At 52.2% G+C, this 47,701-nt stretch carries 43 protein-coding genes, 1 rRNA gene and 1 riboswitch; of the genes, 37 read left to right on the forward strand and 7 right to left on the reverse strand.

The features are described 5' to 3' along the window. Positions 1-270: 270 nt before the first annotated feature. Positions 271-387: ribosomal RNA gene (rrf, locus tag ACO5Z0_RS08735) — 5S ribosomal RNA — on the forward strand. Between the two features lie 17 nt (positions 388-404). Here the strand turns inward: rrf and ACO5Z0_RS08740 are convergent. Further along, positions 405-1,664 carry a tRNA(Met) cytidine acetate ligase gene (locus tag ACO5Z0_RS08740; protein WP_485649980.1) on the reverse strand — a complete coding sequence of 420 codons (1,260 nt, stop codon included), beginning with the start codon at positions 1,662-1,664 and terminating at the stop codon, positions 405-407. A 78-nt stretch (positions 1,665-1,742) separates the two neighbouring features. Between ACO5Z0_RS08740 and mnmA the strand changes: the two genes are divergently transcribed. The 10 genes from mnmA (at position 1,743) to ACO5Z0_RS08790 (ending at position 9,596) form a co-directional block, all read left to right on the forward strand. Next, positions 1,743-2,813 (forward strand): tRNA 2-thiouridine(34) synthase MnmA, encoded by a 1,071-nt coding sequence (gene mnmA, locus ACO5Z0_RS08745; protein ID WP_485649981.1) that lies wholly within the window; start codon positions 1,743-1,745, stop codon positions 2,811-2,813. Positions 2,814-2,915: 102 nt separating this feature from the next. Beyond that, positions 2,916-4,031 carry a hypothetical protein gene (locus tag ACO5Z0_RS08750; protein WP_485649982.1) on the forward strand — a complete coding sequence of 372 codons (1,116 nt, stop codon included), beginning with the start codon at positions 2,916-2,918 and terminating at the stop codon, positions 4,029-4,031. A 56-nt stretch (positions 4,032-4,087) separates the two neighbouring features. Further along, complete coding sequence (locus ACO5Z0_RS08755; RefSeq protein ID WP_485649983.1) at positions 4,088-4,630, forward strand: biotin transporter BioY; 543 nt, start codon at positions 4,088-4,090, stop codon at positions 4,628-4,630. Between the two features lie 169 nt (positions 4,631-4,799). Next, positions 4,800-5,519 carry an NYN domain-containing protein gene (locus ACO5Z0_RS08760; RefSeq protein WP_485650068.1) on the forward strand — a complete coding sequence of 240 codons (720 nt, stop codon included), beginning with the start codon at positions 4,800-4,802 and terminating at the stop codon, positions 5,517-5,519. A gap of 13 nt (positions 5,520-5,532) precedes the next feature. After that, a complete protein-coding gene (locus ACO5Z0_RS08765; RefSeq protein WP_485649984.1) occupies positions 5,533-5,931 on the forward strand; it encodes a DUF3783 domain-containing protein in 399 nt (132 codons plus the stop codon). Further along, positions 5,928-6,752 carry a hypothetical protein gene (locus ACO5Z0_RS08770; RefSeq protein ID WP_485649985.1) on the forward strand — a complete coding sequence of 275 codons (825 nt, stop codon included), beginning with the start codon at positions 5,928-5,930 and terminating at the stop codon, positions 6,750-6,752. Before ACO5Z0_RS08765 ends, ACO5Z0_RS08770 begins: the two co-directional genes overlap by 4 nt. Before the next feature lie 34 nt (positions 6,753-6,786). Then, entirely contained in the window at positions 6,787-7,713 is a 927-nt protein-coding gene (locus ACO5Z0_RS08775; RefSeq protein WP_485649986.1) for an ABC transporter substrate-binding protein, read from the forward strand. Continuing rightward, a complete protein-coding gene (locus ACO5Z0_RS08780; protein ID WP_485649987.1) occupies positions 7,710-8,459 on the forward strand; it encodes an ABC transporter ATP-binding protein in 750 nt (249 codons plus the stop codon). The genes ACO5Z0_RS08775 and ACO5Z0_RS08780 overlap by 4 nt, the downstream gene beginning before the upstream one ends. Continuing rightward, positions 8,456-9,196: an ABC transporter permease gene (locus ACO5Z0_RS08785; protein WP_485649988.1), complete on the forward strand. Its 741-nt coding sequence runs from the start codon at positions 8,456-8,458 to the stop codon at positions 9,194-9,196. The genes ACO5Z0_RS08780 and ACO5Z0_RS08785 overlap by 4 nt, the downstream gene beginning before the upstream one ends. 136 nt (positions 9,197-9,332) lie before the next feature. After that, the gene (locus ACO5Z0_RS08790) at positions 9,333-9,596 is read left to right on the forward strand and encodes a late competence development ComFB family protein (protein WP_442672636.1); all 264 of its coding nucleotides are present in this window, start codon (positions 9,333-9,335) and stop codon (positions 9,594-9,596) included. Positions 9,597-9,673: 77 nt separating this feature from the next. Here ACO5Z0_RS08790 and ACO5Z0_RS08795 read toward each other — a convergent pair whose 3' ends face one another. Then, positions 9,674-11,020: a hemolysin family protein gene (locus ACO5Z0_RS08795; RefSeq protein ID WP_485649989.1), complete on the reverse strand. Its 1,347-nt coding sequence runs from the start codon at positions 11,018-11,020 to the stop codon at positions 9,674-9,676. A 264-nt stretch (positions 11,021-11,284) separates the two neighbouring features. Between ACO5Z0_RS08795 and ACO5Z0_RS08800 the strand changes: the two genes are divergently transcribed. From ACO5Z0_RS08800 to ACO5Z0_RS08865, 14 genes are all read left to right on the forward strand, one after another. Next, positions 11,285-12,508, forward strand: coding sequence for a VanW family protein (locus tag ACO5Z0_RS08800; RefSeq protein ID WP_485649990.1), 1,224 nt, complete (start codon positions 11,285-11,287; stop codon positions 12,506-12,508). A gap of 37 nt (positions 12,509-12,545) precedes the next feature. Continuing rightward, entirely contained in the window at positions 12,546-13,118 is a 573-nt protein-coding gene (locus ACO5Z0_RS08805; RefSeq protein ID WP_442672639.1) for a UbiX family flavin prenyltransferase, read from the forward strand. A gap of 27 nt (positions 13,119-13,145) precedes the next feature. Next, the gene (locus ACO5Z0_RS08810) at positions 13,146-14,759 is read left to right on the forward strand and encodes an MBL fold metallo-hydrolase (RefSeq protein WP_442672640.1); all 1,614 of its coding nucleotides are present in this window, start codon (positions 13,146-13,148) and stop codon (positions 14,757-14,759) included. A 217-nt stretch (positions 14,760-14,976) separates the two neighbouring features. Further along, a complete protein-coding gene (locus ACO5Z0_RS08815) occupies positions 14,977-15,936 on the forward strand; it encodes an aspartate carbamoyltransferase catalytic subunit (RefSeq protein WP_485649991.1) in 960 nt (319 codons plus the stop codon). After that, positions 15,920-17,230: a dihydroorotase gene (locus ACO5Z0_RS08820; RefSeq protein ID WP_485649992.1), complete on the forward strand. Its 1,311-nt coding sequence runs from the start codon at positions 15,920-15,922 to the stop codon at positions 17,228-17,230. The genes ACO5Z0_RS08815 and ACO5Z0_RS08820 overlap by 17 nt, the downstream gene beginning before the upstream one ends. Beyond that, positions 17,227-18,300, forward strand: coding sequence for a glutamine-hydrolyzing carbamoyl-phosphate synthase small subunit (gene carA, locus ACO5Z0_RS08825; RefSeq protein ID WP_485649993.1), 1,074 nt, complete (start codon positions 17,227-17,229; stop codon positions 18,298-18,300). Before ACO5Z0_RS08820 ends, carA begins: the two co-directional genes overlap by 4 nt. A 2-nt stretch (positions 18,301-18,302) precedes the next feature. Next, complete coding sequence (gene carB, locus ACO5Z0_RS08830; protein ID WP_485649994.1) at positions 18,303-21,533, forward strand: carbamoyl-phosphate synthase large subunit; 3,231 nt, start codon at positions 18,303-18,305, stop codon at positions 21,531-21,533. Between the two features lie 217 nt (positions 21,534-21,750). Beyond that, complete coding sequence (locus tag ACO5Z0_RS08835) at positions 21,751-22,635, forward strand: YicC/YloC family endoribonuclease (protein ID WP_485650069.1); 885 nt, start codon at positions 21,751-21,753, stop codon at positions 22,633-22,635. A gap of 15 nt (positions 22,636-22,650) precedes the next feature. Continuing rightward, on the forward strand, positions 22,651-22,929 hold the full coding sequence (remA, locus tag ACO5Z0_RS08840) for an extracellular matrix/biofilm regulator RemA (protein ID WP_442672646.1): 279 nt from the start codon (positions 22,651-22,653) through the stop codon (positions 22,927-22,929). Beyond that, positions 22,926-23,540: a guanylate kinase gene (gene gmk / locus ACO5Z0_RS08845; RefSeq protein WP_442672647.1), complete on the forward strand. Its 615-nt coding sequence runs from the start codon at positions 22,926-22,928 to the stop codon at positions 23,538-23,540. Before remA ends, gmk begins: the two co-directional genes overlap by 4 nt. 2 nt (positions 23,541-23,542) lie before the next feature. Then, on the forward strand, positions 23,543-23,755 hold the full coding sequence (gene rpoZ, locus ACO5Z0_RS08850) for a DNA-directed RNA polymerase subunit omega (protein WP_442672648.1): 213 nt from the start codon (positions 23,543-23,545) through the stop codon (positions 23,753-23,755). Then, a complete protein-coding gene (coaBC, locus tag ACO5Z0_RS08855; protein ID WP_485649995.1) occupies positions 23,755-24,957 on the forward strand; it encodes a bifunctional phosphopantothenoylcysteine decarboxylase/phosphopantothenate--cysteine ligase CoaBC in 1,203 nt (400 codons plus the stop codon). The genes rpoZ and coaBC overlap by 1 nt, the downstream gene beginning before the upstream one ends. Before the next feature lie 46 nt (positions 24,958-25,003). Then, a riboswitch (SAM riboswitch) is annotated at positions 25,004-25,108 on the forward strand. Positions 25,109-25,266: 158 nt separating this feature from the next. Then, on the forward strand, positions 25,267-26,454 hold the full coding sequence (metK, locus tag ACO5Z0_RS08860) for a methionine adenosyltransferase (protein ID WP_442675952.1): 1,188 nt from the start codon (positions 25,267-25,269) through the stop codon (positions 26,452-26,454). A 115-nt stretch (positions 26,455-26,569) separates the two neighbouring features. Beyond that, a complete protein-coding gene (locus tag ACO5Z0_RS08865; protein WP_485649996.1) occupies positions 26,570-26,770 on the forward strand; it encodes a conotoxin LiCr95 in 201 nt (66 codons plus the stop codon). 88 nt (positions 26,771-26,858) lie between these two features. On the opposite strand, the gene ACO5Z0_RS08870 is transcribed toward ACO5Z0_RS08865, so the two are convergent. The 3 genes from ACO5Z0_RS08870 to ACO5Z0_RS08880 all read right to left on the reverse strand — a co-directional run bounded on the left by ACO5Z0_RS08870 (position 26,859) and on the right by ACO5Z0_RS08880 (position 30,370). Beyond that, positions 26,859-28,100, reverse strand: a complete 1,242-nt coding sequence (locus tag ACO5Z0_RS08870; RefSeq protein ID WP_485649997.1) for an ATP-binding protein — start codon at positions 28,098-28,100, stop codon at positions 26,859-26,861. 16 nt (positions 28,101-28,116) lie between these two features. Further along, positions 28,117-29,346 (reverse strand): LL-diaminopimelate aminotransferase, encoded by a 1,230-nt coding sequence (locus ACO5Z0_RS08875; RefSeq protein ID WP_485649998.1) that lies wholly within the window; start codon positions 29,344-29,346, stop codon positions 28,117-28,119. A gap of 145 nt (positions 29,347-29,491) precedes the next feature. Continuing rightward, on the reverse strand, positions 29,492-30,370 hold the full coding sequence (locus tag ACO5Z0_RS08880; protein WP_485649999.1) for a LysR family transcriptional regulator: 879 nt from the start codon (positions 30,368-30,370) through the stop codon (positions 29,492-29,494). 631 nt (positions 30,371-31,001) lie between these two features. Between ACO5Z0_RS08880 and motA the strand changes: the two genes are divergently transcribed. From motA to ACO5Z0_RS08935, 11 genes are all read left to right on the forward strand, one after another. Continuing rightward, on the forward strand, positions 31,002-31,778 hold the full coding sequence (gene motA / locus ACO5Z0_RS08885) for a flagellar motor stator protein MotA (protein ID WP_485650000.1): 777 nt from the start codon (positions 31,002-31,004) through the stop codon (positions 31,776-31,778). Between the two features lie 3 nt (positions 31,779-31,781). Continuing rightward, positions 31,782-32,687: a flagellar motor protein MotB gene (locus ACO5Z0_RS08890; RefSeq protein ID WP_442675957.1), complete on the forward strand. Its 906-nt coding sequence runs from the start codon at positions 31,782-31,784 to the stop codon at positions 32,685-32,687. A gap of 132 nt (positions 32,688-32,819) precedes the next feature. Next, positions 32,820-33,218 carry a holo-ACP synthase gene (acpS, locus tag ACO5Z0_RS08895; RefSeq protein WP_485650001.1) on the forward strand — a complete coding sequence of 133 codons (399 nt, stop codon included), beginning with the start codon at positions 32,820-32,822 and terminating at the stop codon, positions 33,216-33,218. Next, a complete protein-coding gene (locus ACO5Z0_RS08900) occupies positions 33,196-34,737 on the forward strand; it encodes an NAD(P)H-hydrate dehydratase (protein WP_485650002.1) in 1,542 nt (513 codons plus the stop codon). The genes acpS and ACO5Z0_RS08900 overlap by 23 nt, the downstream gene beginning before the upstream one ends. 136 nt (positions 34,738-34,873) lie before the next feature. Further along, complete coding sequence (cdaA, locus tag ACO5Z0_RS08905) at positions 34,874-35,707, forward strand: diadenylate cyclase CdaA (RefSeq protein ID WP_442672613.1); 834 nt, start codon at positions 34,874-34,876, stop codon at positions 35,705-35,707. Then, positions 35,704-36,660, forward strand: a complete 957-nt coding sequence (locus ACO5Z0_RS08910) for a CdaR family protein (protein WP_485650003.1) — start codon at positions 35,704-35,706, stop codon at positions 36,658-36,660. Before cdaA ends, ACO5Z0_RS08910 begins: the two co-directional genes overlap by 4 nt. Beyond that, entirely contained in the window at positions 36,657-38,273 is a 1,617-nt protein-coding gene (locus ACO5Z0_RS08915) for an NAD(P)/FAD-dependent oxidoreductase (RefSeq protein WP_485650004.1), read from the forward strand. Before ACO5Z0_RS08910 ends, ACO5Z0_RS08915 begins: the two co-directional genes overlap by 4 nt. A gap of 36 nt (positions 38,274-38,309) precedes the next feature. Then, the gene (gene glmM, locus ACO5Z0_RS08920; RefSeq protein WP_485650005.1) at positions 38,310-39,659 is read left to right on the forward strand and encodes a phosphoglucosamine mutase; all 1,350 of its coding nucleotides are present in this window, start codon (positions 38,310-38,312) and stop codon (positions 39,657-39,659) included. Then, positions 39,656-40,456: a sirohydrochlorin cobaltochelatase gene (locus tag ACO5Z0_RS08925; RefSeq protein WP_485650006.1), complete on the forward strand. Its 801-nt coding sequence runs from the start codon at positions 39,656-39,658 to the stop codon at positions 40,454-40,456. The genes glmM and ACO5Z0_RS08925 overlap by 4 nt, the downstream gene beginning before the upstream one ends. Before the next feature lie 127 nt (positions 40,457-40,583). Beyond that, positions 40,584-40,916, forward strand: coding sequence for an OadG family protein (locus tag ACO5Z0_RS08930; protein ID WP_442675963.1), 333 nt, complete (start codon positions 40,584-40,586; stop codon positions 40,914-40,916). Between the two features lie 27 nt (positions 40,917-40,943). Beyond that, positions 40,944-42,080, forward strand: a complete 1,137-nt coding sequence (locus tag ACO5Z0_RS08935) for a sodium ion-translocating decarboxylase subunit beta (RefSeq protein WP_442672619.1) — start codon at positions 40,944-40,946, stop codon at positions 42,078-42,080. Between the two features lie 124 nt (positions 42,081-42,204). On the opposite strand, the gene ACO5Z0_RS08940 is transcribed toward ACO5Z0_RS08935, so the two are convergent. After that, positions 42,205-43,374, reverse strand: coding sequence for an FprA family A-type flavoprotein (locus ACO5Z0_RS08940; protein ID WP_485650007.1), 1,170 nt, complete (start codon positions 43,372-43,374; stop codon positions 42,205-42,207). 130 nt (positions 43,375-43,504) lie between these two features. Continuing rightward, a complete protein-coding gene (locus ACO5Z0_RS08945) occupies positions 43,505-44,845 on the reverse strand; it encodes an SGNH/GDSL hydrolase family protein (protein ID WP_485650008.1) in 1,341 nt (446 codons plus the stop codon). A 222-nt stretch (positions 44,846-45,067) separates the two neighbouring features. Here ACO5Z0_RS08945 and nifJ point away from each other — a divergent pair. Further along, positions 45,068-47,701: pyruvate:ferredoxin (flavodoxin) oxidoreductase (gene nifJ / locus ACO5Z0_RS08950; RefSeq protein WP_485650009.1), on the forward strand; the 2,634-nt coding region annotated here is incomplete at its 3' end.

The following is a 47,701-nucleotide window of genomic DNA, read 5'->3' on the forward strand; positions in this document are numbered from 1 at the left end:
GGAAGCGCCGCAAGGCGTGCAGCCGACCCGTACTAATATGCCGAGGGCTTGACTTGCAGGGGCGTCGGATTCGCAAAGCGAATCCGCGAACGCCCCGCGTGCGAAAACGTCCCAAGAACCAAGCGCAAAGCGCGCAGGTGATTGGCAGACGTTGACCGCTACTGACTGCCTCAAGGCAGGAAGAAGTGTGAGACGCGCGTATGTTTCGTCACCCTAAAATGTTCCGTTAAGTCTTCTGTATAGTTTTGAGGGCACACCTCAACAAAGAAATCCAGTGGCGATAGCTGAGTGGTTCCACCTGTTCCCATCCCGAACACAGTCGTTAAGCACTCATACGTCGAAAGTACTTGGTTGGAGACGACCTGGGAGGATAGAAAGCTGCTGGTTCAATTCAAAACGCCTGCTTATGCAGGCGTTTTTCTCTTATCTGAAATGAAGAGCGGAGAGCGTTGGAAGTCCTCGCCGCGTTTTGTGATTTGCGGAAGGCAAAGCCGTCGCATTTCTGTGGCATGAATGTCAAGTGCGAGCATGTTTTCCAAAGCCGTTCGCTTTTCTGGCGGATATTTTAACGCGGCGTCTTTCAAAAAATGACTGGTCTTGCTTATGAGAGGAAGCGAACTTTTCTGTTTGATTTCATGCAGCAAGCTTTTTCCTGCACGATTGCATGCGAGTATACGAGCATAGAGAGGTCCATTCTCATCAAATGCATGAATATCCTGTCGACGAAGGTGCAGCATGATGTGGAATATGAGCCGTTGGATTCGACTTTGCGGATGACGACGACTACGGCATTCATCGAGAAGTTCTTTCATGGTGCGGCAATGAGAAGCGGCGTGCAGCAGTCTGTTTTCAAAACCTTCATTTATACCATAGATTTTTTGTAAATTTTCCAGAGTATAATGTTCAAGCTGAGCAAGAAGCGGACGAAAAAGCAGATTGATTTCTGGTATAGCTTCTTCCGTATGCGCTTCGCATAAGGCTTCCATGCTGTTTGCTGGAAGAACTTTTGCAAGGAGGTTTCTTCGCGGTGCGGCGGTTTGGATTTCTCGGCGAATGGAACTTGCACTGGCATACGTGTCATGGAGTTCTTCGTCATGATAAGCGGCGCCGATTCTTGCCACTGCAAAAGGTTCGATCGGAGCGACGCAGCAGTTCAAGGCGCGCAGGTATTCTAAGGCAAGGATGTTGTTCGGTTGCTTGAGGAAAGCTTCGTTTATACCACTGCTTCGAGCAATGGCATGACTTAATGCAGCGGCATAGGAATGACCTTTTTGTACGTATGCATGGAGCAGTTTCTGCACATCGCTTCTCTTCGCTGAATCCGCTGCACATTGAAGCAAGGCGAGAGGGCTTTCTGCGCCGAAGGCAAGACCGTCAACGATACCCAAGCGCGAGAGCAGCGATACGCCTCCCTGTGCGAAATCCTGTGCGCTGCGCACGGCAAAGGCTGCCGGCAGTTCGAGCACGAGGTCGATGCCGCTCAAAACGGCGTGGCTTGCACGCTGCCATTTGTCGAGAATCGACGGGCAGCCGCGCTGTGTGAAACTGCCGCTCATCAATGCGACGATGCGGGCTTTGGGATATTTCGCGCGTATGGTTTCAATCTGGTAAATGTGCCCGTTATGAAAGGGATTATATTCGGCGATGATGCCGATGACATTCATGAAATCAACTCCTTGTATGGATGGTTCTCTTAGTGTACCATAGAATTGCATGTTGCAGATATTTTCAGGAGGCAATGGATGAAAAAAAAAGTAGCGGTAGCGATGAGCGGCGGGGTTGACAGCTCACTTTGTGCAGCTCTTTTGAAGCAGCAGGGCTATGATGTACTGGGGATAACCATGCGGCTTTCTGATGATAGCCGCGAAGTGTATGGCGTTTCTCGTGCGGCGGAAGATGCAAGACGAGTGGCAGATTTCCTTGGTATAGAGCATGTGATCGTAGATTTTCGTACACTTTTTTCTAATCGAGTTGTTGATTATTTTTTGACGGAGTATTTAGCAGCGCGTACGCCAAATCCTTGCGTGATTTGCAATAGATTTTTGAAATTCGGTGCGCTTTTTGCGTTTGCAAAGGAAAAAGGAGCCGATTTTCTTGCTACGGGACATTATGCCCGTGTAGAAAAAGAAGAGAACGGAGAATTTTCGTTGAGGAAAGGCTGTGATGAGACGAAAGATCAGTCGTATGTTCTCTATCGGCTGCCTCGTGAAAATTTGCCGCATATTCTTCTTCCACTTGGAATTTATCAAAAATCGGAAACGCGAACTATGGCAAGAAAACTTGCGCTTCCGGTGGCTGATAAAGCGGAAAGTCAAGAGATTTGCTTTGTACCGAATGATGACTATAAGGCATATCTGTCAAAACATCGGACAAATGGTTTTTCTCCAGGGGATATTGTTGATACCGGAGGAATGATTTTGGGACGACATAAGGGTCTGCCGTTTTATACCGTTGGGCAGCGAAAGGGACTGGGGATTGCTGCTGAACATCCGCTTTATGTCCTTGCGCTTGATGCGAAAAATAATCGTGTTATTGTGGGGAGAAATGAAGAGGTTTACGCTTCATCACTTTTCGCAAGAGATGTAAATTGGCTGATTGGCGAACCGACGCAGGAGATTTCCGTTTGTGCCAAAATACGTTATGGCAGTCGTGAGGCAAAAGCGTGTGTTCTGCCTTTGGCGAAGGGGAGTGTCAAAGTCTCTTTTTGTGAAAAACAGCGCGCGGTCACACCGGGACAGTCTGTCGTCTTTTATGAAGGGAATCGCCTTTTAGGCGGTGCAACGATTGAAGCGGAATGTAGGAAACATGGATAAATTTAATCACCTATCATAAAGATGCAGGGGATTCCTTGCGAAAAAACTTTGCTTGTTGCATAATAGGAGAGGGCTTTACAAATATATGAGGAGGGAGAATATATGTCAATACTTTCCAGAGAGCGGAAAGTTCGTTTGTTTTTTGCAGTAGTTTTACTGTTTGGGGCGCTCGTTGGATGCGGAGCATGGTATTTTTTTTATTATACAAAAACGCCGGAATACGGATTGGAAAAGATTCGAGATTCTTTTGAAAGACATGATTGGCAGACTTTTCAAGAGTATGTCGATGTGGAAACTTTGCTCGATAATTCTACGGAGCCTCTGATTCAGGCTATGATTGATACGGATCGCCCGATGTCCGGCGATGCGAAAGCTGCCATGAATGGGTTTGTTCAGATGTTTAGGGCGCCGCTGGCGTTGACTTTGCGCACGGAAGTGCAGTATTACATTGAGCATGGTGAATGGAAAAGCAGTACGACGGCATCGGAGAAGCAAGATCCGATGAGCCTCGATGTGGTTCTTACCCGAATTGGTCTTAAGGCAATACAGTTTCGCCATATTGATTACGTTGCAACGGATCGCGAGATGGGAACGGCACGTGCCGGCGTGCGCGTTTATCAGGCAGATGTTGGAGAAGAATTTACTTTTGAAGTGAAGCTTTCACAGCGTGAAAATGGCAGCTGGTGTGTGACGGAGATACAAAATCTTCACGACTTCATTGCGATGATTGCTAAAGCGCATGATGAGATATTGGCGGATTATCTTGTTAAGTCTCAGGCGATCATAGATCGTCATGGGAAATCTCTGTTGGAGATTGAGCAAGATTTTAGCCGTACGCTGCAAAATGGTTCGCTTGGCAGTGATGAAACGCGCGGAGCCTTGAAGTCTATCTTGCTGGAAAAGATGGTGGCGGATTGGACGCAGCGCAAGGAAGAGCTTGCCGCACTCACGGTGCCGTCGATGGCAGAGACCTTACACCACCTGCGCCTGCGCAGCTGTGATATGCGCATCGCTTATGCCTTGGGCTATGCGGCATGGATGGATGACAAGAAAGCAGCGACCATCCGCGATGCTCAGACGAAATTAAAGCAGGCGAAAACTTTGGAAAATGAAGCGGCAGCGCTTGCCCGACACATGTCGGGCGAGTCTAAGACTGCTTTGCAAATTCCGCAAAAACAAGCAGACAACGAAGTACAGGCAAGTATGCCGAGTTTGTGATAGGAGTAAAGGAAGCCGTCGCCAAGGAAGACTTCTTTAAGAGTTGGGGGCAAAGAATGAAACAAGAATCGACGCTGTCTGTTCAGAAGCTGACAAAGATGGCGCTCTGCATAGCGCTTTGCTGCGTCGCGGCATATATCTCCATACCGCTGCCTTTTACGACAGTGATGATTACGGCTTTGACACTTGTCATGAATCTGACCGCATTTATTTTAGGACCGAGAGAGACTTTTGTGGTTCTTTTCGGGTATACGCTTCTCGGGTGCATCGGGTTGCCGGTTTTTGTCGGCGGCACAGCGGGCGTTGGAAAACTTTTCGGTCCCACAGGCGGATTTATCCTTGTTTTTATCATAGCGTATCCCATCGTCAGTTGGCTCAAGGGCAAGGAAAATTCTTTCAAGCGATTCATCCTTGCAGCTGTCTTTGTTGGCATACCGCTCACTTATATCGGCGGTTTGACCTCTATGATGCTCCTGATGGATATAAATCTTTGGCAGGCTCTCATCATGGCAGTTTTCCCATTTATTCCGGGGGATGTTTTGAAGGCTGTTTTGGCAGCCTTTTTGGGCGTGAAACTCAACAAGCTATTCCGGCAGTAAGAACGGAGTGCTTCTGTAGCCATCAATATTTCATGGAAATTCCCATACAAATATGATAAAATATACGAGATTGAGAAGCGGAGAATGTGCAAGTTTCTACGACTGGATTTTAGAAATTGCGGATAAATATTTTGCTTCTTTATTATGAAATTGTGAGGTTTTACTTTTGATGACATTTGATTCAAGTACAGAGACGGTAGCTGTCCTTTACGATATTGAGAATGCACCTTTTGAAATGCTTGATTTTACTTTGGGGAAAGCGCAAAAATTCTTTCCTTGCCGCATGATCGTAGTTTCGGATTGGGAAAAACATCCGGAGCAAAGGCGTTGGAACCGTTTGATGGCGCGCAAAGGTTTGACCTTTCGGCAAATTGATCGGAAGATTGACGGTAAAAACTCGCTCGATTACGCTTTGTTTGACATGGCAAAAATCTTGCGTGACGAAGGCGTACGCCGGTTTCTCATCGTGACAACGGATTCAGATTTCGTGACGATTGCTCAAATGCTGCGTGAGAGCGATACGCCGTGTCATATTATTGGCGTGGGAACGGAGCAGGCAAGTCAATCGCTGCGCGATGCTTATGATGAATTTTATTGCTATCCGCCGGTGAAAAAGAAAAAGGCGAAGGCTGAAAAGAAAGAAGAGACGACAGAAAAGGAGAAAATTGTAAGCAAGGCTGAAAAGAAGCAACAAAAAAAGCAATCGAAGCAAAATCAAGAGAATGTGGCAAAAGAACATCTTATGCCGCTTGCCATTGCAGAAAAAAATATTTTACAGGTGCGCCTGCCGAAGTCGCTTTTTGATAAATTGCAGAAGAGGAAGCGTCATGAAAATGTTGACATGGATCAGCTTGTGACATATCTCTTGATGCGCGGTTTGAGCGAGTGATGGAGAACGGACGATGAGAAAACAAGAAGAAAAGGTTTTGCTCTATCAATTCTCCGATGAAACGGTGCTTGCGATCAAATCGGTTCTAAGCAAACTGGGCATCCACACCGTTGTTTTAGAGCAGGATTCATGGCGCCAGCGAATTGGCTTCTTACTGGCTCTCAAAGGCTTCAGCCAAAGTACGGCAGAAGAAGCGGCATGGTCGTTTCCTCATGAAACGGCGGTTTTTCATAATATTAAGGGCAAGCGTCTCGATCAGGTTTTGCAGGCGTTAAAGGATGGCGGAATTGCACATGTGCGCTTCAAGGCTGTGACGACACCCTTCAATTTGTATTGGACACTTGGGCGTTTGTGCAAAACTATGGATAAAGAGCATGCCTATATGATGGAAAGGGATAAGAAGCCGCAATGAGGTATGATGATCTCGATCGGACGCGTGTGCTTGTACGCGATAAAAATGTATCTGCGGGAAACCGCCTTGATGATACGCAGGAATTGCCGTCGTTGTCTCACGATGCTGCGCCTGTTTTCCCGCGAAAGAGAAATGTGCGTGAGCTTCCGCCGCGTTCACCGCAATATACAGGCTCTGACCATGCTGCAAATATCATGGACAGGCGGCAAAAAAGAACCCTTTGGGTTTTTGCGTTTGCCGCTTGCTTCTTGTTGGCTCTGTTTTGCGGCATCTTGTTGTCCCAGACGTTTCGCGATCATGAGCAAATACTGGCAGACAGCCGAAAGGAAGCGCAGCAGATGGAGATGCGCCAGCAGGAACTTGCTGCACGCGAAGATTCTCTTAAAAAGCAGCGCGACAGTATTGCGGAGCAAAAACGCACGTTGGAAGAACGAGAACTGGAGCTTGAGCGAAAAGCGCAGCGCGCCGCAGGCCGCACGGAGCGCATTGAGCAGGAAAAGAGCAAGGGTTCTGTTGTCGGTGACTGGATGGATAAGGTCACGGGTAAGGAGAAGGAGCGAAAAGAGGCGGATGCGAAAAACGCTGCTGAGATTCAGCAGACGAATTTGGACATCGCTTCTGTCCAACAATCGATCCGGGATGCGCAAGTCATTCTCGACGAGGTGGATAACCAACTGGATAATGTCAATGAAATGAAGGATCAAGCAGATCGCTTGAAGACTGCTGCACAAGATACATACATGAAAAATGAAGGGATACTCACGAATATTCTTCAATATATGAGTGAAGGCGTTGACTTGCTGCGTCAAATTCTTCGTTAAACTGCATGTTGTGCGATGGAAAAGGAGAATGAACGTGAAGAAAATTATTGCTTTGCTGTTTTTGCCGTTGTTTTTCCTTGCAGCCGGCTGTGGAGGAGGAAAACAAGAGCTTAGTACATTAAAGATCGGACTTATGCCGGATACGGATTCCGTTCCTTTCATCATAGCGCAGGAAAAAGGTTATTTTAAAGAAGAGGGATTGAATGTAGAGCTTCATCCATTTAAGAGTGCTATGGATCGGGATTCTGCTTTGCAAAGCGGTAATCTTGACGGCGCCGTTTCAGATATGCTCGCTGTCGCTTTTGCTAAAACGGGTGGTTTCGATGTCAAAGTGACTTCCATGACGGACGGCAGCTACAAACTGATTGCAGCCCCGGGGATGAAGCCGCCGACCGTCAAAGCGCTCGCGGGCAGGGAAGTTGCAGTTTCCCGCAATACGATCATTGAATATGTAACGGATCATATCCTTGAAAGCAACGCGATGACGGGCGACGATATTGCAAAGGTTATCATTCCGCAGATACCGACTCGCCTTGAGCTGCTGCAAAGCGGCAACTTGGCAGCAGCGACTTTGCCGGAGCCGATGGCGAGCATTGCTGTCCATAACGGATGCCAATTCATCACAGGTTCTGATGAACTCGGCATCAACCCCGGCGTCATTCTTTTTACAGGAAAAAGTACAAAGGAGAAAGAGGCGGAAATCAAGGCGATGTATCGAGCCTACAATAAGGCAGTGGCGTATCTCAACAGCACTGCGAGAAGTGAATATATCGATCTCGTTGTGGAGAAGGGAGGCTTTCCGCCGGCAGCAAAGGACGCTTTGACGCTGCCGGTCTATCATGAAGCCGGACTGCCGAAGCAAAGCGATGTTGCGGACTGCATGGCATGGCTCAAACACAAAGCGCTGATCGAAGAGACGTATGACTATGCCGACCTTGTGGTTGATTTTCTTCGCCCATGATTGATCTGCAGCACCTTTCTTATGCCTATACCGTTGATAAAAAATGTGTGCAGGTACTGCGCGACATCAATTTGCATGTTCCTCAAGGTGTTGTTTGTGCAGTCATTGGAGCTTCCGGCTGCGGCAAATCAACGCTTTTGAAAATTATCGCGGGCATATTGCAAGGGTATGAGGGACGAGCCTTGCTCGCCGGAACGCCTGTATCTCCCGCACAACAGCGCATTGGTTTCATGCCGCAGAACTATGGGCTTTTGCCGTGGAAAACCGTGCGTGAAAATATCGAATTGGGTATAAAGATACGTCATGAAAAACCACGGGAACAAGATACCATTTCCTTGATGCAGCGTTTGGGAATTCATACATTCAGCGAACGATATCCGCATGAGCTTTCCGGCGGACAACAGCAGCGCGTGGGTTTGGCACGCGCCTTTTTGCTGCGCCCGGATGTGCTTTTGATGGATGAGCCTTTCTCTGCGCTGGATGCCATCACGCGTGAGGAGATGCAGGAAGTGTTCCTTTCCCTTTGGAAGGAGCAGCATGTGACCACCATTCTCGTCACACATTATGTAGAAGAAGCGCTATACCTTGGACAAAAAATTGTCATGCTTACACGCACGCCTGGACATATTGCTGAAATACTGGATAATCCGCTTTTTGCCAGCGGTGACATTCGCGAGGATGCGGCGTTTTTCCATATGAGCCGCCATTTGCGCACGATGATTAAGAAGAATTGGAGCATAACATGAAACATACCCTTTTCACTTACGTTGGTGCTGCGGCGATCCTTTTCTTCCTTTGGCAGATGGTCTCTTTGGCTCTTGATTTGCCCATAGTGCCAAGCCCCTATAAGGTTCTTCTTTGTTTACATCAGATATTTTCTTCTACGCTTGCTGTTCATACGTTTTTTAGCTTGGGCAGAATTGCCGCCGGGCTTTTTTTTGCTGTATGCATCGGCTATCCCTTTGGCATATTCATGGGATATACCAATATCGCAGATCGTATGTTTGCGCCATTCGTCTACCTTTTATATCCTGTGCCTAAGATCGCACTTTTGCCGATTTTCATGCTTCTTGCAGGAGTGGGGGAAATCTCTAAGATTTTAATGATCTTTCTCATCATTGTTTTTCAAGTTGTCATCGCCGTGCGTGATGCGGTGCGGTCGATTCCTCAAGAAACATATATTCCGCTCTTGTCCCTTGGCGCTTCTCCGTTTGCCATTTTTCATCATATTCTGTGGCCGGCATCGTTGCCCAAATTTATCACTGCTGTGCGTGTAGCTATGGCAACGGCAATTTCCGTTTTGTTTTTTACGGAAACCTTTGGCTCTCAGCATGGTCTGGGGTGTTTCATCATGGACGCATGGCTGCGTGTCAATTATTTGGAAATGTATGCAGGGATTGTTGTTCTTAGTCTGCTCGGTCTTTCTCTTTTTTCCCTTCTTGACTTGCTTGAAGCACGGTTCTGTCGCTGGCAATATAAATAAGTCTTTTTGGTGCATGCAAAGGTCTAAGGTCCTAAAATTTGAAAAATTATCCATAAAGAGTGACAAGGTACGTCAATTGTTGTATAATTAAAGAAGATTAAAAGGACATTTAGCGTATGATGGGAATGAGTAGGATATGCCGATCAAAAATACCATGGAAGAGTTCGTCAAGCATAATCTTGATACGATTTTGCGTATGTATCCCGATTGCTGTTCCTGCGACAAGTGCAGGGAAGACATCATGGCGCTTGCGCTGAATCATCTTCCCCCGAAATATGTATCAACAGACAAGGGCGATTTATTTGCCAGAATATCTTCGATGGATCCTGTAGATAAAGCTTTTATCAGTCAAGAGATTGCCAAAGCTATACAGATCGTTCATGAAGTGCCGCGTCACTAGAAGTAACGGGTTGAAATTCTCTCAAAGAAAGAGCGATGTTGCTTGAAGCAACATCGCTCTTTCTTTGAGAGAATTTTTTAAGGAATACGGATGGATGGGGGGCGATCCGATTTTGCTGTCATCGTTTGTTTTGTTTGATGGGTTACAAGAATTTTATCAATACGGGCACGATCCATATCGACGATTTCAAAGGTAAAAGCGTCCCATTGACAACGCTCCGTCTCCTTGGGAATATAGCCGAAGTATGAGGTCAAAAAACCTCCCATTGTTTGAAAATGTGCTTTATCTTCATCGGGCAGGGGCATGTCAATATCAAATTTTTCCTTAAAGTCGTCGATGGAAAAGAGACCGTCCATATACCAAGAATCTTTGCCGCGAGGGATCATCTGCGGTGTGTCAAGCTCGTCGATGTTGAACGATTCGCCGATGATTTCGCTCATGATGTCTGTCAGTGTAAGAAAACCGATGACGCCGCCATACTCGTCGAGTACGACTGCCTCATGAAGTCCGGTTTCACGGAATTTTTCAAGCACGCGAAATGTTTCCATCGAGCGCGGCACGAACATGGGTTGACGCACAAGGGAAGTTAAGTCAAGGCTCTTTTTGTCAAGGCTTGCATTGAGAAGATCTTTGGCATAGAGTACGCCGCAGAAATCATCCAGATTGTCACGACCGACGGGTATGACTGTATCCGGCTTTTCCTTAATCAGCTGCAGATTATGCTCTAAGGAGTCCTCAAGATCGATCCAAAACATCTGTGTGCGCGGCGTCATCAAGGCATAAGCCGTTTGGTCGCTCATGTGGAAAATGTTGTCCACCATAGCTTGTTCCGCTTTTTCAAAGGTCCCGTCTTCCGTCCCTTGCTCGATGAGATCTTTAACCTCATCTTCGGTAACCGTATCCGGCATATTGGGATTGATCCCTAAAAAAAGAAGAACGAAATTGGCTGAACCGGAAAGAAATGAAACGGCAGGTCGTGTAATGTACGCAAGGAGATGCAGCCAACGATGGAAGCGGCACAAATATTTTTCGGGATTTTGCCAGGCGATCTTCTTGGGCAGAAATTCGCCCATGAGGAGGCTGAAATAAGCGATGAAAACTGTACTTAAGGCGAGTGCTGCGGTATGGGAATAAGGAAAGAAATGCAGCATTTTTGCTAAGAGGGGAGCGATCACACTGCCGATCGTGATACCAAGGAGTATGCTTGTGAGTGTGATGCCGATCTGCACGACGGGCAGGATTTTCTCCGGCATATCAAGAATTTTCAAAGCGGACACGGCGTCTTCGTTTCCGTCATCGGCAAGTTTTTCCAAACGACTTTTATGACTTTCTAAGATGGCAGTTTCAACTAAGGCAAAGAAACTGCTTGCTGCTACAAGAAGAACGATCGCGATGATGAATAGTGGTAACTCTGGGTTATCCAAGAGAGGGCACATCCTTTTCTGCATGATGGGATAGGTTTTGCATCGGGGTATTTGGGAAATCACGGATAATTCTGCACCGATTTGGATGCGTTCATTTTATCCGTGTTTCCTTTGATGAAACATGCGACACGCCTATTATAACACAATGCGGCAAATACTGCATGAAGATCGCTGCATGAAAATCTTGTGGCAGGAATAATGGAATGAATAACGAATGGTATAGAGGAGTTACAGATATTGCAGTCGAAGGAGCGAAAATAAACGATGGGATTTTCCAAAGTGAAGTTCATCATAGCAGCAGTATTGACGGTTGTTTTGACAGCAATTATCGGGGGAGGCTTGGCTTATCATGCTTCTTGCCGTGGACGCATCCTTTACGGTGTGCAGAGCGATGGACATTCTCTCTTTGGTATGACGCAGCAGGAGGCGGAGCATTATTTCGAACAGCTTGGGCAGAGAAAGCTCTCCGGGCATACGATTTCTCTGCGCAGTAACGGAAATGTATGGAAGCTACAGCCGCAGGAGTTCTCTGTAAAGCCTTTGGCGAAAGCTACGGCAGAGCAGGCATATAATGCCGGACGTACGGGCACCGTTATGCAGCAGATTGCAGAACAGATCAAGAATGCCGTATATGGCTGCAACATTCCCTTTACGGCAAGTTACGATGAAGGTTTGCTGCAGCAAAAGATCGAGAGCATAGCGGAGGATGTGCTTGTGCAGCCGGTCAATGCGGCGTGTGAGATCGATGCCAACGGGGTCATTCATCATGTTCAGGGAAAGTCGGGAAAGATGCTGGATGTCCCGGCTGCAGTGCAGGCAGTGGGGCAGCCGCTCAGGGAGATGCAGTCGGCGATCATTGAACTGCCCATAGCGGAAAATCCGCCTTTTGTCGGTACGGATGACGTTAAAAATGTCAATGCTGTACTCGCAAGTTATACGACGTATTATCGTCACGGCGCCCGCGGGGATAACATTGCTTTGGCGGCACAGCAGCTCAACGGGGTTTTGATTCGCAGCGGGGCAAGTTTTTCTTTTAATGAGATCGTGGGAACACGCACGGCAAATGCCGGCTATAAGTATGCTGCCGTCCTCATCAACGGGAAGTCTGTGCCAGGCATTGGCGGCGGCGTCTGCCAAGTCAGTTCCACGCTCTATAATGCGATCCTTTTGGCGGGACTTAATCCTACGGAGCGGTTTTCTCATTTTATTCCTTCTTCGTATTGTCCGCCGGGGCTTGATGCTACGGTGGCGGATGATTTGATTGATTTTCGGTTCATGAATCCATTGCCGCATAGTGTTTATATTTTGGCGAATGCGGATGGCAAAAAGGTTACCGTGCAAGTGCTTGGCACGCAGGCGGATCTTCAGGGAAAACAGATTTCTGTGGAAACGGTTGGATCGAGCAAAAAGCCGTCGGTTTATCGCATCTACCGCGCGAATGGTCAGGTTGTCGAGCGGGAATATTTACATACGGATTCCTATTCATGACCTTTTATCTATGGAAACATAAGGGAAAGAGATGCCTATGGAACAGAAAAAGATCATCGTAGGAGCGACAGGGGCAAGCGGCTTGCCGCTCTTGCTTGAATGCTTGAAACTCATTCGAGCGGCTGAGGGATTTTCCTCCGCTTTGATGATGACACACGGCGCAGAACTTACGCTCAAACATGAGATGGCGATGGAAAGAGCGGATGCCGCAGAACTTGCTGATGAAATATTTGCCATTGATGAAATCGGCGCAGGGCCTGCCAGTGGTTCGTATCGCGCTGTGGGGATGCTCGTCGTGCCCTGCTCGATGAAGACGCTCGCCGGCATATACTGCGGCTATGCAGACAATCTGCTGCTGCGTTCCGCTGATGTGATGCTCAAGGAGAAGCGTCCTCTCGTTCTTGCCGTCCGTGAATCGCCGTTGAGTCCCATACATCTGCGCAACATGCAAGAGCTTGCGCTTTTGCCGACGGTTCATATTGTGCCGCCCATGCTGGTGTTTTACAACAAGCCGAAGTCTCTCGAAGAGATGATGCAGCAGATCGCTGCAAGGCTGCTCGCCCCCTTCGGACTTATGGCTGAAGAATATCGTCCTTGGCAAGGTCTTTGAAGAAATGCTACAGAGGAGTGAAGCAAAATGAAGTTGACCTTTCTGGGCGCTGCCCATACGGTTACCGGCTCCTGCTATTTGTTGGAGAGCGAGGATCGAAAAATTTTGGTGGATTGCGGCATGTTCCAAGGCGGTCGCCGCATACGGGAGCTGAATTATAAAGAATTTTGTTTCAATCCGGCAGAAATTGACTGTGTTGTTTTGACGCACGCGCATATCGACCATTGCGGGCTTGTGCCGAAACTTTATCGCGAGGGTTTCAAAGGGAATGTCTATGCGACGAAGGTGACGTGTGAATTGGCGCATATCATGCTGCCGGATTCTGCGCATATTCAAGAGCATGATTCTGAAGTTCTGAACCGCAAGAGTCAGCGAAGCGGTGATCTGCTGATTCAGCCGCTCTACACGATGGATGATGCAGAAGCGTCGCTTAAGCATTTCATACCGAAGTCATACAATGAGCTTTTCCGTGTGGAAAGCAACATCGAAGTGCGCTTTCGTGATGCCGGGCATATCATAGGATCCGCCATTGTAGAAATGTATGTGGAGGAAAATGGCGAGAGAACAAAGCTCGTATTTTCCGGTGATTTGGGACAGCCCGATCAGCCTATTATCAAGGATCCGACGATCATTGATGGGGCGGATTACCTGCTGCTCGAATCGACATACGGGGATCGTCTGCATCAAGTCTATGACAAGGAAACGACGCTCCTCGAAGCTGTGCAGGATACGATGGAGCGCGGCGGCAATCTCATCATTCCGGCGTTTGCGGTCGGACGCACACAGACGCTGCTCTATTACTTCTATAAGCTATGGAAAGACGGATTGATGGAAGATGTGCCGATCATCCTTGACAGTCCTATGGCGATTGCTGCAACGCGCGTATTTATGGAAAATATGCAGGAGTTTGATGAGACGACTATTGAGCTTTTGGACAAGAACGGCGGCGGGCTGCCGCAAATGCCACAGCTTCGTATCTGCAAAACCGCAGAAGAATCACGCGCATTGAATTCAGAGGCGAGTTCTGCCATCATCATTTCGGCAAGCGGCATGGCGGATGCCGGACGGATTCTTCATCATCTCAAGCACAATCTCTGGCGGCCTGAATCGACGATTCTCTTCGTCGGCTATCAGGCTGAGGGCAGCTTGGGACGCCGGCTCCTTGATGGTGTGAAGCGTGTCAAGGTCATGGGCGAGGAAATTGCAGTCAAAGCGAATATTCAGATGCTGGAAGGCTTTTCTGCCCATGCGGACATGCATCAAATCCTCGACTGGTTTGCACCGATCCAAGATCCGAATCCTGCGCGTGTATTCATCGTTCATGGCGAGCCGTCCGCCTCGGAGTCGCTTGCCGAGCAAATTGAAAAGCGATTCAAGACAAAGACGTACATCCCTTTCTTTGGCGATTCTATTCTCATGACGGGACGCAGCCATGAGATTCATGAATCTCATCTGCCGGAAGTCTCCGTCGAGAAGGAGATGGAGGATTTCCTGCGTACGGTCGATTCAACGTATCGCCAGCAAAGGAGACGTCTCTTGCAGTATGTCGTGCGCAATCCGCAGCAGATGGAAGTCGTCATACGCACGGTGCAGAAGGGCTGGAACTATATGAAGAAGCTGTTTGCTACCTTCAATGTCTGAGGAGTTTTCATTGACAGCCGGAAATACATGTGGTAAGATTCGAAACAGATAAAGTACATAGAGATGTGCCTTTGAAATTGGTCCTGTGAGGCTGATAAAGGGAGCCGTAAAGGTGTGGGCTTGAAGAGCCGCATCCTTGCCATGCACAAAAGCTTTCTTATGCCTTGCATAAGAAAGCTTTTTTCTCTTCTGGGCAAGCATTGAGGGAGTGAGTCGCTTGAACAAAAATCCTGTTTCTCTACGTGGCAAAAACATTTTGGGTCTGGAGGATTTCTCACCGGAGGAAATCCAGCTCGTTCTTGACTCTGCCAAGGGCATGAAGAATGTGATCCACAGGGATATCAAGAAGCTTCCAACGCTGCGGGGAAAGTCTATCGTCACATTGTTTTATGAGCCGAGTACGAGAACGCGCTCTTCTTTTGAGCTTGCCGGAAAGTATCTTGGCGCTGATGTCGTAAATATCACCGCAGGGACGAGCAGCATCGTCAAGGGCGAGAGTCTGCGCGATACGCTGCTGACGGTTGAAGCGATGGGAGTCGATGCCATTGTCATGCGTCACAAGGCGGAAGGTGCGGCAGCTTATGCAGCGCAGGTCGTATCCCCTGTGATCGTCAATGCGGGGGACGGCGCACATGCACATCCATCCCAAGGGCTTCTGGACTTATTTACGATCTTACAATACAAAAAGACGTTGCGTGGCTTGAAGGTCGCTATCATCGGCGATATCTTGCACAGCCGCGTGGCTCGCTCGGATATATGGGGTATGCGCAAGATGGGAATGGAAGTGCATTTGGCGGGGCCAAGGACGCTGCTGCCGCGCTTTCTGGAGGAAGAGCCGGGCGTATTTGTACATGACTGTATCGAAGACGCTGTCTGCGACGCCGATGTCATCAATGTGCTGCGCATACAGCTGGAGCGGCAAAAGGCGGGATTGTTTCCATCCATGCGCGAATACGCCCGCATTTTTAGCTTGAGCGAGGAGCGTTTGAAGCTGGCGAAAGATGATGTGCTCGTGCTGCACCCGGGACCGATGAACAAAGGGCTGGAAATCTCGCCGCGCGTAGCGTACAGCAGCAATTCCGCCATACAGGAGCAGGTGCAGAACGGCGTGGCAGTTCGCATGGCGCTCTTGGCATTGGTCTTGATTGGAGGAAAGCAAAATGAAACAGATCTTTAAGGGCGGTCGCGTCGTAGATCCGAAAAACGGTGTGGATGAAAAGGCGGATATTCTCGTGGAAAACGGCGTCGTCCGAGAGGTCGCGTCCCATATTATGGATGAAAACGCAGAAATCATCGACGTCAGCGGCAAGGTAATCGTCCCGGGACTCATTGATATGCACACACACTTGCGCGAACCGGGACAAGAGGCGAAGGAAGATTTCCTCTCCGGCTCGCAAGCGGCGGCGGCAGGCGGCTTTACAACCGTCGCCACGATGCCGAATACAAGCCCTGTGGTTGATACCGTCGCTTTGGTGCGCAGCTTGCAGGCGCGCGCTGAGGAAGTCGGCATCGTCCATATCGAAATCATCGGCGCGCTGACGAAAGGGCAGAAAGGCGAGGAACTTGCAGAGATCGGCGATATGAGTTTGGCAGGCGCTGTGGCATTTTCCGATGATGGGCATTATGTGAAGTCCGCCAAGATCATGATGAACGGCATGGATTATCTGAGAAATTTTGATAAAATTATCATCGACCACGATGAAGAATTGTCGCTTATTGAAGAAGGCGTTATGAATGAAGGGCATCGGAGCGCTATGCTCGGCATGAAGGGGCGGCCTACCGTGGCGGAGGATATTGCCGTGGCGCGTGATATTTTGCTCGCGGAATATGTCGATGCGCCTGTCCATGTCGCGCATATCAGCTCGGCACGCGCGGCAGACCTTGTGCGTGAGGGAAAGCGGCGCGGCGTGAAAGTTACGGCAGAGGTTACGCCGCATCATCTCATCTTAACGGACGACTGCGTGCAGCTTACGGATTCTTCCACCAAGGTTAATCCGCCGCTGCGCGGGCAGAAGGATGCTGATGCTATGTTGGAGGCGCTGAAGGACGGCACCATCGACATCATCGTTTCCGACCATTCGCCGCACGCTGCAGAGGAAAAAGACCGCGAATACATGTATGCGCCGAGCGGCTTTCCGGGACTTGAGACGACCTTGGGGCTTCTTTTGACGGAGCTTTACCACAAAGGCAAGATGGATTTGCCCGCGCTCATTGCCAAGATGACCTCTGCGCCGGCCGCACTCTTCCATCTGAATGCAGGCAGTTTGGAAGCAGGTATGCCGGCAGATATTACGGTCATCGACCTCGATAAGGAATGGGTCGTAGATGCCGAACAGTTTTATACGCGCGGCACACACTCGCCATACGTCGGCTATCGTTTGAAGGGCAAGGCTGTGATGACGGTGGTCGATGGCCGCATTGTGATGCGCGATGGAAAAGTCCTTGCGAGAGAAGAGGAGAATGTCGGATGAAAGGAACATTGGTCTTAGAAGATGGCAGCGCTTTCTCCGGCGAATTGCTCGATGAAGCGAAAGCCTTTGGCGAGGTCGTATTCAACACGGGAATGACAGGCTATCAGGAAGTTTTGACGGATCCGTCGTATTGCAGCCAGATCGTGATTTTGACGTATCCGATGATCGGCAACTACGGCGTGGCAAAAAACTTCATGGAATCAAGGAAATCCTTTGTCAACGGATTCATTATAGCCGAGCTTTGTGACGTCGGCAGCAACTGGCAGTCGGAAGGGGAGCTGCCGGCTTTTCTGCGAGAGCAGAATGTTCCCTGCCTGTACGGCGTAGATACGCGTGCCGTGACGCGTCACATTCGCTCTGTCGGCACGATGAAAGGCGTCATCGTGCCGGAAGGTGTATCGAAGGAAGCGATGGATCGACTGCTCGCGCAGTCTCTGCAAAAAGATGTTGTAGCGACTGTGACGACGAAAGAACCCTATCGGTGGGAAGTAGAGTGCGCAGATGCACCGCATATCGTCGTCATGGATTTCGGCATCAAGCAGAACATTCTGCGCTCCTTGCATGAATTCGGCTTTCGTCTTACGGTTGTGCCGGCGCATACGTCGGCGGAAGAAATCCTTGCGCAAAATCCCGACGGCATTTTTCTCTCCAACGGTCCAGGCGATCCGCAGGATGTTCCCGATATCATCGCCGAAGTAAAGAAACTCATCGGCAAGAAACCGTTGTTTGGCATTTGCTTAGGACATCAGCTGTTTGCTCTCGCTATGGGAGCAAATACATATAAGCTGAAATTCGGTCATCGCGGCTCGAATCAGCCCGTCAAAAATTTGGCGATGAACCGCGTGCATATTTCGTCGCAGAATCATGGATTTGCCGTTGAAGAAGCTTCTCTAAAGGGGCTGCCTCTTGAAGTCACGCATCGTGCCGTCAATGATGATACGATTGAAGGACTGCGCCATACGGAGCTTCCGATTTTCACCGTGCAGTATCACCCCGAAGCCTCGCCGGGACCAGAGGACAATCGCTATTTGTTCGAACAGTTCCGCTCGATGCTCAAGGAGGCGAAATAGATATGCCGAAGAAAGATTATTTGAAAAAGGTCATGGTTATCGGCTCGGGGCCGATCATCATCGGACAGGCGGCAGAATTTGACTATGCCGGTTCGCAGGCGTGCCGTTCTTTGAAAGAAGAGGGTCTGGAAGTCGTCCTCGTCAACAGCAATCCGGCGACGATCATGACGGATACACATATTGCTGACCGCGTTTACATCGAGCCTTTGACCGTGGAGTTTCTTGAGGAAATTATCGCGAAGGAAATGCCGGACGGGCTTCTTGCAACACTTGGCGGGCAGGCGGGCTTGAATCTTGCCGTAAAGCTGTCGGAAAAGGGCGTCTTGGAGAAGTATCATGTGGAGCTTCTCGGGACGAGTCTTGAGGCGATCAAAAAGGCGGAAGATCGCGAGCTTTTTAAGGAAACGATGCAAAAACTCGGCGAGCCGATCCCAGAGAGTACGATTGTCGATGATGTGGAATCCGCCGTCGGCTTTGCCAACGAAATAGGCTATCCGCTGATCGTGCGCCCCGCCTATACGATGGGCGGCACGGGCGGCGGCATCGCCGAGAACGAAGAAGAACTCATTGAAACGGTCATCAAGGGACTCAAGTACAGCATGATCGGGCAGGTGCTGATCGAGCGCAGTGTTGCCGGCTGGAAGGAAATCGAGTACGAGGTCATGCGCGACGGCAACGATAACTGCATCACGGTCTGCAACATGGAAAACTTCGATCCCGTGGGCGTCCATACAGGCGACAGCATCGTTGTCGCGCCTTCGCAGACGCTTTCCGATCACGACTATCAAATGCTGCGCAGCGCATCTTTGCGTATCATTCGCGAGTTAAACATCGAGGGCGGCTGCAACGCGCAGTACGCGCTCGATCCGAACAGCAATCGCTACTATGTCATCGAAGTCAATCCGCGCGTCAGCCGCTCATCCGCCTTGGCTTCGAAAGCGACGGGCTATCCCATCGCGAAAGTTTCGGCGAAGATCGCCATAGGCTATTCCCTCGATGAAATTACAAACGCCGTGACGCAGAAAACGAAAGCATGTTTTGAACCGTCGATTGACTATTGTGTCGTCAAGTTCCCGCGCTGGCCGTTCGATAAATTCGTCTTTGCAGACCATACGCTTGGCACGCAGATGAAAGCGACGGGCGAAGTCATGTCCATCGACCGCAACTTTGAAGGCGCGATCTTGAAAGCGGTCCGCTCCTTGGAAATCGGCGTGAAGCGTCTCTATATGCCGGAAATGGACGATTGGAGTGATGAAAAGCTCAAAAGATCGTTGGAAAAGATCAACGATGAGCGAATCTTTGCGATTGCCGAAGCATTTCGCCGAGGAATTGCCGATGTAGATGAGGTCTATGACCTTACGAAAATCGACCGTTGGTTTCTGCGCAAGATCAAGCGCATCGCCTCCGTGGAAATTCGGCTCATGCAGGAGGAAGTCACGCCCAAACATCTCATCGAAGCGAAAAAAATCGGTCTTTCCGACGCCTCGATTGCCGAGCTGTCCGGCAGGACGATGAATGAGATCCGCACGATGCGCAAGGCGATGAAACTCCTGCCGTGTTACAAGATGGTCGATACATGCGCTGCAGAATTTGAAGCGATGACGCCATATTACTACTCCACATTCAACGCGCAGGAAGATGAGGTGGAAACGGGCACACAAAAACGCAAGATCATTGTACTCGGCTCGGGTCCCATCCGCATCGGACAGGGCGTCGAGTTCGACTATTGCTCGGTTCACTCGGTTTGGGCGCTGCGCGAAATGGGCTATGAGGCCATCATCATCAACAACAACCCCGAAACGGTCAGCACGGATTTCGACATATCGGACCGACTGTATTTCGAGCCGCTGACGGTCGAGGATGTGTTGAATATCGTCGATAAGGAGCAGCCGGAGGGCGTCATCGTGCAGTTTGGCGGACAGACCGCCATCAATTTGGCGTCGTCGCTGCAAAAGGCAGGCGTGCATGTTTTCGGTACATCGGTAGACGATATTGATCGTGCGGAAGATCGCGAGCGTTTCGAAGAGGTGCTGCGTCAGACGCATATTCCTTGCCCCAAGGGCATCAGCGTCACCGATGTAGAAGCCGCCGTCGAAGGCGCTGCGGAGATCGGCTATCCCGTCATGGTGCGTCCGTCGTACGTCCTTGGCGGCAGAGCTATGGAAATCGTTTACAAAGAAGAGGAACTGCGCGATTATCTGAATCGTGCCGTCAAGGTCACGCCCGATCATCCCGTGCTCGTCGATCGCTACATGCAGGGGACAGAGGTCGAAGTCGATGGTATCTGCGACGGCGTGACGGTCGTCATTCCGGGCATCATGGAGCATATCGAGCGTGCCGGCGTTCACTCGGGCGACAGCATCGCCGTTTATCCGCCGCAGACGCTTCCGGCGCGTGTGCTTTATACCATCATCGACTATACGAAGCGCCTTGCCTTGAATCTTCATGTCAAAGGAATGCTCAACATTCAATACGTCGTCGTCAATGACGAAGTCTATGTCATCGAAGTCAATCCGAGATCGAGCCGTACGGTACCTTTCTTGAGCAAGGTCACCGATGTCAAGATGGTCAATCTTGCGACGCGGGCGGCGATGGGGCAGTCCTTGGAAAAGATGGGATACTTCTCTGGACTTGTGCCGCCGAAGCCCTATGTCGCCGTCAAAGCCCCTGTGTTCTCGTTCGCCAAGATGCAGGACGTCGATATCTCCCTGGGTCCGGAAATGAAGTCTACGGGCGAGGTCATGGGCATCGACTACCACTACGCGCGGGCGCTTTACAAGGCAATTGCAGGTGCGGGTATGAACATGCCGAAGAACGGCCGCATCTTATTCACCGTAGCGGATAAAGATAAAGAGGAACTAAAGCAGCTTGCCAAAGCCTTTTATGAACTTGGCTTCCAAATTGCCGCGACGGAAGGTACAGCGCGCGCGATACAGTCTATGGGCATCGACTCAGACATCGTGGGCAAAGTGCATGAACGCAGCACAGATATCATCCAGATGATTAAGACAGGGCAGATACAAATGGTCGTCAACACGCTGACGCAGGGCAAGGGTTCTGCGCGTGACGGCTTCAAGATTCGCCGCGCGACGGTGGAGCACGGCATCGTCTGCCTGACCTCGCTGGATACAGCTTGGGAGGTATTGCGCGTCCTGTCCTTCATGCAGCAGCGCCGTTTGGTCTATGCGTTGGCTCTGCAGGACTATGTCGGCGGCGGCGACGATCTCGCCTGACGGGCTTGTTGGCGTCAAGATTTCATAGCGCTTAAAAAGCATAATGAAATCTAAGGCTCCGCCGGCGCCCTAACGGGCTTGTCGGAGTCAAGATTTCATAGCGCTTAGAAAGCATAATGAAATCTAAGACTCCGTCGGCGCCCTAACGGGCTTGTCGGAGTCAAGATTTCATAATATAATAAAACGAAATGGGGAAGCGGATGCTGAATGGGGGTTGGTGGCATTGAAGAGCATGACGGGATTTGGCGCGGCAGGGCAAGAGAATGAAGATTACAAAGTTCATGTGGAAGTGAAGTCGGTCAATCAGCGCTATTTGGATATATCGTTTTCCATGCCGCGTGCGCTCAATGTCTTTGAGAATGACATGCGCAATGTCATCAAAAAGTACTCGGCGCGCGGCAAGGTCGATGTGAACATCGTTTTTCATGACAAGCGTGAAAAGGAAGCGACGATTGTCGTGGACAAGAACTTGGCATATGCCTACCAGACGGCTCTCTATGAGCTTGGCGATTTCCTGCATTTGACACCGCCTGCCGATGTATGTAAAATAGCCTTGTATCCCGATGTGCTGCGTGTACACGAGGAAAGCCGCGATGTTTTGGACAGCCGCGAGATCCTGTTTGCTTCCTTGGAGAGCGCTTTAGAACATTTTTCTGCGATGCGTAAGAAGGAAGGCGAACATACGCGCCGCGATTTCGAACCGCGCCTTGATTTCCTCGCTGAATCGGTCGAAAAGCTCTCAGGTTTTGAGCCGGAAATCGTCGAGCGATATCGTGCGCATCTGATGTCTGTCCTTGGCGAGATGCTCAAAGGGCAGGGCGTCGATGAAATGCGCATCATGCAGGAAACGGTGCTGTATGCTGACCGCATCAGCTACAACGAAGAAGTCGTGCGTCTCAAGAGCCACATCGCCCAATTTCGGGAGACGATTGAAGAAGAAGCGACGCCCATCGGCAGAAAGCTCGACTTTTTGATTCAAGAGATCAATCGCGAGACGAATACGATCGGCGCCAAGGCGAATTTCACCCAAGCGGCGAAGATCGTCGTTGAGATCAAAAGTGAAGTCGAGAAGCTGCGTGAACAAGTGCAGAACATCGAGTGAAGCGAGGGATGCAGTATGGACATCAAGCTCATCAACATCGGGTTCGGCAACATCGTTTCGGCGAATCGCGTCGTGGCGATCGTCAGTCCCGAGTCGGCGCCGATCAAGCGTATCATACAGGAGGCACGCGAAGGCGGCAGGCTCATCGATGCCACTTACGGCAGGCGCACGCGAGCCGTCGTCGTCATGGACAGCGATCATGTGATTCTTTCCGCTGTGCAGCCGGAGACTGTGGCGCACCGCGTGCTTGAGCCCGATGCGCCGGATGCAAAAGGAAAAGAGGACGGCAAATGAGAAAAGGACTTTTAGTCGTTGTTTCCGGTCCATCGGGCGCCGGAAAAGGTACGATTTGTCATGCGCTTTTGGAAAAAGAGCCGCATCTCGCCTACTCTGTCTCTGCTACGACGAGAAAGCCGCGTGCAGGAGAGATCGAGGGGGAAAGCTATTACTTTCTTTCGGTTGAAGCGTTTGAAGAAATGATCGAAAAGGATGCTCTTCTTGAATGGGCGAAAGTGTATGACAACTACTACGGAACCCCCTTGAAGAAAGTGGAGGAAAAACTCGCAGCGGGCGAGGACATCCTGCTTGAAATCGACACGCAGGGCGCGATGAAGGTGCGCGAAAAGTTTCCCGAAGGTGTATTTATCTTCATTTTACCGCCGTCGCTCGCCGAACTTGAAAGGCGCATTCGCGGACGCGATACGGAGACGGAAGAGGTTTTGCAAAAACGTCTCAAGGCGGCGGTTGAGGAAATCGAAGTGGGGCGGCTTTATAAGTATGTCGTCATCAACGATGAGGTGAAGCGTGCGGTTGCTGCCGTACGTGCCGTCTTAGCGGCGGAGAAGCGTCTTGTCGTGCGCAATGAGGAACTTTTTGACGAGATGGAAAAGGGAAGGGAAGAGTAAACATGAGCATGGCAGATCCTTCGATCAATAAACTTTTGGATGTAGTTGACAGCCGCTATACGCTTGTTGTCTTGGCGGCGAAGCGTGCGCGGCAGCTTCTCGGCGGCGAGGAACCGAAAGTCGCCGCGAAGTCGACGAAAGATGTGACGATTGCCTTGGAGGAGATTGCTGAGGGGGACATTCTCTATCGGCGCAGCAAAGGCGGCATCAAATAATGATTCTTGAGGGTAAGAAGATTGTTCTGGGCGTCACGGGAGGGATTGCCGCTTATAAGGCGGTGGAAGTTGCGAGCCGTCTGCGAAAAAAAGGGGCAGAGGTTCACGTCGTCATGACGAAGGAAGCCGCCCAATTCGTCATGCCTCTGACCTTCCGAGAGATCACGGGACAGCCGGTATCGCTTGATATGTGGCAGGAGCCTGCGCATTGGAACGTCGAGCATATCGCTCTTGCGCGCCTTGCGGACATCGTCCTCATCGCGCCTGCGACGGCGAACATCATCGCCAAGGCGGCGGCGGGCATTGCCGACGACCTGTTGACGACGACGCTGCTTGCGATGACAGCGCCGATTTTTTTCGCGCCTGCGATGAATCATGCGATGTACGAAAACCCCGTGACGCAGGAAAATATGGCGAAGCTCGAAGCGCGCGGCTGGCATAAGATTGCGCCTGCGACGGGGTATTTGGCATGTGGTGTGACGGGTGTGGGACGCTTGCCTGAACCTGTGGACATTGTGCGTGCGTTGGAGGAAGCGGGAGAGTGCAGCAAGTCGCTTGCCGGCAAAAAGGTGCTCGTGACCGCAGGCGGTACGCTGGAAGCGATCGATCCTGTGCGCTTCATCGGCAATCGCTCAAGCGGCAAGATGGGGTATGCCGTCGCGAAGGAAGCGGCGCGGCGCGGCGCAGACGTCGTGCTTATTGCGGGCGGCGCCGTTGCTCTCGCTGATCCGCATGGCGTGCGCGTTCTGCATACGGAATCGGCGCTTGCCATGCGGGGCGCCGTTCTGCAGGAAGCGGAGGACGCCGATATCGTCATCAAGGCAGCGGCTGTCGCTGACTATCGTCCGAAGGAAGCGGCGGCGCACAAGATCAAGAAGAACGATGCTGAATTGACGCTCATCTTGGAGAAGAATCCCGACATCCTGCTGGAACTCGGCGCGCGGAAAAAGGCGCGGCAGATCCTCGTCGGCTTTGCGGCGGAAACGCAGAACCTCCTCGGTTATGCAAAAGAAAAGCTCAAGAAGAAAAATCTTGATCTCATCGTGGCGAATGATGTGACGTGCCCTGACGCAGGATTCAATACAGAAACGAATCTTGTGAAGATTGTGGCGCGCGACGGCTCCGTTGAGGAGGTCCCCTTGATGAGTAAGCAGGCGGTGGCAGTACATCTTCTTGATCGCATTGAATCCCTACAAAAATAGTTGACAATCGAGAACTTTTCCCTTATAATGGAACCAAATCGAATATCACTCATCAAGAGCAGCGGAGGGACTGGCCCTGTGAAACTGCGGCAACCGTTGACCTATGTCAAAAAGGTGCCAATTCCGATAGGTTTAGCCTATGAGATGGGAGCGAATGAAAGACTCTCTTTTTATAGGAAGAGGGTCTTTTTTGATGGATGATGTATGGTTTGCTGAAAGACGGCGTTTTTGAAGCCGTTGGGCAGGGAAGGTCGCACCCTGCCTTTACTGAATTTGGCTGTGGGCGACAGCAGCGGAATGGAGCATACCATGAGCAAAACGATGTTGTTTACGTCCGAGTCGGTGACGGAAGGTCATCCCGACAAAATGGCAGATCAGATTTCTGACGCCATTCTCGATGCGATTCTTGCGAAAGATCCGATGGGGCGTGTAGCGTGTGAGACTTTAGTGACGACGGGACAGGTCCATGTCGTCGGAGAGATTTCGACCTCGTGCTACATCGACATCCCGCATATCATTCGTCGGACCGTGGAGAAGATCGGCTACACGCGTGCGAAGTACGGTTTTGACGCAGCGACATGCGGCATCCTCGTATCGCTTGACGAGCAGTCCGCCGACATTGCGCTCGGTGTTGACAAGGCTCTTGAGGCGAAGGAGGGAGAGTCTGATGTCGCCGACTCCATCGGCGCAGGCGATCAGGGCATGATGTTTGGTTACGCTGCAAACGAGACGCCCGAGCTTATGCCGCTGCCGATCGCGCTGGCGCATCGTCTGGCGCGTCGCCTTGCAGAAGTGCGTAAGAACGGCGAACTCGGCTACCTGCGCCCCGATGGCAAGACCCAGGTGACGGTGCGCTACGAGGATGGCAAGCCCGTTGCCGTCGATGCCATCGTCATTTCTACGCAGCACGATCCGGAAGTCGATCTGGAAACGATTCGCAAAGATATGATCGAAAAGGTCATCAAGGTCATCGTTCCCGCAGAGCTTCTGACGGCGGATACGAAGTATTTCGTGAATCCGACGGGCAAATTTGTCATCGGCGGACCGCAGGGCGACTCGGGACTCACGGGCCGCAAGATCATCGTTGACACTTACGGCGGCATGGCACGCCACGGCGGCGGCGCTTTCTCGGGCAAGGATCCCACGAAGGTCGATCGTTCCGCTGCCTACGCTGCACGCTATGTGGCGAAGAACATCGTCGCAGCAGGTCTTGCCGAGCGCTGCGAGATCCAGCTCGCCTACGCCATCGGCGTTGCGCGGCCCGTCTCGATCATGGTCGATACCTTTGGCACGAACAAGGTGGATGAGGCTCTGATCGAAAAACTCGTGCGCGAGAACTTCGACCTGCGCCCGGCGTCGATCATCAGCAACCTCAACTTGCGCCGCCCGATCTACGAGCAGACGGCGGCTTACGGTCACTTCGGCCGCACCGATGCCGACCTGCCGTGGGAAAAGACGGACAAGGCGGATGCCTTGAAGAAAGCTGCGGGCATCTGAAAAGAATAGACATACAAAGTGAGACAGCGATGCGGCTGTCTCGCTTTGTCGCGCATCCTAGCTTCCCTTGTAATGAAGATGCTTCTATAGTATACTGATAATAGGAGGTGTTTCCATGAAAAAGATGCTTTTTGCCGCTCTTCTGGCTATGCTTGCAGTGAGTGCGGCTCCCGTTTTTGCGGCTTCGATGTCATCGGCGGAAGATACGGCAGGTGTGCAGCGCTATAATTGCTGCGGCAGCAGATGCTATCGAGACAGCGAGCAGAACGGTCCCTACTGCGACGAGAACGGCTACTGCACTTACGATCGCAGATAAGCTGCAGCCGAAGTTATGGAGCTGCTCTTTGCGCCTACATGAAGAACATCCCCCTCGCGACTCTTTTGAGAGAAGCGAGGGGGATTCTTCATTTCCTCATTTGTCCGAGATAGTGTACGACGAACTGCTGTGCTGTGCGGCCGCTGCGCCCCGAGTGTTCAAGTTCCCAACGGTGCGCGAGGATGCGCAGATCTTCGGGAGTGAGGCGGATGTTTTCTTTTTTAAGATAGTGGGAGATGATCGCCAGATATTGCTCTTGGTCGGGGGAAAGAAATGTGATGATGAGCCCGAAGCGGTCGGAAAGAGAGATCGTTTCGTTCATGCTGTCTTGACGGTAAAGCTCGTCGGCTGCCTGTTCACGGTCGCGCCAGCTTTCTTTGATGAGGTGACGGCGATTGGAAGTCGCGTAGATGAGCACGTTTTTGGGGCGCGCCTCGACGCCGCCTTCGATGGCAGATTTTAAAAATTTATAATCGGTTTCAAACTCTTCGAAGGATAGATCATCGAGGAAGAGAATGAAGTGTTTGGAAGGAAACTTCCGCAGTGCCGCGAGTATGCGAGGCAGCTCGCCGAGCTGTGCTTTCGTAAGCTGTACGAGGCGAAGTCCCTGACGATGGTATTCGTGGACGAGCGCCTTGACGGCAGATGACTTTCCTGTGCCGCGTGCACCGATCAAGAGGACGTTGTTGGCGGGACGATCTTTGAGGAAGGCTTCCGTGTTGTCCGTCAGCTGCTTCTTTTGACGTTCGTAACCGATGATGTCGGTAAGCGGCGGCGCTTCGAAGTGTTGGATGCCTTGAAGTGCGTGCGTCTTTTCGTTCCATGAGAAGGCTTTGCGGCTTGAGATTTCACCGCAGCCGTAGCGTTGATAAAAGGTGAGGAATGCGTTTGCCGTATCTTGCGCCGAAGCTGCATCTTTCATCTGTTCGTGCAGAAAGGCGAGCATCTCGGTCGTGCGTTTTTTCGTCGGCGTGTAGTTGTCGAGAAGGTCGGTCGGCAGCATGGTGCTCGGCAATTCTTGAAAGATGTCAGAGAGGATCTCCATATCGCGCACGAAAGCGTTGTACAGACTTTTGCCGATATTGCCGCCCGACCGCTCCAACGTGCGGGAGAAGGTGTTTTCCGTGTGAGCGAGTACATGGAGGAAATAAGCGCGGAGGACATTTCCTGCAAGGCCGAGTTCTTCGGATTTTTCTATGAGCCCTGCTATAAATCTGTAGGTGTGAGATGTGGCTTCGGGATTTTCCAGAAAGTGCAGAAAATCCCTGATGAGTGCGTCATCTAGGATGGAACGGCAGACGCAGAGTTCTTGCAGGTGAGGTTTGAGCATGGGAATCCTCTTTTCATTAAAGTCTCAGCTTTTCTTTGAGGCGTGTGATTGCCAGCTTCGTGTTTTCGCGCTCTCCGAAGGCCGTGAGTCGGAAATATCCTTCACCGCATGGACCGAATCCTGCGCCTGGTGTACCGACGATGTTTGCTTCCTCAAGAAGTTTGTCGAAGAAGTCCCATGATGAGAGCTCCTGCGGCACCTTGAGCCAGATGTATGGCGCATTTACGCCGCCGTATGCCGTGATGCCGATGCTTTCCAGACCTTCGCGGATGATGTGGGCGTTTTCGAGGTAGTAGGCGATGGTTGCTGCGGTTTCTTTCTTTCCTTCGGGAGTGAAGATGGCTTCTGCACCGCGCTGGATGATGTAGGATGTGCCGTTGTATTTTGTCGTATGGCGTCGATTCCAAAGTGGGTTGAGGCTCTTCTTCGTGCCGTCGGCGCTTCGTCCCTGCACGCTTTTTGGCAGTACGATGTAGCCACAGCGCGTGCCTGTGAAGCCTGCGGTCTTGGAAAAGGAGCGGAATTCGATGGCGACGTCCCTCGCGCCTTCGATTTCAAAGATGGAGCGCGGCAGATCGTCCTCTGTGATAAAGGCTTGATAGGCGGCGTCGAAGAGTATGACGGATTCATTTTCGTGTGCATAAGCGACCCATTTTGTAAGGGCTTCACGCGTCATCGCCATGCCTGTCGGATTGTTTGGTGAGCACAGGTAGATGATGTCAACATGCTCCTTCGGCAGTTCGGGCATGAAGTCGTTTTCCGCCGTGCAGGACAGATAAACGACGCCGTCGAAATGACCGTTTTTTTGCAGTTTGCCTGTGCGTCCCGCCATGACGTTTGTATCAAGATAGACCGGATAGACGGGGTCGGTGATGGCGATTTTTGCCTTTTCGCTGAAGATTTCCTGGATGTTGCCGCAGTCGCTCTTGGCGCCGTCGGAGATAAACACTTCATCGGGCGCAATGCCAAGGTCGTGGAAATTACTTTCGATGATCTTCTTGATGAGAAAGCCGTAGCCTTGTTCGGGACCATAGCCGCGGAATGTCTTGGCATCCGCCATCTCATCCACTGCTTTGTGCATGGCGGCGATGGAAGCGGGCGGCAGGGGCTGCGTCACGTCGCCGATGCCAAGTGATATGACATTGGCAGCAGGGTGTTTTTCTTTGTAATCTGCGACGCGGTGCGCGATTTCGCGGAAGAGATAGCTGCCGGTGAGTTTTTGATAATTTTCGTTGATGTAAGCCATGATGATTCCTCCTGAGACGCTTTTTTGTATAAAGCAGCGTACATTGTGGTTGCCGCTGTCATTGTAGCATATTTTTCAGAGATTCTCATAGGATTTTTTCGCAAACGAAAACGACCGCTCCGATGGGCGCGGTCGTTTTCGTTTGCTACTCTTTTTTCAAGGTGTTTTGACAGAAGTCGATGAAGGCTTGCGCCGCCTTAGAGACGTAGCGATCTTTCTTCCAAGCTAGTCCGACATCGACAAAGACGGGTTTATCAAAGGGCAGGGTGACAATGCCCGGCGCTTCTTCAACGATGAAGTCGAGCAAAAAGGCTATGCCGGCGCCGCTGGCGATCAGTCCCTTGATGGTCTCGATCTGGTTTGATTCAAGCACGATGTCAGGCGTGATGCTTTCTTGTTTGAAAGTGTCGAGCAGGAGCTTTCGAAGGAAGGAGCCGTCTTTTAACATGATGAGACTTACATCTTCAATGTCATGCAGGGAGACGGATTTCTTTTTTGCAAGCGGGTGCTGTACCGGCAGGCAGGCGACGATTTGACTTTTCGCCATGGGGAGCGTCTGCAGACTCGCTGCAGCGTTGGAGAGGATGACGATGCCGAAGTCGAGTTCATCGCGCTCAAGCTGCTCGCGGATGCGCATGGAGCCTTCCTCGTAAAGATAGACGTCGAGGTGCGAATACTTGCGTTGGAAACTTGAAAAAATTTTGGGGAAGAGGTAGGCGCCGATCATGGACGGGATACCGATCTTGATCGTGCCTTTTTGCAGCTGTTTGTAGTCGTTGACTTCAAGAACTGCATCTTGGATATTGCGCAGGGCCAGCTCGATGCGGGTCAAGAACACGGCTCCTTCCGGTGTGAGCGACAGCTGCTTTTGGCTGCGGTCAAAGAGCTGGATGCCGAGTTCCGCTTCAAGCTTTTTGATTGCGACGGTGATGTTGGGCTGTGATACGCGAAGTCTCTCGGCAGCACGCGTGATGTTTTTTAAGCGGCTGGCCATTTGAAAGTATTCGAGCTGTCTTAATTCCATGATTGATCGCCATCCATTCTCCAACGTCCATAAAGGTAAATTATCTTTGTTAATTATATCATACTTCAAAAACATCTATGATACAATAAGAAAAATTTATTTTTTATGATTAAAAACAGATGTATATATTCAAAAATGTTTCTTTACAGTATCTCTCATCTGGTGTAAACTGTAAAGTACAGGTTCAGCGCCTATGAAGGTGCAAAAAAGCGCCGAGGGTTGATGTTTTTCTGTGACTGAACGATTTTTTTGAGATTGCTGTGAGATTCTGCGGTGTTTCACTATAAGAAAGCGCATTGAGGACGGAGAGTTAACGAAAAATAGTGGCAAAGTCCTTGTGGCAGAACGTAAATTTTTTCTGTACTTATGCCGATATATAGTAGGTAATAAGCTGTAATTTGCGCTTTTTTTACATGAAGTCCGGATAGCTGCCGCGTGCCGCTTTAAATGGATTTGCATGTAGGATGAAGGACATCGAAGATGTTCCGCAAAGCTGACGAGGTCGGCTGCAGGCAAGGATGGAAACGCCGCGAATATCATCTGCATCATTTGTGAATGCTGGATGCAAGTGGGCAGACGGCGTTGCAGGAGACGCCCTGCGTCTCTGGCATTAGGGAAGAGGGGGATTTTTTTGGAAAAATCAACGCTAATCGGTCTGGTATCAGGTCTTGTCGCTATCTTCGGCGGCATGATCCTGAAGGGTGCGCCAATCAGTTCCTTGAACAATCCGGCGGCATTCATGATCATCATTCTCGGAACATTTGCCTGTCTTTTCACGGCGTTCCGCATGGATGAGATGAAGATGCTTCCGAAGCTGATCAAGATGACGTTCAAAGCGCCGCCTTCGCATCAGAAGGGAGAGCTGCTGCAGCTCTTTATTGAGCTTTCGCAGATTGCGCGCCGCGAAGGCATCTTGGCTTTGGAAAGCCGCGTCGAGGACATCTCTGATCCGTTTTTCAAGACGGGACTCAGCATGGTCATCGACGGCATGGATCCGGACTTCGTCAGCGATGTGCTCGATGCTGAAATTTCCGTCATGCAGGAACGTCACTCCTTGGGTCGCTTGATGCTCATGCAGGCGGGAACCTACGCGCCTACGCTCGGCGTTCTCGGCGCCGTTGTCGGTCTGATCGCGGCTCTGAGCAATCTGTCAGACGTCAACGTCGTCGGTCACGCCATTGCGGCTGCGTTCGTTGCGACGATCCTCGGTATTTATACGGCGTACGTTCTCTGGCTTCCTTGGGCAAACAAGCTCAAGATCATGTCGGATTCTGAAATCGGTCAGAAGCGCATGATTGTTGAGGGTATCCTGTCCTTGCAGGCAGGTGATTCGCCGACGGCTATTGAGGCGAAGCTCATGGTGTTCATACCGCAGTCGGAGCGCGATCTACTGAAGAAGGAGGCGTAAGGCATGGCGAGAAAGAAGCGGCATGCACCGCATGAAGAAGAAGCGGGCGAGGCTTGGCTGCTGCCTTATTCCGACCTCATGACGCTTCTCCTTGCTACGTTCATCGCCCTCTATGCGATGTCGGCTACGGACTCAGCTAAGATGGCGCAGATGGCACAGGCGTTCAGTGCAGCGTTTAATACGGGCGGTCCGTCGTTCTTCGATCAGATGGGACCGAGTGTGAGCCGACGCGCCGAACGTGTGGCGACGGAGGACAAGGGAAACAGCGCCTACATTCAAGAGGCGAAGTCCTTGGAAGAGGTGAAAAAAGAGCTCGATAACTATATCAATCAGAACGGTCTGCAAGGCGAGCTGAATACGACGATGACGGATGACGGTCTGATGATACGCATCAAGGAAAAGGCGCTCTTCCCATCAGGATCTGCGGAGCTTGTGGGGGAGGCGCAGAAGATCGGACCGGTCGTCGCCGGACTTCTTGCTAAGATTCCCGAGCGCGTTGTGATTTCCGGACATACGGACAATGTGCCGATTGCTACGGCGCGTTATCCGTCGAATTGGGAGCTTAGTTCGCAGCGTGCTTTGAATTTCATGAAGTTCCTCTTTTCGAACAATGCGTCATTGAATCCGGCACGCTTCAGTTCCATTGGTTATAGTGAGTATCGCCCGATTGCTGATAATAAGACGGATGAGGGGCGTTCGCAGAATCGCCGCGTCGAGGTGCTGATCGCCAGAACATATCAGTTCAACCCCGACAGTTCAGCGACGGAAGCGGTGACGGCAAGACCCGAGCTGCCCGACGCCTCATCGGCAGGCGGTGATATGCAGCCTGTCATCACGCCGATACGCCCGACGGCGCCGGGCAACGTGCAGCGGGCGCAGGAGCCTGCTCCGGCACGGCAGGAACAGTAGAATAGTGAGAGGGAAGTCGGCTTTATCTATGTATATAATAAAGTCGGCTTTTTCTATGGAATGACTGATTGCTTGAAAGCATATGGAATCCCTTGCGGCAATCAACCCTTTTGTTTTCGAGGAGATGTGTGTATGCTTCTGGGCTTGGGGACGGATATTATAGAGATCGCGCGTGTGGAAAAAGCGATTCGCCGTGAGGCTTTCCTTGCGCGTGTATTCACGAAGTCGGAACGCGCGTATTGTATGCGGCGCGGCAAAGGCTGTGCAGCGTCGTATGCGGTGCGTTGGGCAGGGAAAGAAGCGGTTTTGAAAGCGTTCGGTACGGGACTGCGGGGAGGCACACTTCTCGACATTGAGATCGTGCCCGATGCGCTCGGTGCGCCGGAGGTTCATCTTTTTGACTATTACGCGGCGCTGGCGAGGGAGCGAGGCGTGAGGCGCATACTGCTTTCTTTGAGCCATGCTAGGGAATATGCCGTTGCACAGTGTATTTTGGAGGGGGAGCAGTATGAAGATCACTTTGGCAAATGAAATGAAAAAGATTGATAAAAGAGCCATCGAGGAGTACGGCGTGCCCGAGATTCTGTTGATGGAGAATGCGGGACGCGAAGTCGCTGCCGCTTTTGAAGAATATTTGGGCGGCGTTGCGGGAAAGCGTCTTTGCATACTTGCAGGAAGCGGCAATAACGGCGGCGATGCTTTTGTTGCTGCGCGCCATTTAATGAATCATGGTGCGCAGCTCAGCATCTTTCTTGTGGGAAATCCGGCGCATTTGACAAAGAGTGCGGCGCTCAATCGTGATATCATCATCAAGATGGGGAGCGTCGTGCATGTGCTTGAAACCGAGAGGGATTGGGACAAACTGCAGGTCACGCTGCGCTTTGTCGACGGTGTCGTTGACGGTATCTTGGGCACAGGGTTTTCCGGTGGATTGCGCGATTCAGCGGCGCGTGTCGTGCGCATGGTCAATAGCCACGGTAAGCCGGTCATATCCATTGATCTGCCGACGGGTATCGAAGCGGATACGGGCTGCGCCGCACCGGAAGCGATACAGGCGGATCTTACTGTGACTTTTGGATTGCCTAAGTTTGGACACATGCTTTGTCCGGGAGAAACCGCGACAGGAAAATTGCTTGTTGATGATATCGGTATACCGAAGGCTCTGCTCGAAGATGAAGAGATTCGTCAGACATATCTCGACGAGCCGACGGTAGCGCCCATTCTTCTGCCGCGCCCACTCGATGCACATAAAGGTTCTTGTGGACGCATCCTTGTTATTGCAGGTTCGCGCGGTATGACGGGAGCAGCAGCGCTTGCCGCTGCTGCTGTTCTGAAAAGCGGTGCAGGAATTTCGGTGCTTGCTCTGCCCGAGAGTTTGCATGAGGTGATGGAGGGTAAGCTGACGGAGGTCATGACAAAGCCCCTTGCTGAAACGGCGGCGGGAGCGATTGACGTTGCTGCGACGAGCGAAGCTTTGGCGTTGGCGGAGGGGTTTGATGCGGTTCTCGTAGGTCCTGGATTGGGCAGGACGCAGGAAACGCAGGCGTTTGTGCAGGATTTCTGCAGCGCTGTTAAAAAGCCCCTGATTCTTGATGCGGATGCCATCTATGCTTTCCGCGGAAGAACAGAGGCGTTTAAGAATTTCGCTTTTGTGCCGATTTTGACGCCGCATCTTGGTGAGATGGCGCACCTTTTGGGACTCAAGGTTGAAGAACTGCGTACGTCGCTTCTTGATATGACGCGTGAAGCAGCGCATGAGTACCATGCTGTTTTTGTCGTCAAGAGTGAATGCACGACGATTGTTTATCCCGATGGACAGGTTTTCATCACTTCGAAAGGCAATGCAGGTATGGCGACGGCAGGTGCGGGAGATGTGCTTGCAGGTACGATTGCCGGTCTTATGAAGCAAACGGCAGCAGGTCTTGCACCTCTTGCCGGTGTTTATATTCACGGGCTTGCCGGTGATTTGGCGGCGGATGAAAAGGGGTATGGACTCATCGCTTCGGATATTTTGGAAAATTTACCGCGAGCCCTGCGAACACTTTGCTGAGAAATGGATGTAGCTTAGGTCTTTTGGGCAAATTCTTTTTTTCAAAAGGATTTCGCTGCGTACAGACAGAATAAATTTTATGACGATGCGATCATTGCATCAACGATGTTGGAATGCTTTTCTAGGGGTTTTGTTTATGCCGTTCCATATTCCCATCCAATTTCAAGGGATCCTGTCAACGATCAGTTTTCTTGATATCCTCGATATTCTGATTGTGGCTCTGATCCTCTACAAACTTTATATGATGCTTCAAGATACGCGCGCCATCACTCTGGTGAAGGGGCTGCTCGTGCTCTCGGGCTTGGCGCTCGTCTGCAACTGGTTGGCATTGCATGTCATTTACTGGATTTTGCAGCAGACGCTGACGCTGCTTTTCGTTGCGCTGCCTATCGTTTTTCAGCCGGAGCTTCGCCGTACGCTTGAACATTTGGGGCAGGGACGTTTTTTCGGCAAGTCGATTTTCCTCGACGACCATGAAGCGCGTTCTCTTGTCAACGAGATCGATAAGGCGGTGATGCTGCTCTCTTCGCGTAAGATTGGCGCATTGCTCGTCTTTGAACGTGATATGGGGCTCAACGATATCAGCGCTACGGGGGTTCAGATTGATGGATTGATTACGGCAGACTTTCTCATGAATGTCTTTATCCCGAATACGCCGCTGCACGACGGTGCTGCTATCATACGCGGCAAACGTCTGATTGCGGCAGGCTGTCTTCTGCCGTTGACGGAAAATCGAACATTGAGCACGGAACTTGGCACGCGTCATCGCGCTGCCATCGGCCTTTCTGAGCAGTGCGATGCCCTCATTATCGTCGTCAGCGAGGAGACCGGGACGGTATCCGCAGCGGAGAATGGCAGGATCGTGCGCCACTTGAGTTCAGAGCATTTGAAGAGCTATCTGCGCCCCATTTTTGTTCCGAAGACGACGGGGTTCAAGGACATGGTTTTGAATTGGAGGAAGGGGAAATGATGACACGCTTGTACGCGGTTTTTCGGCGCAACCTTCCAGCGAAGCTCATTGCTCTCGCCGTTGCCATTGTTCTGTGGCTTTTCGTCATGAACGAGCAAAACCCGCAGATTGAGGGCAGTTTTACCGTTGCCGTCGATCTTCTCAATGCGCCTGAAGGCTATAAGATTACGCAGGGAGAAAAAAGCGTGAAAATTAAGGTGCGTGGCGCCCGCTCCTTTTTTGTTGCGGCGGAACCGGACGGTTTCAAGGCGTATGCCGATCTCGAAGGATTGGGGTCGGGGGAGCATAAGGTCAAGGTAAAGGTCGTTTTGCCGCAGGGATTTGAGCTCGTCGATACACAGCCCGAAACGGTTCCGGTCACGTTGGATAAGATTGTCCGGCGCTCGGTGCGCATCGACCTCATTGTGACGGGATCGGCGGCGTCCGGCTACACTGTGGGCAAGATTTCGCAGACAGCGAACACTACAATCGTCGAAGGACCTGAGTCGCGTGTGGATGAGATTGATCGCGCCATCGGCTATATCGGTCTTTCAGGCAATCGCGATGATTTTGATTTACAGGTACCCCTTACGCCGATCAACAGCGATGGTAAAGCGGTCGAAGACGTGGAGCTTCTTTCGCGTTCGGTGGGTGTGTCCGTACAGCTTGCGCGCGGGCTTTCACGCAAGGTTGTCAGCGTGCGTCCCGTAGTGGATGAAGCGCTGCCGGCAGGCTTTACTTTAGGGCAGGTTCAAGTGGATCCGGCGAAGATTGAGATCGCGGGAGAGGCTGCGGAGATCGCTAAACTGACAAGCATTGATACGGAGAAAATCACTGTTTCCGATATGAAGCAGAGCGGTAAAAAGACCGTGCAGCTTGCCATTCCGGCGGGGGTCGCGATCTCTAATCGTGAGGTGACGGTTACCGTCGAATTGAAGCCGAAGGCAGAAGCGAAGGAAGCGGGCGCACCATGATACGGATCAAAAGCTGCTTTGTGCCCTTGACGGATGAGCGCTCGCTGGAGGAGATCGCGGCCGAGCGCTTAGGCGTTTCATCGGATGCAGTCCTTGAGGTGCAGATTGTGCGAAAGGCTCTTGATGCGCGTCGCTATCATGGCGCACCGCTGGCGTTTATCTATACGCTCGATGCTGCTGTCCGAGGGAATGAAAAAAAGATTTTAGCACGGATGAGGCAGGACCGTCAGATTACGCTTGCTGAGGAAGAGAAGCCATTGAGTTTCGCGCGCTTTGTGCCGCCGCTGAGAAGCGATCCGCCGCCTGTTGTCGTGGGATTTGGCCCTGCGGGCATGTTTGCTGCATGGATGCTCGCGCGTGCTGGTCATGCGCCGCTTGTCATGGAGCGCGGTTATGATGTTGATGCGCGCCATGCGGCGATCAAACGCTTTTGGCAGATGGGTGTGCTTGATGTGCGCTCTAACGTGCAGTTTGGCGAGGGCGGCGCGGGGACATTTTCTGATGGCAAGCTGACGACGCGCAGCGGCGATCCGTTAGTGCGTGAGGTGCTTGACGCCTTTGTCAGGGCGGGGGCGCCGAAGGAGATCAAGTATCTGCACAAGCCGCATGTCGGCACAGATCTTCTGCGCGGCATTGTCAAAAACATACGCGAGGAGATTCTGCGCTTGGGCGGCACGGTTCGCTTTGAGGCTCAAGTGACGGATATCGAGTTGAAAGATGGCGCTTTACAGGCAGTCATCATCAACGGAGAGGAGCGCATAAAGACGCAGGCAGCGTTTTTCGCCATAGGGCACTCGGCGCGTGACACTTACAAGATGCTTCTTTCACGCGGTCTTTTCATGGAGGCGAAGGCGTTTGCCGTGGGCGTGCGCATCGAGCATCCGCAGGACTTCATCGACCACATGCAGTACGGGATGGATGCGGGGAATGTGAAACTTCCTGCGGCGGATTACAGTTTGACTTTTCAAGACAAGGTGCGCGGCAGAGGCGCCTATTCTTTCTGTATGTGTCCGGGCGGGCAGGTCGTTGCAGCGGCGTCCGAACTTTCGCGTGTTGCGACGAATGGCATGAGCTGCTATGCGCGCGGCTCGGGTGTGGCGAACGCCGCTCTTCTCGTGCAGGTCGGTCCGAGGGATTTCGGCGGCGAGGCGCTTGCGGGGCTGGCGTTTCAACGTCGGTGTGAGAGTCTCGCCTTTCGTTTGGCAGGCGGCGATTATCGCGCACCTGTGCAGTCCATCGGCGACTTTCTGGCACATCGGAAGGGTGCGGGCGATTTCCTCGTGCAGCCGACGTATCTGCCCGGTGTACGCATTGCCGATCTGCACGAGTGTTTGCCGCGCTTCGTCACGGATACGCTTGAGGATGCGCTTTGCGCTTTTGAACGGCGTATCCCTGGGTTTGCCGCATCCGATATACCGTTGACAGGCGTCGAGACGCGCTCTTCCGCGCCGTGCCGCATTGTGCGTGAAAAGGAGAGCTTCCTGGCGCATGGGCTTTCGGGTCTATATCCGATCGGTGAGGGTGCGGGCTATGCCGGCGGCATCATGAGCGCTGCTATGGATGGTATGAAGGCTGCGCTTGCTTTTTTGACGCATAAGGATTCTATGAAATAACATTGCCGAAGAGCGAAAAGAATAGGAGAGGATTTCATGGCAAGACTTTTTGGTACGGACGGCGTTCGCGGGGAAGCAAATGCGGCGCTTCGCCCTGAGTTGGCTTATCGCCTTGGCTGGGCGGCGGCACTTTACTTTGGCGAGAAGGTGCAGGAGAATCCCTTGATTATCATCGGCCGCGACACGCGTATTTCGGGCAACCTTTTCGAGTCTGCTTTGGCGACGGGAATATGCTCTGCCGGCGGGCGCGTTGAGATTGTCGGCGTCTGCCCGACGCCCGCCGTTGCCTATCTGGCGAGGACGCACAAGGCGGCTGCTGGCATTGTCATTTCGGCATCGCACAATCCTTTTTATGACAACGGCATCAAGTTCTTCGGCGGTGACGGCTACAAGTTGCCGGATGCTGTAGAGGATGAAATCGAAAAGCTCGTGCGCCGCATAGAAACCGGAGAAAGCCTGCCGCGTGCGACGCGTGAGAACATCGGCAGAATCAAGCGACGTAAGGAATATGTGCGCGAATACATGGATTTCGTGCAGGGGACGGCGGGCATTTCGCTCGATGGTTTGAAGGTCGTGCTTGACTGTGCAAATGGCGCTGCGTACGATTGTATGCCGCGCGTCTTGCGCCGTTTAGGCGCAGATGTGCATGTGATTCATGCGGAGCCGGATGGTGTCAATATCAATGAGGGATGCGGTTCGACGCATCTGGAAGAACTGCAAAAGACGGTGCTCGCAGATGGCGCTGACATCGGCGTTGCGCACGACGGCGACGCGGATCGCTGCCTGTGCGTGGACGAAAAGGGCGAGGTCATTGACGGCGATCATATCCTTGTCATGTGTGCTAAGGATATGATGGAGAAGGGAACGCTCGCAGGGAATACCGTCGTGACAACGGTCATGGCGAATATCGGCTTTCACAAGGCGATTGAAGAAGCAGGCGGGCGTGCGGAAATAACGAAGGTCGGCGACCGCTATGTGCTTGAAAATATGCGCGAGCATGGCTATCGGCTCGGCGGCGAGCAGTCGGGACATATTATCTTTTCCGACTTCAGTACGACGGGCGACGGACTCATCACCGCGCTGCAGGTACTTGTCGCATTGAAGCGCACGGGCCGCAAGGCGTCGGAGCTTTCCGGGCAGATGAAGAGTTATCCGCAGCTCCTCGTCAATGTCGTTGTCGCGACGAAAGAAGGCTGGGAGGAAAACGAGGCAATTGCTTCTGCCATTCGCGCGGGTGAAAAAGAGCTTGGCAGCGATGGGCGCATTCTCGTTCGTCCTTCGGGCACGGAGCCTTTGATTCGCGTGATGGCGGAAGGCGCCGATCAAGCACAGCTCGAAGCGATTTGCCGGCGTATTGCCGATGTCGTTAAAAAGGAGCAGGGATGATGCGCCCTGTCCTCGTATTTGTCAGCTTTGGTGTGGCGGCGCAAGAGGCGCGGGAGAAGAGTCTCGCGCCGCTCGTTTCCGAGCTGGAGATGGCGTTCCCGCGATTTTCGGTTGTTGAAGCCTATACATCTGCATTCATTCGCCGTCGGTTGAAAGCATCAGGCATAGAGATGCCGTCTTTGGAAGAATGCTTGGCAAAGCTGTGCGGCAAGGGGGTACGAGAAGTCTATGTGCAGCCTGCTCTTCTGACGCCGGGCGAAGAGTACGAAAATAAGATTCTCAAAGAAGCGGAGCCATTCTATGCGCGTTTTGCCGTGCTTCGAATCGGCGAGCCGATTTTTTTCCGCTGCGACGGTACGGAAAATGATGACATCGTACGCGGTCTTGCCGCTATCTCGTCCGAGATTGTGACGGCAAAAGACGAAGCGGCGGTTCTCATGGGGCACGGTTCGCCGCACAGACACAATCCGGTCTATGCGCTGCTGCAGCAGAGAGCGGATGAAGAGGGGAAATCTCTCTATATTGGCGTGCTTGAGGAGACGGATACGCCGAATTTCGCCACGGTTTTGGATCGTCTGCGAAAAAGCGGGAAAAAACGCGTACTGCTCGCACCGCTGCTGTTGGCGGGCGGTCGCCATGTCACCGAGGATATGGCGGGAGAAGCGCCCGCTTCGTGGAAAAGTCGCCTGCAGCGCGCAGGCTTTTCCGTGCGTATCGCGATGCAGACGCTTGGAGAAAGAGCGGCATTTCGCCGTCTTTATATAGAAAAGGTACGGCATCTTATAGAGGATAACTGAGAGTTATCTCTTGTATTCGTATAATGTATTTTAAGTTTTTTGAAAATTCATCTATAATAGGAACAAGGAAACGATACACTTCCTTGCAAGACGCACATTTTTCATCTATCCAAAATGAGGTGAGTGTATGTCACAGCCAGTAACAACGAATCCCTTAATCATCATGTTGATCAACATGACCGTCGTATTCATCGTCTTGATCTCGCTGAGTTTCTTGATTCGGCTGATCCATGCCCTTGACCCGACGAAAAAGAAGGAAGAAGCGCAGGTCGTGCCCGTCGCAGCACCGATGCCGGCGCCGAGCGTCGCTCCTGAGCCGCAGCCCGAGGGTCTGTCGGCAGAAGTCGTCGCGGCGATTACGGCAGCCGTTACGCTTTGTGGTTTTTCCGGCGGGGCGATTCGTACGATTCGTCCGTTGGCGCGTGACGGTTGGAAAAATTCCGGACGTACGCTGCGCTAGGACATCGGATGCAAAGGAGGCAAAATCATGGAATTCCTCAATGCTTTTATCGTATCCCTGCAGGCCGTCTGGTTGGGGTCGGGCTTTTCGCATTTCACGATGGGCAACGCCATCATGATCCTCGTCGGTCTTGTGCTTCTGTATTTGGCATTCGCCAAGGAGTTTGAACCTCTGCTGTTGGGACCCATCGCTTTTGGCTGTATCTTAGCGAACTTTCCGGAGACGGGTTTCTTCGGTGAAGAGATGAACGTCATGAAAGCGATCAACTTCGGTATCACCTATGAGATCTTTCCGCCGCTGATCTTTCTCGGCATTGGAGCCATGACGGATTTCGGCCCGTTGATCGCCAATCCCAATACGCTCCTTCTTGGGGCGGCGGCACAGATCGGCGTATTCGTTGCTCTTGGACTTGCGATGGTCTGTGGCTTCTCCATTGAAGAGTCTGCTGCCATCGGCATTATCGGCGGCGCCGATGGACCGACGTCCATCTATTTGGCATCGAAACTTGCACCGAATCTTTTGGGAGCGATCGCCGTCGCAGCATACTCCTACATGTCGCTTGTACCGCTCATTCAACCGCCCATTATGAAACTCTTTACGACAAAGCGGGAGCGCGAGGTCGTCATGGAGCAGCTGCGTGAAGTTTCGAAGTTTGAGAAGGTGCTTTTCCCGCTGGTTGCGACCATCTTTATCAGCTTGCTTTTGCCATCGATTGCGGCGCTTCTCGGCATGCTCATGCTCGGCAATCTCTTCCGTGAATCGGGCGTCACCGACCGCCTTTCGGATACGGCGCAAAATTCTCTGTGCAACATCATCACGATCTTTCTCGCTACAGGTACCGGTATGACGATGTCGGCGGAGCATTTCCTCACAAGGGATACGCTTCTGATCATCATGCTCGGTCTTATCGCTTTCATCGGCGGTACGGCGGGCGGCGTCATTTTCGGCAAAATTATGTACGTCGTCTCGGGGCACAAGGTCAATCCGCTGATCGGTTCTGCCGGCGTCTCCGCTGTGCCGATGGCGGCGCGCGTCAGCCAAGTCGTCGGTGCAAAGGCGAAGCCCGGCAACTTCCTCCTCATGCACGCTATGGGACCGAACGTCGCCGGTGTCATAGGCACCGCCGTAGCCGCCGGCACGATGCTCGCGATGCTCGGACGGTAAAGAGGGAAGATCTGGAAAAGTTCATCTTGTTTTTGAAGCGGCAGGCGTTTGGAATCCTGCCGCTTTTGTCTGGGATAAAGGAAAACGCCGCTGGAATTTTTCAGCGGCGTTTTTGTGTCCTCGTTTAGTTTGTCTCAATTCCCTTGACCTTCTCGCGAATCTCGTCGAGCTGCTCCTTGCTCGGTACGTTCGCGACGCGGATCATGTCGAGGCAGATGTTGCAACCGGCGGCCTTGAGCTCATCTTCGACGAGCTTGATGCTCTGACCGCCCCAGCCGTAAGAGCCAAAAGCGAAAGCTTCGCGTCCCTTCGGCGCGAGTCCCTTGAGGTAGCAGAGGAAGCCCGCGATGGTCGGCATCATCTGATTGTTGATGGTCGGCGAGCCGACGGCGAGGTAGCGGCTCGTCAGGACATCGACGACGATGTCGGACATATGCGTTTTCTTGATGTCGTAGTACTGCGTGGGAATGCCTTTTTCGGCAAAAGCTTCAGCGATGGTGCGCGCCATTTTTTCCGTCGAGTGCCACATGGAGTCGAATACGACGACGGCTTTCTCTTCCAACTCGCCCGCGCTCCACTTCTGATAGGCGGCAAGGATGTCGGGGATATGGGAGCGCCAGAGGCGGCCGTGCCCTGTGGCGATCATCTCGATGTCGATTCCTGCGAGCGCTTTCAAGGCTGTCTGCGCCTGTCGACCGTAGAGCATGAGGATGTTTGCATAGTACTTTTTCGCCTCTTCCATGAGGATGGCGAAGTCCACTTCATCGTCGAAGAGCTTGGAGGCGGCGAGATGCTGACCGAAGGCGTCGTTCGAGAAGAGGATCTTTTCCTCAGGGCAGTAGGTGACCATGCTGTCGGGCCAATGGAGCATAGGCGTTGGCACGAACTTGAGCGTGCGTTTGCCGAGGTTCAGTACATCGCCCGCCTTGACGCCGTGATAGGGAAGATCTCCGTAGTGGGCGGTCAGCCCCTTGAAGCCGTTTGGGTCGCTCGTGTAGATTTCCGCTTTGGGGCAGAGCTTCATCATCGCGGGGATGGAGCCCGAGTGGTCAGGCTCGACATGGTTCGAGACGATGACGTCGATCTTGGCGGGGTCGATGACGGAGGCGATGCGCGAGATGAGTTCATCGCGGAACGGTTCCTTCACCGTGTCGATCAGCGTGATTTTCTCGTCGAGAATGAGGTAGGCGTTGTAGCTCGAACCGCGTCCTGTCTCGTAGCCGTGAAAACTGCGCATCGACCAGTCGATGGCGCCGACCCAATAGATGCCTTTCTTGATTTCGATTGCCTGCATGTTGATAGTACCGCCTTTCTTTTGGAACGGAGCATATCCGTGTATTTTGAATCTATAATCTATATTCTATATCGGAAGAGCGATAAATACAATATATTCTCCATAATATATTGTCATCGCGCCCCAAAACCTACTGCGCAGGCAACTGGTCGGCTTCCTGTTTCGCTTGCTGCCAAGCGCGGTTGACCGTCTGGGCGATGAGCTGCTTGCCCAGCACATCTTCATGAAGCCCGTCGAGAGCCAATTCCGTCGGCAGTAGCGGCTGAGCGGAGAATGATGCTGCTACGTCAATGTGCACCTCGGTGCGCAGGAAAGTGTTGACGAGGGAAAACTGCGTCTGCCAGTCATCCGCCGTAGGTTCATCAAAAGCACGCGCGATGTTCTCGGGATTGATCGGCGGTAATGTGAGAAATATGGGGCGGATGTCGTTCGCGAGACAGCGTTTTTTGAGTTCATCGAGGGCAGCGATGACTTCGACGGCGCTGACACCGGCGCGCAGGCTGTTTGTACCGTTCATGATGAGGAGATAGCGTGGGTGAAAGGGCAGGACGTCTGCTTCGAAGCGATCGAGCATCGTCTCGCTCGTGTCGCCGCTCATTGAGAGGTTGATCGCGGGAAAATCAAGGTAGGAGAGCCAGCTGAATTCGTGGTCGGCAGGACCGTAGGAGATGTGACCGCCGCCGTGACTGATGCTGTCGCCGAAGACCGCGATTTCCCAGCCGTCTTCGGGATCGTTGCGAAACTTCAGCACGGGAGACCAGTCGCTTGCGGGTTCGCCCGTCTCGTCGAGCGAGCGCACGCGCCAATAGAAAAATCCTGAGCCGCTGCGGGGCTTCTGGTCGTAGATTTCAGAAAGTCGCGTCGTCATTGTGTCGAGCGGTTCGGCGTCGGGATTTTCCGTTGGCTCTTCTGCGTAGAGTGCGACCTCGAAGGCATGCGCACGATAGGGGCGCACCCAGTGATAGACAGGATAGAGGAGCGGCGCCGTGAACTCGGATGAAGCGATGGGCAGCGGTACGGTCATGATGTTCGGCGTGGCGGCAGCGCTCGTATAGAGCGGCATGAGTGCGCTGAAAAGCGATACAGGCGTGCCGTCGAAGTCGAGGGCGCGTACGCGCCAGTAGAGAGGCGCACGTCCTAAAAGGTCGGCGGCGAAGAGAAAGAGCGGCGGGTTGTAGCTGCTCGCATAAACATCCTTAGAGCGCCATGCAGCTTCGGAAGAAGATGTATCGGGATAACAGTCGGTGGGCGGTTCGCGGAAAAATTCGATTTCGTAATGTGTGGCGTTGACGTTTTTCTCCCAGTTGAGAATGGGGGAAAAGGATAGGGGATGCAGTGTGGAAGTTTCCGTGATGGCGCGAAGCGGCGTCTTGGCATAGAGCGCTTCGTCTCCTTCTGAGATCGTCAAGGAGAGGAATAGGGGAAGGGATAGGACGGGCAGAAGGATTTTCAAGCGGCGAAGGTGGTGCAAGCGATTCAACTCCCAGAGCGCATGTGTTTACTGTAATAATTCCCATTATATAGAGATTTAGAAATGCAGTCAATCCATCGACGATTTTCTCCTATTTTTCCGAATTGTTCCTCATGCTGTTTATTTACAACAGGCATAGTTCGGTGTATAATAGGTCGTAGCGGGTATTACCCACATTTATGTGTTTTGTATCTTTTTATAAAGAGGGGAGCAATTCAAAACATGAGCAAAAAAATGAAGACTATGGACGGCAACACGGCTGCAGGATATATTTCCTACGCATTCACCGATGTTGCTGCCATCTACCCGATCACGCCGTCCTCGCCGATGGCGGAGCATGTGGATGCTCTGGCAGCGAAGGGTACGAAGAACATCTTCGGTCAGAAGGTGCGCGTCATTGAGATGCAGTCCGAGGCAGGTGCGGCAGGTGCTGTGCACGGCTCTTTGCAGGCAGGCGCTCTGACGACAACGTACACGGCTTCGCAGGGCTTCCTTCTGATGATCCCGAACCTTTACAAGATCGCCGGCGAACTTCTTCCCGGTGTGTTCCATGTGAGCGCCCGTGCTCTGGCGACTTCATCCCTCAATATTTTCGGCGATCAGCGCGATGTCATGGCAGCGCGTCAGACGGGCTGTGCGATGCTGTGTGAGGCGAGTGTGCAGGAAGTCATGGATCTTGCCGCTGTCGCGCATCTTGTCGCCATCAAGGGACGCGTGCCGTTCATCAACTTCTTCGACGGTTTCCGTACGTCGCATGAGATTCAGAAGATCGAGGTCATTGACTTCGCCGATCTCGCGAAGCTCGTCGACCAGGACGCTCTGAAGGAGTTCCGTGCGCGTGCGCTGAATCCGAACCATCCGGTCGTTCGCGGCACGGCGCAGAATCCGGATATCTACTTCCAGTCGCAGGAAGCCGCTAACAAGTACTACGAGGCATTGCCTGAACTCGTTGAAGAAGCGATGGCGGATCTTGCGAAGATCACAGGGCGCGAGCATCATCTCTTCGATTATCATGGTGCGAAGGATGCCGAGCGTGTCATCATCGCTATGGGTTCCATCTGTCAGACGGCCGGCGAAGCTGTGGATTACCTCAACTCCAAGGGCGAAAAGGTCGGCCTGCTTTCCGTACATCTCTATCGTCCGTTCTCGCTTGAACATTTCTTCAAGTATCTGCCGAAGACGATCAAGAAGATCGCCGTCCTCGACCGCACGAAGGAGCCGGGCGCTGTCGGCGAGCCGCTCTACCTCGACGTCAAGGCTGCATTCTACAACTCCGATATGAATCCCGTCATCGTCGGCGGTCGCTATGGTCTCGGCGGTAAGGACACGACGCCTGACCATGTCCTCTCGGTCTACGAGGAACTCAAGAAGGACGATCCGAAGCATGGCTTCACAATCGCCATCGACGATGATGTGACGCATACGTCGCTTGCAGAGTATCCCGAGGATGTCGATCTCACGCCGGAAGGCACGACGGCCTGCAAATTCTGGGGTCTTGGCTCTGACGGCACGGTCGGTGCGAATAAAAGCGCCATCAAGATCATCGGCGACAAGACTGACATGTACGCGCAGGCGTATTTCGCTTACGACTCGAAGAAGTCGGGCGGCATCACGATGTCGCATCTGCGCTTCGGCAAGTCTCCGATCAATTCGCCGTATCTCATTCACAATGCGAACTTCATTTCGTGCTCGCAGCAGTCTTATGTGACGAAGTACGATCTTCTTGCGGGTCTTAAACGCGGCGGCAAGTTCCTGCTCAATACGGTCTGGAGCGAGGAAGATCTCTCGAAGCATCTGCCTGCCTACATGAAGCGCTACATCGCGAAGAACGACATCGAGTTCTATACGGTCAATGCGGTGGAGATCGCCAAGGAGCTCGGGCTCGGCGGTCGCTTCAACATGGTCATGCAGTCTGCGTTCTTTAAGCTTGCAAACATCATTCCGATCGAGACGGCCGTCAAGTACCTCAAGGATGCCGTCGTCGCATCTTACGGCAGCAAGGGTCAGAATATCGTCGATATGAATAACGGCGCGATCGACAAGGGCATCGAGGCTCTGCACCGCGTCAATGTTCCGGCGGACTGGGCGAATGCTGAGGACGAGAAGGAAGAGGCGCATGAGATTCCGGCGTTCATCACGGACATTCAGAACATCATGAACCGCCAGGAAGGCGACCGTCTCAAGGTTTCGCAGTTTGCCGAGGAAATGGTCGACGGCACGTTCCCCGTCGGCGGCGCGGCTTACGAGAAGCGCGGCACGGCGATCAACGTACCCGTCTGGAATACGGAGAAGTGCATCGGCTGCAATCAGTGCTCCTATGTCTGCCCCCATGCGACGATTCGTCCGGTGCTTACGACGGATGCCGAGAAGGATGCGGCTCCTGCTGGATTCCCCTCGAAGAAGGTCAGGACGGTCAAGGATTACAACTTCACGATCGCCGTCTCCACGATGGACTGCCTCGGCTGCGGCAACTGTGCGCAGGTCTGCCCGGCAAAGGCGCTCGACATGAAGCCGCTTGACGACAATCTCAAGGCGCAGCAGGTCTACTTCGACTATGCGGTGGATACGAAGAAGGTTGCGACGAAGAAGAATCCGATGAAGAAGGATACGGTCATCGGCTCGCAGTTCGAAAAGCCGCTGCTCGAATTCTCGGGCGCCTGCGCAGGCTGCGGCGAGACACCGTATGCGAAGCTCATCACGCAGCTTTTCGGCGACCGCATGATGATCTCGAATGCGACGGGCTGCTCGTCGATTTGGGGCGGCAGCGCACCGGCGATGCCGTATACGACGAACGAAAAGGGCTATGGTCCGGCTTGGGCGAACTCCCTCTTCGAAGACAACGCAGAGTTCGGTCTC

The sequence above is a fragment of the Selenomonas sp. genome, from assembly GCF_057272215.1.

What these genes read in the sequence shown, in the direction of transcription:
- ACO5Z0_RS08740 (WP_485649980.1), bottom strand. Translation starts at nt 1,664, where the DNA reads ATGAATGTCATCGGCATCATCGCCGAATATAATCCCTTTCATAACGGG.
- mnmA (WP_485649981.1), top strand. Translation starts at nt 1,743, where the DNA reads ATGAAAAAAAAAGTAGCGGTAGCGATGAGCGGCGGGGTTGACAGCTCA.
- ACO5Z0_RS08750 (WP_485649982.1), top strand. Translation starts at nt 2,916, where the DNA reads ATGTCAATACTTTCCAGAGAGCGGAAAGTTCGTTTGTTTTTTGCAGTA.
- ACO5Z0_RS08755 (WP_485649983.1), top strand. Translation starts at nt 4,088, where the DNA reads ATGAAACAAGAATCGACGCTGTCTGTTCAGAAGCTGACAAAGATGGCG.
- ACO5Z0_RS08760 (WP_485650068.1), top strand. Translation starts at nt 4,800, where the DNA reads ATGACATTTGATTCAAGTACAGAGACGGTAGCTGTCCTTTACGATATT.
- ACO5Z0_RS08765 (WP_485649984.1), top strand. Translation starts at nt 5,533, where the DNA reads ATGAGAAAACAAGAAGAAAAGGTTTTGCTCTATCAATTCTCCGATGAA.
- ACO5Z0_RS08770 (WP_485649985.1), top strand. Translation starts at nt 5,928, where the DNA reads ATGAGGTATGATGATCTCGATCGGACGCGTGTGCTTGTACGCGATAAA.
- ACO5Z0_RS08780 (WP_485649987.1), top strand. Translation starts at nt 7,710, where the DNA reads ATGATTGATCTGCAGCACCTTTCTTATGCCTATACCGTTGATAAAAAA.
- ACO5Z0_RS08785 (WP_485649988.1), top strand. Translation starts at nt 8,456, where the DNA reads ATGAAACATACCCTTTTCACTTACGTTGGTGCTGCGGCGATCCTTTTC.
- ACO5Z0_RS08790 (WP_442672636.1), top strand. Translation starts at nt 9,333, where the DNA reads ATGCCGATCAAAAATACCATGGAAGAGTTCGTCAAGCATAATCTTGAT.
- ACO5Z0_RS08800 (WP_485649990.1), top strand. Translation starts at nt 11,285, where the DNA reads ATGGGATTTTCCAAAGTGAAGTTCATCATAGCAGCAGTATTGACGGTT.
- ACO5Z0_RS08805 (WP_442672639.1), top strand. Translation starts at nt 12,546, where the DNA reads ATGGAACAGAAAAAGATCATCGTAGGAGCGACAGGGGCAAGCGGCTTG.
- ACO5Z0_RS08810 (WP_442672640.1), top strand. Translation starts at nt 13,146, where the DNA reads ATGAAGTTGACCTTTCTGGGCGCTGCCCATACGGTTACCGGCTCCTGC.
- ACO5Z0_RS08820 (WP_485649992.1), top strand. Translation starts at nt 15,920, where the DNA reads ATGAAACAGATCTTTAAGGGCGGTCGCGTCGTAGATCCGAAAAACGGT.
- carA (WP_485649993.1), top strand. Translation starts at nt 17,227, where the DNA reads ATGAAAGGAACATTGGTCTTAGAAGATGGCAGCGCTTTCTCCGGCGAA.
- carB (WP_485649994.1), top strand. Translation starts at nt 18,303, where the DNA reads ATGCCGAAGAAAGATTATTTGAAAAAGGTCATGGTTATCGGCTCGGGG.
- remA (WP_442672646.1), top strand. Translation starts at nt 22,651, where the DNA reads ATGGACATCAAGCTCATCAACATCGGGTTCGGCAACATCGTTTCGGCG.
- gmk (WP_442672647.1), top strand. Translation starts at nt 22,926, where the DNA reads ATGAGAAAAGGACTTTTAGTCGTTGTTTCCGGTCCATCGGGCGCCGGA.
- rpoZ (WP_442672648.1), top strand. Translation starts at nt 23,543, where the DNA reads ATGAGCATGGCAGATCCTTCGATCAATAAACTTTTGGATGTAGTTGAC.
- coaBC (WP_485649995.1), top strand. Translation starts at nt 23,755, where the DNA reads ATGATTCTTGAGGGTAAGAAGATTGTTCTGGGCGTCACGGGAGGGATT.
- metK (WP_442675952.1), top strand. Translation starts at nt 25,267, where the DNA reads ATGAGCAAAACGATGTTGTTTACGTCCGAGTCGGTGACGGAAGGTCAT.
- ACO5Z0_RS08865 (WP_485649996.1), top strand. Translation starts at nt 26,570, where the DNA reads ATGAAAAAGATGCTTTTTGCCGCTCTTCTGGCTATGCTTGCAGTGAGT.
- ACO5Z0_RS08870 (WP_485649997.1), bottom strand. Translation starts at nt 28,100, where the DNA reads ATGCTCAAACCTCACCTGCAAGAACTCTGCGTCTGCCGTTCCATCCTA.
- ACO5Z0_RS08875 (WP_485649998.1), bottom strand. Translation starts at nt 29,346, where the DNA reads ATGGCTTACATCAACGAAAATTATCAAAAACTCACCGGCAGCTATCTC.
- ACO5Z0_RS08880 (WP_485649999.1), bottom strand. Translation starts at nt 30,370, where the DNA reads ATGGAATTAAGACAGCTCGAATACTTTCAAATGGCCAGCCGCTTAAAA.
- ACO5Z0_RS08890 (WP_442675957.1), top strand. Translation starts at nt 31,782, where the DNA reads ATGGCGAGAAAGAAGCGGCATGCACCGCATGAAGAAGAAGCGGGCGAG.
- acpS (WP_485650001.1), top strand. Translation starts at nt 32,820, where the DNA reads ATGCTTCTGGGCTTGGGGACGGATATTATAGAGATCGCGCGTGTGGAA.
- ACO5Z0_RS08900 (WP_485650002.1), top strand. Translation starts at nt 33,196, where the DNA reads ATGAAGATCACTTTGGCAAATGAAATGAAAAAGATTGATAAAAGAGCC.
- cdaA (WP_442672613.1), top strand. Translation starts at nt 34,874, where the DNA reads ATGCCGTTCCATATTCCCATCCAATTTCAAGGGATCCTGTCAACGATC.
- ACO5Z0_RS08910 (WP_485650003.1), top strand. Translation starts at nt 35,704, where the DNA reads ATGATGACACGCTTGTACGCGGTTTTTCGGCGCAACCTTCCAGCGAAG.
- ACO5Z0_RS08915 (WP_485650004.1), top strand. Translation starts at nt 36,657, where the DNA reads ATGATACGGATCAAAAGCTGCTTTGTGCCCTTGACGGATGAGCGCTCG.
- glmM (WP_485650005.1), top strand. Translation starts at nt 38,310, where the DNA reads ATGGCAAGACTTTTTGGTACGGACGGCGTTCGCGGGGAAGCAAATGCG.
- ACO5Z0_RS08925 (WP_485650006.1), top strand. Translation starts at nt 39,656, where the DNA reads ATGATGCGCCCTGTCCTCGTATTTGTCAGCTTTGGTGTGGCGGCGCAA.
- ACO5Z0_RS08930 (WP_442675963.1), top strand. Translation starts at nt 40,584, where the DNA reads ATGTCACAGCCAGTAACAACGAATCCCTTAATCATCATGTTGATCAAC.
- ACO5Z0_RS08935 (WP_442672619.1), top strand. Translation starts at nt 40,944, where the DNA reads ATGGAATTCCTCAATGCTTTTATCGTATCCCTGCAGGCCGTCTGGTTG.
- ACO5Z0_RS08940 (WP_485650007.1), bottom strand. Translation starts at nt 43,374, where the DNA reads ATGCAGGCAATCGAAATCAAGAAAGGCATCTATTGGGTCGGCGCCATC.